Source organism: Pseudomonas sp. SMN11 (assembly GCF_052041945.1).
Taxonomy (GTDB): Bacteria; Pseudomonadota; Gammaproteobacteria; order Pseudomonadales; family Pseudomonadaceae; genus Aquipseudomonas.
In genome coordinates this window covers 1-45,312 of record NZ_JBKGGW010000046.1, presented here as the reverse complement: position 1 = coordinate 45,312, position 45,312 = coordinate 1, and the positions used below count along the sequence as shown (strand labels likewise).

The 45,312-nt window shown below is 65.4% G+C and carries 38 protein-coding genes; 19 read left to right on the top strand and 19 right to left on the bottom strand.

Going from position 1 to position 45,312, the window contains the following annotated elements:
- Positions 1-164: 164 nt before the first annotated feature.
- Complete coding sequence (hemB, locus tag ACLEJU_RS26160; RefSeq protein ID WP_435423993.1) at positions 165-1,139, top strand: porphobilinogen synthase; 975 nt, start codon at positions 165-167, stop codon at positions 1,137-1,139.
- Between the two features lie 61 nt (positions 1,140-1,200).
- Here hemB and ACLEJU_RS26155 read toward each other — a convergent pair whose 3' ends face one another.
- Together ACLEJU_RS26155 and ACLEJU_RS26150 are read right to left on the bottom strand one after the other, a co-directional pair.
- Positions 1,201-2,535 (bottom strand): MFS transporter, encoded by a 1,335-nt coding sequence (locus ACLEJU_RS26155; RefSeq protein WP_435423994.1) that lies wholly within the window; start codon positions 2,533-2,535, stop codon positions 1,201-1,203.
- Between the two features lie 64 nt (positions 2,536-2,599).
- Positions 2,600-3,919 carry an NAD(P)/FAD-dependent oxidoreductase gene (locus tag ACLEJU_RS26150; RefSeq protein ID WP_435423995.1) on the bottom strand — a complete coding sequence of 440 codons (1,320 nt, stop codon included), beginning with the start codon at positions 3,917-3,919 and terminating at the stop codon, positions 2,600-2,602.
- Between the two features lie 224 nt (positions 3,920-4,143).
- Between ACLEJU_RS26150 and proP the strand changes: the two genes are divergently transcribed.
- Positions 4,144-5,646 (top strand): glycine betaine/L-proline transporter ProP, encoded by a 1,503-nt coding sequence (gene proP / locus ACLEJU_RS26145; protein WP_435423996.1) that lies wholly within the window; start codon positions 4,144-4,146, stop codon positions 5,644-5,646.
- Between the two features lie 3 nt (positions 5,647-5,649).
- Here proP and ACLEJU_RS26140 read toward each other — a convergent pair whose 3' ends face one another.
- The 5 genes from ACLEJU_RS26140 to ACLEJU_RS26120 form a co-directional block, all read right to left on the bottom strand.
- Complete coding sequence (locus tag ACLEJU_RS26140) at positions 5,650-6,351, bottom strand: YoaK family protein (protein ID WP_435423997.1); 702 nt, start codon at positions 6,349-6,351, stop codon at positions 5,650-5,652.
- A gap of 9 nt (positions 6,352-6,360) precedes the next feature.
- A complete protein-coding gene (locus tag ACLEJU_RS26135) occupies positions 6,361-6,987 on the bottom strand; it encodes a riboflavin synthase subunit alpha (protein WP_435423998.1) in 627 nt (208 codons plus the stop codon).
- A gap of 173 nt (positions 6,988-7,160) precedes the next feature.
- Positions 7,161-10,145, bottom strand: a complete 2,985-nt coding sequence (locus ACLEJU_RS26130; protein WP_435423999.1) for an autotransporter outer membrane beta-barrel domain-containing protein — start codon at positions 10,143-10,145, stop codon at positions 7,161-7,163.
- Between the two features lie 89 nt (positions 10,146-10,234).
- Positions 10,235-12,301, bottom strand: coding sequence for a maltose alpha-D-glucosyltransferase (gene treS, locus ACLEJU_RS26125; protein WP_435424000.1), 2,067 nt, complete (start codon positions 12,299-12,301; stop codon positions 10,235-10,237).
- Between the two features lie 182 nt (positions 12,302-12,483).
- Positions 12,484-13,410: a LysR substrate-binding domain-containing protein gene (locus tag ACLEJU_RS26120; protein WP_435424001.1), complete on the bottom strand. Its 927-nt coding sequence runs from the start codon at positions 13,408-13,410 to the stop codon at positions 12,484-12,486.
- A 141-nt stretch (positions 13,411-13,551) separates the two neighbouring features.
- On the opposite strand from ACLEJU_RS26120, the gene gtdA reads away from it, so the two are divergent.
- The 5 genes from gtdA (at position 13,552) to ACLEJU_RS26095 (ending at position 18,643) form a co-directional block, all read left to right on the top strand.
- Positions 13,552-14,607, top strand: a complete 1,056-nt coding sequence (gtdA, locus tag ACLEJU_RS26115) for a gentisate 1,2-dioxygenase (RefSeq protein WP_435424002.1) — start codon at positions 13,552-13,554, stop codon at positions 14,605-14,607.
- A 17-nt stretch (positions 14,608-14,624) separates the two neighbouring features.
- Complete coding sequence (locus ACLEJU_RS26110) at positions 14,625-15,323, top strand: fumarylacetoacetate hydrolase family protein (RefSeq protein ID WP_435424003.1); 699 nt, start codon at positions 14,625-14,627, stop codon at positions 15,321-15,323.
- Positions 15,324-15,405: 82 nt separating this feature from the next.
- A complete protein-coding gene (locus tag ACLEJU_RS26105; protein WP_435424004.1) occupies positions 15,406-16,752 on the top strand; it encodes an MFS transporter in 1,347 nt (448 codons plus the stop codon).
- A gap of 18 nt (positions 16,753-16,770) precedes the next feature.
- On the top strand, positions 16,771-17,412 hold the full coding sequence (gene maiA / locus ACLEJU_RS26100) for a maleylacetoacetate isomerase (RefSeq protein ID WP_435424005.1): 642 nt from the start codon (positions 16,771-16,773) through the stop codon (positions 17,410-17,412).
- Positions 17,413-17,449: 37 nt separating this feature from the next.
- Positions 17,450-18,643 (top strand): 3-hydroxybenzoate 6-monooxygenase, encoded by a 1,194-nt coding sequence (locus ACLEJU_RS26095; protein ID WP_435424006.1) that lies wholly within the window; start codon positions 17,450-17,452, stop codon positions 18,641-18,643.
- Positions 18,644-18,739: 96 nt separating this feature from the next.
- Here ACLEJU_RS26095 and ACLEJU_RS26090 read toward each other — a convergent pair whose 3' ends face one another.
- Positions 18,740-19,543: a DNA-binding transcriptional regulator gene (locus ACLEJU_RS26090; RefSeq protein WP_435424007.1), complete on the bottom strand. Its 804-nt coding sequence runs from the start codon at positions 19,541-19,543 to the stop codon at positions 18,740-18,742.
- A gap of 316 nt (positions 19,544-19,859) precedes the next feature.
- Here ACLEJU_RS26090 and ACLEJU_RS26085 point away from each other — a divergent pair, with 316 nt between their 5' ends.
- From ACLEJU_RS26085 to ACLEJU_RS26050, 8 genes are all read left to right on the top strand, one after another.
- Positions 19,860-21,527 (top strand): bifunctional 3-(3-hydroxy-phenyl)propionate/3-hydroxycinnamic acid hydroxylase, encoded by a 1,668-nt coding sequence (locus ACLEJU_RS26085; protein ID WP_435424008.1) that lies wholly within the window; start codon positions 19,860-19,862, stop codon positions 21,525-21,527.
- 1 nt (position 21,528) lies between these two features.
- Entirely contained in the window at positions 21,529-22,473 is a 945-nt protein-coding gene (gene mhpB / locus ACLEJU_RS26080) for a 3-carboxyethylcatechol 2,3-dioxygenase (RefSeq protein WP_435424009.1), read from the top strand.
- A 19-nt stretch (positions 22,474-22,492) separates the two neighbouring features.
- On the top strand, positions 22,493-23,356 hold the full coding sequence (locus ACLEJU_RS26075) for an alpha/beta fold hydrolase (protein WP_435424010.1): 864 nt from the start codon (positions 22,493-22,495) through the stop codon (positions 23,354-23,356).
- 15 nt (positions 23,357-23,371) lie between these two features.
- Entirely contained in the window at positions 23,372-24,166 is a 795-nt protein-coding gene (gene mhpD, locus ACLEJU_RS26070; protein WP_435424011.1) for a 2-keto-4-pentenoate hydratase, read from the top strand.
- A gap of 11 nt (positions 24,167-24,177) precedes the next feature.
- Positions 24,178-25,110, top strand: a complete 933-nt coding sequence (locus ACLEJU_RS26065; RefSeq protein WP_435424012.1) for an acetaldehyde dehydrogenase (acetylating) — start codon at positions 24,178-24,180, stop codon at positions 25,108-25,110.
- Positions 25,107-26,117, top strand: a complete 1,011-nt coding sequence (mhpE, locus tag ACLEJU_RS26060; RefSeq protein WP_435424013.1) for a 4-hydroxy-2-oxovalerate aldolase — start codon at positions 25,107-25,109, stop codon at positions 26,115-26,117. The genes ACLEJU_RS26065 and mhpE overlap by 4 nt, the downstream gene beginning before the upstream one ends.
- A 103-nt stretch (positions 26,118-26,220) precedes the next feature.
- Positions 26,221-27,399, top strand: a complete 1,179-nt coding sequence (gene mhpT, locus ACLEJU_RS26055) for a 3-(3-hydroxy-phenyl)propionate transporter MhpT (RefSeq protein ID WP_435424014.1) — start codon at positions 26,221-26,223, stop codon at positions 27,397-27,399.
- 79 nt (positions 27,400-27,478) lie between these two features.
- Positions 27,479-28,744, top strand: coding sequence for an OprD family porin (locus ACLEJU_RS26050; RefSeq protein ID WP_435424015.1), 1,266 nt, complete (start codon positions 27,479-27,481; stop codon positions 28,742-28,744).
- 1 nt (position 28,745) lies between these two features.
- On the opposite strand, the gene yddG is transcribed toward ACLEJU_RS26050, so the two are convergent.
- Positions 28,746-29,642 (bottom strand): aromatic amino acid DMT transporter YddG, encoded by an 897-nt coding sequence (gene yddG / locus ACLEJU_RS26045; RefSeq protein WP_435424016.1) that lies wholly within the window; start codon positions 29,640-29,642, stop codon positions 28,746-28,748.
- A gap of 135 nt (positions 29,643-29,777) precedes the next feature.
- Complete coding sequence (locus ACLEJU_RS26040; RefSeq protein ID WP_262110376.1) at positions 29,778-30,695, bottom strand: LysR family transcriptional regulator; 918 nt, start codon at positions 30,693-30,695, stop codon at positions 29,778-29,780.
- Positions 30,696-30,811: 116 nt separating this feature from the next.
- On the opposite strand from ACLEJU_RS26040, the gene ACLEJU_RS26035 reads away from it, so the two are divergent.
- The 3 genes from ACLEJU_RS26035 to ACLEJU_RS26025 all read left to right on the top strand — a co-directional run bounded on the left by ACLEJU_RS26035 (position 30,812) and on the right by ACLEJU_RS26025 (position 33,496).
- On the top strand, positions 30,812-31,570 hold the full coding sequence (locus tag ACLEJU_RS26035) for a 5-oxoprolinase subunit PxpA (protein ID WP_435424017.1): 759 nt from the start codon (positions 30,812-30,814) through the stop codon (positions 31,568-31,570).
- 82 nt (positions 31,571-31,652) lie between these two features.
- A complete protein-coding gene (locus ACLEJU_RS26030) occupies positions 31,653-32,528 on the top strand; it encodes a 5-oxoprolinase subunit B family protein (RefSeq protein WP_435424018.1) in 876 nt (291 codons plus the stop codon).
- The gene (locus ACLEJU_RS26025) at positions 32,525-33,496 is read left to right on the top strand and encodes a biotin-dependent carboxyltransferase family protein (protein ID WP_435424019.1); all 972 of its coding nucleotides are present in this window, start codon (positions 32,525-32,527) and stop codon (positions 33,494-33,496) included. Before ACLEJU_RS26030 ends, ACLEJU_RS26025 begins: the two co-directional genes overlap by 4 nt.
- Positions 33,497-33,571: 75 nt before the next feature.
- Here the strand turns inward: ACLEJU_RS26025 and ACLEJU_RS26020 are convergent, their stop codons facing one another.
- The 9 genes from ACLEJU_RS26020 to ACLEJU_RS25980 form a co-directional block, all read right to left on the bottom strand.
- Positions 33,572-35,728 carry a TonB-dependent siderophore receptor gene (locus tag ACLEJU_RS26020; protein WP_435424020.1) on the bottom strand — a complete coding sequence of 719 codons (2,157 nt, stop codon included), beginning with the start codon at positions 35,726-35,728 and terminating at the stop codon, positions 33,572-33,574.
- Between the two features lie 123 nt (positions 35,729-35,851).
- Positions 35,852-36,691, bottom strand: a complete 840-nt coding sequence (locus ACLEJU_RS26015; RefSeq protein ID WP_435424021.1) for a TIGR03915 family putative DNA repair protein — start codon at positions 36,689-36,691, stop codon at positions 35,852-35,854.
- Complete coding sequence (locus tag ACLEJU_RS26010) at positions 36,682-37,902, bottom strand: putative DNA modification/repair radical SAM protein (protein ID WP_435424022.1); 1,221 nt, start codon at positions 37,900-37,902, stop codon at positions 36,682-36,684. The genes ACLEJU_RS26015 and ACLEJU_RS26010 overlap by 10 nt, the downstream gene beginning before the upstream one ends.
- 91 nt (positions 37,903-37,993) lie before the next feature.
- Complete coding sequence (locus tag ACLEJU_RS26005; RefSeq protein ID WP_435424028.1) at positions 37,994-38,863, bottom strand: SdiA-regulated domain-containing protein; 870 nt, start codon at positions 38,861-38,863, stop codon at positions 37,994-37,996.
- 89 nt (positions 38,864-38,952) lie between these two features.
- Positions 38,953-40,509: a glycosyltransferase family 39 protein gene (locus ACLEJU_RS26000; RefSeq protein WP_435424023.1), complete on the bottom strand. Its 1,557-nt coding sequence runs from the start codon at positions 40,507-40,509 to the stop codon at positions 38,953-38,955.
- 3 nt (positions 40,510-40,512) lie between these two features.
- Positions 40,513-40,785: a lipid-A-disaccharide synthase N-terminal domain-containing protein gene (locus ACLEJU_RS25995; protein WP_079227811.1), complete on the bottom strand. Its 273-nt coding sequence runs from the start codon at positions 40,783-40,785 to the stop codon at positions 40,513-40,515.
- A complete protein-coding gene (locus tag ACLEJU_RS25990; RefSeq protein ID WP_435424024.1) occupies positions 40,782-41,525 on the bottom strand; it encodes a glycosyltransferase family 2 protein in 744 nt (247 codons plus the stop codon). Before ACLEJU_RS25990 ends, ACLEJU_RS25995 begins: the two co-directional genes overlap by 4 nt.
- 34 nt (positions 41,526-41,559) lie before the next feature.
- The gene (locus ACLEJU_RS25985; protein WP_435424025.1) at positions 41,560-42,534 is read right to left on the bottom strand and encodes an NAD-dependent epimerase; all 975 of its coding nucleotides are present in this window, start codon (positions 42,532-42,534) and stop codon (positions 41,560-41,562) included.
- Positions 42,522-43,859 (bottom strand): UDP-glucose dehydrogenase family protein, encoded by a 1,338-nt coding sequence (locus tag ACLEJU_RS25980; RefSeq protein WP_435424026.1) that lies wholly within the window; start codon positions 43,857-43,859, stop codon positions 42,522-42,524. Before ACLEJU_RS25980 ends, ACLEJU_RS25985 begins: the two co-directional genes overlap by 13 nt.
- A 422-nt stretch (positions 43,860-44,281) precedes the next feature.
- On the opposite strand from ACLEJU_RS25980, the gene ACLEJU_RS25975 reads away from it, so the two are divergent.
- Positions 44,282-45,312, top strand: a 1,031-nt coding sequence (locus ACLEJU_RS25975) for a class I SAM-dependent methyltransferase (protein WP_440776756.1), incomplete at its 3' end; no start/stop codon positions are given.

Genomic DNA, 45,312 nt, shown 5'->3' with positions numbered 1-45,312 from the left:
TTTTTTCTTCCCCCCCCCCCCCCCCCCCCCCCCCCCCCCCCCCCCCCCGCCACAGGAAAAAAGCTTATTGCCTTTGACGTAAGACATAATCTCTTCATCTGGCCTTTTCACTGGCGCGCGACAGGCATAAGGTATACGCCGTTAAAAAATGCCCTGGAGCTGTCATGTCCAACCGTTTCCCTTCCGTTCGTCCCCGCCGCCTGCGCCAGAACGAGTCCCTGCGCACGATCTTCCAGGAAACCGAATTCCGCCTGGAAGACCTGATCCTGCCGATCTTCGTCGAGGAAGGCATCGATGACTTCGTGCCGATCACCAGCATGCCGGGCGTCAACCGCATTCCGGAAAAACTGCTGGCTCAGGAAATCGAGCGCTATGCCCGCGCCGGCATCAAGTCGGTGATGACCTTCGGCGTGTCGCACAACCTGGACGCCACCGGCAGCGACACCTGGAACGAGAACGGCCTGGTCGCGCGCATGTCGCGGATCTGCAAGGACACCGTACCGGAAATGGTCGTGATGTCCGACACCTGCTTCTGCGAATACACCAGCCACGGCCACTGCGGCGTGGTGCACGACCACGGCGTGGACAACGACGCCACCCTTGCCAACCTAGGCAAGCAGGCGGTCATCGCCGCCGCTGCCGGTGCCGACTTCATCGCCCCGTCGGCAGCGATGGACGGCCAGGTGCAGGCCATCCGCAGCGCGCTGGATGGTGCCGGCTTCCACGACACCGCGATCATGGCCTATTCCACCAAGTTCGCCTCGTCGCTGTATGGTCCGTTCCGTGAAGCGGGCGGTACCGCGCTCAAGGGCGACCGCAAGAGCTACCAGATGAACCCGATGAACCGCCGCGAGGCGGTGCGTGAGTCGCTGCTCGACGAGCAGGAAGGGGCCGATGTGCTGATGGTCAAGCCGGCCGGTGCCTACCTCGACGTGATCGCCGACATCCGCGCCGCCTCGCGCCTGCCGTTGGCGGCGTACCAGGTGAGCGGCGAGTACGCGATGATCAAGTTCGGCGGCCTGGCCGGTGCCATCGACGAAGGCCGGGTGGTGCGTGAAAGTATCGGCGCGATCAAGCGTGCCGGTGCCGACCTGATCCTGACCTACTTCGCCATGGACCTGGCCCGCGAAGGGATCTGATCCAAGGCATGAAAAAGCCGCTGCAATTGCAGCGGCTTTTTTCTGCGCGAAAGGTGGCAGCCTACAGCGCTGCCGCTTCCTGCAAGCTCATCGACCTGGTCTCCGGTGCCAGCACCAGCGAGACCGCTAGGCCGAGCATGGTGATCGCCGTGGCCGCGAACATCGTGTTGGCGATACCTAACTGCTCCAGCGAGATGGGTACCAGCCAGGTGCCGATGGCCGAGCTGAAGGCGGCCAGCGAGGCGCCCATGCCGACCGCAAAGGCTCGGATTTCGGTGGGGAACAGCTCGTTCGGGTAGACGAACTCCAGCACCTGGGCGCCGCCGATGAACAGCGCATAAGCGCCGAACAGCGACAGCACCACCCAGCCCTGGGCATCCGGGAACAGTCCCAGGCCCAGCAGCGCCAGGCCCGACCACAGGAAGCTGTGGATGATGATGGTGCGCCGGCCCAGGTAGTTGATCAACCAGGTGGCGACGCAGCAGCCGATCACCAGAACCAGGGTGATGCCGATCGAGCCGTAGGCGGCCAGGTTGCCGGTCAGCTTCAGCGCCTGGAACAGCTTGGGCACGAAGGCGTACACGGCGAACAGCGGGATCACCGCGCAGGCCCAGAACATCACCACGAAGAAGATGCGCTTGCCGTAGCCGGCGCGCAGCGCGTCGAGAAACGACATCGCCTTGCCCGAGGCGGTGTCATCGCTGATGTTGCGCAGTGAGAATTCGTCGCCGTAGACCTGGCGGATGATCTGCTCGGCCTCCTGGCGGCGGCCTTTGCTCAGCAACCAGCGCGGCGACTCCGGGGTGCCCAGGCGGGCCAGCAACAGCAAGCCGGCAATGATCGCCGGGCTGGCCATCACGGAGCGCCATTGTTCCGGGCCAGCGTCGGCCAGCATGAAGTTGCCGGCGATGTAGGCCAGCGCGGCGCCGACGAACCACAGCACGGTCAGCAGCGACAGGCGCGAGCCGCGGGATTTCTGCGGGATGAACTCGGTCAGCAGCGAGCCGGCCGCGGTGTATTCGATGCCGACGGCCAGGCCGCAGCACAGGCGCAGCAACGACAGGGCCAGCGGGTCCTGAACCCAGAGCATGGCGATGGACGACAGCAGGACGATGGCCGGGGCGACGAAGAACAGCTTCTGCCGGCCCATGCGGTCGGTCAGCCAGCCGCCGAAGAAACCGCCGGCGAACACGCCGAGCAGGGCCATGGCGGCGACCATGCCTTGCCAGAAGCCGCCCAGTTGCAAGGCTGCGGACATGGGAAGGGTGGCGACGCCGATGATGCTGAGGATGTAGCCGACCATCACCCAGCCCAGCCCGGTACGCAGGGTGAGCAGTTGATGGAAGTGGTTGATTTCAACGTCGTCGATCATGATGGGTGAGGCAGTGGAACGCATGAGTCTCTCTTGAACGGTAGGTGATGCAAAAACAGGTGGATGCGGGCCTGGCGGCCCGCTTGGGTCAGACTTCCAGGCCGGCGCGGAACTGGCCCCACTTGAGCACCGAGTTCACCCCGATCGAAAGGAAGGGTTGCGACGGGGTCTTGTTCGGGCCGGGCGAGGCCAGCAGGAAGTCGATGTGCTCGTTGCGCTCGCCCACCAGCCAGTCGGCCAGCAGCTTGCCCGTGGCGGTGCCACGGGTGATCCCCAGGCCGTTGCAGCACAGTGCGCCGTAAACGTTCGGTGCCAGTTGGCCGAAGAAACCTTCGTGGTTTTCCGACAGGCAGATGGCGCCGCTCCAGGAATATTCGAACTCGACGTTGCCGAGCATCGGGAAGCGCCGTTCGAACGACTTGCGGTGGGCCGGCAGGTGACGCTTCAGCGCATTGGCGCGCGGGCGGCCGTCCGGGTAGAAATTGAAGCTGTTGCGGATCAGGATGCGGTTGTCGGCGGTGCGCCGAACGGTGCTGCCGAACGGGTGCGCCGGGATCACCCCCCACACCGGCTGGCCGCCCAGGCGGGCCTGTTCTTCCTCGGTCAGCTGGCGGCTGAGGCTGGCGTAGAGGAAGGTCGGCAGCAGGCGGCCCTTGAGGAAGCCGAAAGCCGAGGCGAAGCCGTTGTTGGCCAGGATCAGCTTGTCGGTGACGATGCTGCCGTGCGCATGCGCCAGGGTGATGCGTTCACCCTGGTCGATTGAGGTGATCGCGGTGTTTTCGTACAGGGTGACGTTGGCCGGCAGGTGGTCGGCCAGGCCCTTGACCAGTGCCGAGGGCTGCAGCAGCAGAGTGCCGGGGATGTGCAGGGCCTTCTTGTAGTACGAGGTGCCGATGTGCGCGGGCAGGTCCTGCTCGTCGATCAGGGTGGAGCTGCAGCCGATCTTCTCCAGGCCGCTGCGGTAGGCCTCGAGGATGGCGATGCCCTTGGCGCCGACGGCTGCCTGGTACTTACCGGAGTCGGACATCTGGCAGTCGATGCCGTTGCGCTCGACGATGTCGCGCAGGTAGTCCTGGCCAAGGGTGTTCAGGCGCAGGACCTTGGTCGCGGTGGTGACATCGCCGATGTAGTCCTTGGCCCCGATGTCGTGGGGCACATCGATTGCGAAACCGGCGTTGCGGCCTGCGGAGCCGAAGCCGACTTCCTGGGCCTCGACCAGCACGATCTCTTCATTGGGGAAGTTCAACGCCATCTGGCGCGCCGCTGCCAAACCGGTCAGGCCGGCGCCGACGATGGTCCAGCGCGCTTCCTTGCGGCCCGAATGGCCCGGACGTGGCTGACGCTTGGGGCTCGTGTGATACCAGCCCGGACGGGCGTCATCACCAGGCAACGAAGTGACTTTTTGCAATTTTTATACTCCGGTTAACGATCAGGCTCGCAGGCATGCCACGGTTGGCACATCGGCCTTCGAGTGCGACATTTTGTCATTGTCTATCTCAATAATACAATTTGTCTACTATTCGTCTTTCCGGTTGTGGATTGTTCATGTCGAGAAAAAATCAGTGAGTGCTGAATTATTTAGTGTCCCGTTGTATCTGATCCCTTAGAGCCTTCAGCGACAGGGATACAGGCATGAAATCTCGCAAGAAAAGCGTCCAGCCAATCGGCCTCAAGGACATCACCATCGTCGACGACGCCAAGATGCGTAAAGCGATCACCGCCGCCGCACTGGGTAACGCCATGGAGTGGTTCGACTTCGGCGTGTACGGCTTCGTCGCCTTCGCCTTGGGCAAGGTGTTCTTCCCCAACGCCGACCCCAGCGTGCAGATGATCGCGGCACTGGCCACGTTCTCGGTACCGTTCCTGATCCGCCCGCTGGGTGGGCTGTTCTTCGGCGCCCTGGGCGACCGCTTCGGGCGGCAGAAGATCCTCGCCGCGACCATCGTGATCATGTCGCTGAGCACCTTTGCCATCGGCCTGATACCGTCCTATGCCTCGATCGGCATCTGGGCACCGATCCTGCTGTTGCTGGCGAAAATGGCCCAAGGCTTCTCGGTGGGCGGCGAGTACACCGGGGCGTCGATCTTCGTCGCCGAGTATGCCCCGGACCGCAAGCGCGGCTTCCTCGGCAGCTGGCTGGACTTCGGCTCGATTGCCGGCTTCGTGCTCGGGGCGGGGGTGGTGGTGCTGATCAACACCGTCGTCGGCGAAGAGAAGTTCCTCGAATGGGGCTGGCGCCTGCCGTTTTTCCTGGCCTTGCCGCTGGGCATCATCGGTCTTTACCTGCGCCACGCGCTGGAGGAGACCCCGGCGTTCCAGCAGCACGTGGACAAGCTCGAACAGGGTGACCGCGAGGGCCTGGCTTCGGGGCCGAAGGTGTCGTTCAAGGAGGTCGCCACGCAGCACTGGCGCAGCCTGGTGACCTGCATCGGCGTGGTGATCGCCACCAACGTCACCTACTACATGCTGCTCACCTACATGCCCAGCTACCTGTCACACAACCTGCACTACAGCGAAGACCACGGCGTGCTGATCATCATCGCGATCATGGTCGGCATGCTGTTCGTGCAACCGATCATCGGCCTGATGAGCGACAAGTTCGGCCGCCGCCCGTTCATCGTGGTAGGCAGTGTCGGGCTGTTCGCCCTGGCCATTCCGGCGTTCATGCTGATCAACAGCGGGGCGCTCGGGCTGATCTTCTCCGGCCTGTTGATCATCGCCGTGCTGCTCAACTTCTTCATCGGCGTGATGGCCTCGACCTTGCCGGCGATGTTCCCCACGCACATCCGCTACAGCGCCCTGGCCAGCGCTTTCAACATCTCGGTGCTGATCGCCGGCCTGACCCCGACCCTCGCCGCCTGGCTGGTGGAAAGCAGCGGCAACCTGTATATGCCGGCGTACTATCTGATGGTGATTGCCCTGATCGGCCTGGTCACCGGCCTGACCATGAAGGAAACCGCCAACAAGCCGCTGCGTGGCGCAGCGCCCGCCGCTTCGGACATCGAAGAAGCGCGCGAACTGCTGCAGGAGCACCACGACAACATCGAGCAGAAGATCGAAGACATCGACGCGCAGATCGCCGAGCTCGAGGCCAAGCGCAAGCTGCTGGTGCAGCAGCACCCGCGCATCGAGTGAGGCTCAGCGCGGCATGTAGCCGCGCTGCCACGAACGGGGGATGAACCGCGACACCAGCGCCAGCAGGCAGGCCAGCGCAGCACTGCCTGCCATCGCCTGCAAACCCAGGTGCTGTTGCAGCCAGGCGCCGAGGGCGGCGCCCAGCAGCATGCCGGACCAGGGCACCAGTTGCACCCGCCAGCCGTTACGCCGCTCACCCAGCAACCAACGCCCCAGGCCGCGGCCGAAGCGCGACAGGGCACCGGTGACGTAGGTCAGGCCGATAGGCAGGCCGTTGACCTGTTCCACCACCGCATTGATCATGCCCATGGCCAGCGTGGCGGCCAGCAGTGCCGGGAAGGTTGCCGCAAAGGGCCACGACGCGGCGCAGGCCATCAGTGCCGCAACCACCAGCAATACCGGCCAGGCCCGGCGCCGGAAGCCGCGCGCCAGCAGCACGCCCAGCGCATTGCCGGCCACGAAGCCCAGCACGGCGCCGCTCAGGCGCAGCACCATGGCCAGGTCCGCTTCACTGATGGCCACGGCCAGGCGTGTGGTATTGCCGCTCATGAACGAGACGAAATCACCCAGCGCCAGCAAGCCAATGGCATCGGTCATGCCGGCCAGCACCGACAACCCCGCCACCAGGCCAAGGCCGACGCGACCCCGCAGAGTCTGCAGGCGCAGGCGCCTGGCCGTGCGCGCGGGGGAGGCGTTGGGTAGCACGGGCCGGCTTCAGCGCGGCATTTCGCGGGCGAGGGTGCTCTTGATCGTGCGCTCCACCACGTCCACCAGCACCATGGTCTGGTGGTCCACCTCGATGTTCAGCAACTCGCCGGCCTGATAGCGGGCGAAGGTAGTCTGGCGCAGGGTTTCCGGGATCAGGTTGATGGTCACCACGTTGTCCTCGACATCGGCGACGGTCAGGCTGCAGCCGTTGACCCCGATGAAGCCCCGTGGGAACACGTACTTGCCCCATTGCGGAGGCATGCGGAAGGTGATGAAGGCGCCGGTTTCCTTGATCGACAGTTCGACGACCTCGGCGGTGGTGGCGATGTGGCCGGCCATCAGGTGGCCGCCTATTTCGGCGTTCATTTTCGCCGAGCGCTCGATGTTCACCCCCTGGCCAGCCTTGAAGCTGTGCAGGTTGGTGCGTTCGAGGGTGGCGGTCATGGCGTCGAACTTCACCTGGGTGCCGTCGATTTCGGTAACCGACAGGCAGGTGCCCTCGACACTGACGCTGGCACCAATTTTCAGCTCGTCGAGCAGTTCCGGGGTGAGGTCGATGGTGAACTGGTTGTGGCCCGGGTAGGTGGTCACATCAAGCAGAGGGCGAACGGCCTGGACGATGCCGGTGTACATGGAGTTGCTCCTGGGCACAGAGAGGGAAAACATCAGGAAACTATGCCCGTGGCGCCGCAAATGCAAGCTGCCTGTACCGACCTCTTCTACAGCTACAGCACAGGGTTTGAAACCTGCGCCGTCTCTGTATGAGCGGGTTTACCCGCGAAGAGGCCGGATCAGGCAGTGAAGCTCTAGAACTTCAACTGCCACTGCCCGACAACCGCATGGTTACGGCTGTTGCTGCCCAGCTCCCCGCTATACCCCACACCAATGCTCTGCCGCGCACTCAACCCCAGGTCCAGCCCGGCCTCGACCAGCAAGCTGTCGCGGTCAATCGCACTGCCCTCGACACTGAACGCATCCCCCCCGGCAATGAACGCCTGGCGCGTGCGGGTATCGATGCTGCCGTAGGTGTGGCGCCAGCCCAGGGTCGCCCGTGGCGTCAGGCTCATGCCGTTGTCCAGCTGTCCCAGGTGCGCCAGGCGCACGCCGAAGGTGCTGCTGAAGTTGTCCTGGGTATCGGCATCCACTGCCAGCGCCGCGTCACCGCCTTGTTCGCGGTAGCTGTCACGGTGGTAGCGCTGGTAGCCGAGGCTGGCGAACGGCTCGGTGCTCAGGCGGCCGCTGCCCATGGCATAGCCCAGCTCGACGAAGGCCTGCTGGCTGTCGGCATCGTAGTCACCCTTGAGGCGTTCGTTGAAGCCGCTGAAGGCCACGTCACGCTTGCTGTCGCCGTCATGGCTGCTGTATGCCGCGCCGAGGCGTACGGCCAGCGGGCCGTTCTGGTGCTGGGCGTACACGCCGGCGTGCCAGCTGCGCACGGTGCCGTCCAGGCCGGTACTGTCAAGGCGCGTGCGCGAATAGCCACCCAGCACGCCCAGGCGCCAGTCGCCGCCGAGCGCCCAGTCCACCCCCAGCACGCCGCCGCCGGTGCGTTGTTCCAGCGCGCTGGCACCGTGGCTGCCATCGACCTTGCCGTAGCTGCCCAGCGCCTGCGCCCAGACCCGCCCTTGAGCGTTCGGGTCGTTGAGGTTGCGCGCTTCGCGTGGCACGCCGGTGGCGGCCAGGGCAGGGCCGTCTTCGTCGTTCATGCCCACCAGCAGGCCGCCTGAGCTGCCCATGGCCTGCATGGCGCCGAGCATGGTGCTCCCGACCTGGCTGGCGCCGGCCATCGTCGCTGCCGCCAGGTTGGCGGTGTTGCTCCCAGACAGCTGCTCGATGGCGCTACCGGCTCCGGCCGTGGTGGTGCCAAGCACGGCGTTGTATAGGTTGCTGTTCTGCCCGAGGCTGGCCAGGCTGCGTGCGGCACCTGCGCCATTGTCGGACTGCGCGTAGTGCTCGAAGGCCACGTCGTTGCGGGTGTAGTCCAGGCCTACCGAGGTGCTGCTGTAGCTCAGGGTCGGGGTGAGGAAGGCATAGTCGCTGGTGACCTGGCCGAAGCGGCCATCGACCGATCCTGCGGTCAGTACGGTGTAGTGGCTCTGCCACGGGTATTCGCCGGCGCTGGGCTGTATGCGCAGGGTAGCGCCGTCGAGGCTGGCCGTACCACTGACGCTGAGCGGGGCGCTGCTGCCATCGGCGTTGACGCCGTAGACCAGGGTCGAGCCTTGACCAAAGCTCAGGTCACCCGCGATGGTCGCCACGCCCAGGCCGGTATTGGTCAGCAGGGTGCCGTTCACTTGCAGGCCACCGACCGAACCGCCACCGGCATAGGTAGCCCCCTGTTCGATGAGCATTTCACCGTGGATGCTGCCTTGGTTGACCAAGGTGGCGCCAGCGGTCACCACGCCGCCCTGGCTGAAGTCGTCGAGGCTGGTCAGCGTCCAGCTGCCGCCGCTGACCTTGAGCGTTTCGAAATTGGCGCTGTTGCCGAAGCTGCCGGTGCCGTTCAGGGTCACACTGTCGACGCCGTCGCCACCATCAACCCGGCCGTTGAATACGCCGCCGGTCTCCACCACCAGGCTGTCGTTACCTGCGCCCATGCTCAGCGCCAGGCCATTGCCGCCGCTGATGGTGCCGCTGTTGATCACGGTGTCGGCGAAGTCGCCGATCAGCTTGATGCCGAAGCCGTTTTCGCCCTCGATACGGCCGGCGTTGGTAATGTGGGTCGCGGCCACGCCGGAGCCTTCGGCGCCGTCGTCGACCAGGATGCCGTTATCGACGCTGCGGATCACCCCGGTACTGGTGTTGATCACGGTGCCGCCACCCATGGCGATGCCTTCGCTGCCGTTGGGCCGGCCACCGCTGTCCACGCCTTTGGCGCCCAGCCCCTGGATGGTGCCGGCGTTGTACACATGGCCGATGTTGTCGATGTCGACCCCGTCGCCGTCACCATTGATCTTGCCGTCGGCGATGGCGCCGGTGATGGTGCCCCAGTTGTACACCGTGCCGCTGCCGTCGGAGCCAAAACCCGAGCCGTTGCGCCCGGTGACACTGGCACCAGCGTAGTTGTAGAGGGTGGCGTCGCTTTTCAGATCGATGCCATGGCGGTCGGCGCTGATGGTGCCGTAGTTGTACACGGTGACGCCGGTGGAGGTACCGATCTTGATGCCATCCCACTTCTGGTCCAGGCCGTTTTTGTCCTGCGGCGCGGTGTCGGTGTAGATCAGCCCGTAGTTGGTGATGGTGGCGTTGGAGCCGGTCTTGATCGCATCGTTGCCGACCGCGTGGATCACGCCGCTGGCCTGGTTCACCAGGGTGGTGGTGAAGGCCGGGTTGTTCAGGGTTTCGAGGTCGATGGCCTGGCCTTCGACGGTGGACTCGATGGTGCCGGCATTGACGATGCTCAGGCTGCCGCCCGCTGCAGGGTTGGTCTGGAAGCGCAGGCCATCGTTGGTGCCCTGGATCAGCGCACCGGCCTGGTTGCTGATCACATAGTGGCTGAGGTCTTCACCCTCGTCCTTGGTGTCGATGCCGCGGCCATCGGTGGAGCGGATGATGCCGGCGTTATCGACGGTGAGGGTGGCGCCGCTGGTGTGCTTGGGCAGGATCACGCCGTCGTCGTCGCTGGCCACGATGCTGCCATTGGCGGTTACCTTGAGGGTGTCGGCCTTCTTCAGCTCCAGGGCATCGGTGCTGGCGCTGTCGATCAGGTAGTCCTTGGCCAAGGCGGCAGGGGCGAAGGCGGCACAGGCCAGTGTGACGCACAGGGCCAGACGATTGGGCGTGAAATGCATTGGGCGACCATGAGTTCTTGTTCAGGGGCGCCCAATATGGCCATTCGATATTACACTTTTATTGAATACCGTGCCGTTTTTATCGCCAATCACACATGCCCGCTGCTGTTGACGATACGCAGGCACAACGCCTCGTAAGGGTCGAGATTGACGGTCAGCCGGCCATCCTCGGTCAGGTCGCCTTCGACCGTCTCGTTGATCATGTCCACCACTGGCCCCGGGGTGAAGCCGGTCAGGTGCAGCTCCTCGGCAATCACCTCATGACTGAAGTTCAAGGCACTGATCTGGATGCCACGCCCGGCCGGCAGCTCATGCACCATCACCAGCAGGCCCGGGCTGCTGACCTCGGGCACCAGCACCTGGCGGCTGGTGGCGATGCCATAGGCCTGGCGCACGGCCAGCAGCTTCTTCACCTGGCTGGCGAACGACTCGGGGTTGTCCAGCTGGCTGTCGAGGCTGCCGTACAGCGAGCGGGCGCGGGGCATGCCGCGCACCGAAGCTTGTGCCTGCGGGTCGAGCCCGGCCAGGTCGTAGCCGCCCCGGTGGATCCAGCGGGTATCGCCATCGAGCATGCGCTCGGCCACCGCCTCGGCCGGTAGCGGCAAGGCGCCGACCAGGTCCCAGCCGGACAGCGCGACCACGCCCGGTTGCATGGCGTTGTACATCACCAGCAGCAGGTGCACCTTCTGGATCAGCGCGATGTCCGCCTGGCTGAGCTGATCGAGGTCGCGAATGCCCAGTGCCGCAGTGATCAGGCTGACGGTGGTGCAGGCAATGCCGTTGGTGACGAAGCGCAGGTTATACGGCGCATGCTCACCCGACAGGCGTTCGTAAATCTCTTCGCGGATGTGCTCGCGCAGAATACCGCCGGGCAGGGTCTGGCCCTTGTACAGGTACATGTCGTGGGCGTGCAGGGTCCAGAAATGCACCAGCTCGACGGTCAGTTCATCGTGGTTCTGCAGGGCATGGATCAACGACGCCGGGTCGATGCCGAAGGCGTGCATCTCCTTGAGCATCAGGCGCAGGAATTCGGTGTCGCCGGTCAGCAGGGCATGCTGGCAGGCCGGGCGGGTGATGAAGTCGTAGGACAGGTCGGCACCGCCCTTGGACATCTGTGCAATGTCGTCGAGGGTCAGGTTCAGCTCCTGGAAACTGAAGCCACCGGCCTTGCGGATCATGCCGCCAATCAGCTGGTTGCCGACGATCGACAGCGGGTGGCTCTCGGACCAGGCGCTGCCGCTGGCGCGGGTCTCCACGCCGAGAAAGCCGTTGGCATCCAGGCGCAGGCCGCGGGTGCCCAGGCAGTCCAGCGCGTGCAGGGCGTCGCCGATGATCATCTGCTGGGCGGCGAAGCTGGGGTCGAGCCAGTTCAGTGACGGCTGGCCGTCCTTGAAGTAGTGCAGGTACACCCAGCGCCGGGTCTTGCCATCGACCCCGGTGATCGGTGCGGTGGCGCTCCAGTCGGTTTCCTTGACCCCGGGCTCGAAGAAGATCACCCGCTGCAGCTGGCCGACGATGTAGTGGCGCAGCTTGAGTTCGTCGCACAAAGCGGGTGCCAGGTTTACAGCATCACGGCCCTCGGGCACGTCGGGCAGCAGCGGCCAGTCCTCCTCGCGGATCTCGACCATGTGGTAGAGGCCGGGGTAGGCGCCGTGCGCCAGTTCGGCCAGGCGGAAGTCGGCGCCCTTGCCGGTGTGCGAGGGGATCAGGTCGTCGATGGTCACGGCGTTGTGCGCGGCGGCCATGCGGCTCATCTGTACCAGCTCTTGCTCGTTGCCGTAGAGCGGGTCGATGTCGAAACTGATGCGGTCGAAGTTGCCGTCGATGCTGGGGGTGAAGTCACGCCCGCGCACACCGCCAGATTGCTTGATCGGGCCGGTATGGATGCCTTGCACGCCGATCTCCGACAGGCGTTTCCACAGGGCTTCGTGCCCGAGGGCAGACAGTACCGAGCAGCCTTCAGGGGCGATGATCGCGTCGGGGTAGACCGTCAGCCACACCGAGGCGATCTCGGTGGCGCGGCGTGGCTGGGCTTCGGCGTAGGGGTTCTGCCACAGGCGTGACTGGCCGGAGTACAGCCTGGCACGTTCCTGTGAGGCCTTGAGCATCGAACGGTCTTCAAGCCATTTGAGGTATGACGGGTCGGGCTGGGTCATTTCGCGTCCTCTTTGCGTGGCGGCACCGGCCAAGGTTATGACGGCATGGCGGGCGGATCGTTCGGCTTGAGAATAGCGGTGGCTTTTTCGCGGGCAAGCCCGCTCCCACAGATACCCTACAAGACTCAAGGCTGGTGAGATCCCTGTGGGAGCGGGCTTGCCCGCGAAGAACCCACCACCGATCAAGGCTTGCGAATGGGCGAGCGGGCCGCCTCGCGCAAACTCTCCAGCAAATCCAGCACCGCCCCCTCGATATGCGGCTCATCGCGCCAGCACATGCCGATCGAGCCTTCCGCCTCCAGCTCGAAGTCCAGCCGGCGCAGCAACCCACGCCCATGAAAATGCTCGGCCACCCGCCCGGAGGCGACCGACAGCATGTCGCTGTTCTGCATCAACCACAGGTTGGCCATCAGCGAAGACGATTCGATCCGGCACGGCAGCGGCTTGCGCCCGGCGTTGCTCAAGGCGGTATCGAGGCGGTTGCGGATCGGCGTGGCCGGCGGCCACAGTAGCCAGTCGTACTGGTACAGGTCGTCCCAGCCCAGGCCTTTGCGCTCGGCCAGCGGGTGGTCGGGGCGGGCGACCACCTGCATCGGCTCGCGAAACAGCATTTCGCTGTGCAGCGCCTGACTCGGCTGGTAGTTGTCGACGCGCCCGACCACCACGTCCAGCTGGCCCAGCTGCAGGCGTTCGAGCAGCACGTTCATCGTGCTTTCCTGCAGTGATACATGCGCTTTCGGGTGTTTTTCCAGGAAGTACAGGATGGCGTCCGGCACCAGGCTCGGCGCCGAGGCCGGTGAAGTGCCGATGGCCACGTTCGGCGTGTTGCCTTCGCGCAGGGCATCCAGGTTGCTCTGCGCCCGTTCCATTTCGCTGAGGATGCGCCGCGCGTGGTTGACCAGCAGGGTGCCTTCGGCGGTCGGTCGCAAGCCACGAGCATGGCGCTCGAAGAGCAGGGCGCCGGCGTCTTCTTCGAGTTCCTTGAGGAACTTCGACAGCCCCGGCTGGGTGGTGTAGGCCTGCCGCGCGGTATCGCTGAGGTTGCCGGTTTCGGCCAGCGTCACCAGCAGTTGCAGGTGGCGTGGGCGCAGGCGGCGGGTCCAGTGCATGGTGAATCTCCCATCATCTTTATCGTATGGCTGCATACGAAAATATCATTTTTTATGTATGCCGCGTGGGCGTTTAATCGACGCCACACGGGGGCGCTGCCGCTGCCATGAACCCCTTCACAGCCCACTACAGGGGAAGCGATGAATAACAACGACAACACCGGCACGACCCGCGCCGAGTTCTATCAACGCATCGACACCCAGGCGCTGTTCCCGCTGTGGGAACAGCTGCACAACTTGGTGCCAAGCCAGCCCACTACCGCCTGCGTCCCGGCACTGTGGCGCTTCAGCGAGGTGCGTCCGTACCTGATGGAAGCCGGCCAGCTGATCAGCGCCGAAGAGGCCGTACGCCGGGTGCTGGTGTTGGAGAACCCGGGCATCCGTGGCCAGGCTTCGATCACCCCGAGCCTGTACGCCGGCCTGCAGCTGATCCTGCCGGGCGAAATCGCCCCCAGCCACCGCCACAGCCAGTCGGCGCTGCGCTTCGTGGTCGAAGGCAAGGGCGCCTACACCGCAGTGGACGGCGAGCGCACCACCATGCACCCGGGCGACTTCATCATCACCCCGTCCTGGACCTGGCACGACCACGGCAACCCGAGCGAAGCCGAAGGCGGTGAGCCGGTGATCTGGCTCGACGGCCTGGACATCCCCACCGTGCGTTTCTACGGCGCCGGTTTCGCCGAGAACTACCCCGAAGCCGTGCAGCCGCTCAGCCGCCCGGAGGGCAACAGCCTGGCTCGCTACGGCGCCAACATGCTGCCTGTGCGCCACGAAGTGCACGACGGCACGTCGCCGATCTTCAGCTACCCCTACGCCCGCACCCGCGAAGCGCTGGCCACCCTTGAGCGCCAGGGCGAGGTGGATGCGTGGGACGGCGTCAAGCTGCGCTACGTCAACCCGGCCACCGGCGGCTGGGCCATGCCGACCATCGGCACCTGCATGCAACTGTTGCCACGGGGCTTCATCGGCAAGACCGCACGTTGCACCGACGCCACCGTGTACTCGGTGGTCGAAGGCTGTGGCCGCGCCATCATCGGCGGGCAGACCTTCCACTTCGAGCCCAAGGACACCTTCGTGGTGCCGAGCTGGGCGCCGCTGAGCCTGCAGGCCGACGACGAGTGCGTGCTGTTCAGCTATTCCGACCGGCCGGTGCAGGAGGCCCTCGGGCTGCTGCGCGAAGCCCGCGAACACCATTGATCCGAGGAGCCTCTGCCATGACTTACCTGTTCGAACCTGCCGCCCCCACCAGCCTGCCGATTGCCGGCAGCGACCAGCACTTCCCGGTGCGCCGGGTGTACTGTGTGGGCCGCAATTACGCCGCCCACGCTCGCGAAATGGGCTTCGACCCGGAGCGCGAGCCGCCGTTCTTCTTCTGCAAGCCAGCCGATGCCGTAGTCCCGGTGGCCGACGGCCAGACCTTGGAGCTGCCGTACCCGGCTGAAACCAGCAACTATCACTATGAGATCGAGCTGGTCGCCGCCATCGGCAAAGGCGGCCGCGACATCCCGTTGGCCCAGGCCAACGAGCACGTGTTCGGCTACGCCGTAGGCCTGGACATGACCCGCCGCGACCTGCAGATGAAGATGCGCGAAATGGGTCGCCCGTGGGAAATCGGCAAGGCCTTCGACGCCTCTGCGCCAATTGCCGCGCTGTACCCGGCCAGCCAGGTTGGCCACCCGACACAGGCCGGCCTGTGGCTGCAGGTCGAAGGCCAGGACCGCCAGCGCAGCGACATCGACAAGCTGATCTGGTCGGTGCCGGAAACCATCGCCTACCTGTCGCGCTTCTTCGAGCTGCAGCCCGGTGACCTGATCATGACCGGCACCCCCGAGGGCGTCGGCCCGGTGGTGGCCGGCGAGCTGATGGTCGGTGGCGTCGATGGCCTGGGCGAGCTGCACGTGCGGGTCATCTGATTGCCTTGGGCCGGCGCGGCTGGCCCTTCCTCCCGGTTTTACACGTGGCCCGCGCCTGTGCGCCGGCCCGGAGGTTTCGCTCATGTCTTCCACCGACAAAAACAACACCGTGGATGTACAAGCCTTCATCGACAGTCAGCCGGTTGCCCGCGTTCAGTGGCGCATCCTGCTGCTGTGCTTCCTGGTTACGGCCATCGATGGCCTGGACACGGCCGCCATCGGTTTCATCGCACCCGCCCTGCGTGAACATTGGCAGATCGGCGCCGCTGAACTCGGCCCGGTGCTCGGTGCCGCGCTGATCGGCCTGATGCTGGGTGCGTTCATGGCCGGGCCACTGGCCGACCGCTTCGGCCGCAAACGCGTGCTGCTGTGGTCGGTGGCCTGTTTCGGCGTCTTTAGCCTGGCCGCCGCCTTCGCCCAGGACCTGCACAGCCTGGCGCTGCTGCGCCTGCTAACCGGCCTGGGCCTGGGCGGGGCGATGCCCAACGCCATTACCCTGACCTCCGAATACTGCCCGCAACGGCGCCGTTCGCTGATGGTTACCGGCATGTTCTGCGGTTTCACCCTTGGCTCGGCCCTGGGCGGGCTGGTCGCTGCACAGCTGTTGCCGCTGTTCGGCTGGCGCAGCGTGCTGGCCCTGGGCGGCGTGCTGCCGCTGGCATGGCTGCCGGTGATGATGCTGGCGTTGCCCGAATCGGTGCGTTTCCTTGCGCGCCACAGGCCGGGCGATGCGTTGGCCATCCTGCAGCGCATTGGCGCATTGCCGGCTGGCTGCCAGGGCCTGCGCATCGATGAGGCGACCGAGGGCCATTCGCCGGTACGGCAGATTCTCGCGGCCCCTTTGCGCCGCGGCACCCTGGCGCTGTGGCTGGCGTTCTTCATGAGCCTGCTGATCATCTACGGCATGACCAACTGGCTGCCGCTGCTGGTCAGGGACACCGGCCTGAGCCTGAGCCAGGCGGCATTGGTCAGCGCGCTGTTCCAGATCGGCGGCACCCTCGGTGCGCTGTGCCTGGGAGCAGCCATGGACCGCTTCGATTCACACCAGGTGCTGGTGCTGGCCTTGCTCGGCGGTGCCGGCTGCCTGTTCGCCATCGGCCAGTGCCATGGCAACTACCTGCTGCTGGGCCTGAGCGTGGCCGGCATGGGCTTTTGCATCAGCGGCTCGCAGGTCGGCGCCAACGCCCTGGCCGCCGCCTTCTACCCCACCAGCAGCCGTGCCACGGGCGTCAGCTGGGCGCATGGGGTAGGGCGCATCGGCTCGGTGTGCGGCACCTTCGGCGGCGCATGGCTGATGGATGCCGGGCTGTCCTTCGAAGCGTTGTTCGGCGTGTTGATGCTGCCAGCCGTGCTGGCTGCGGCGGCGATTTTCTTCAAAGGCATGCGGCCGGCCGCCGCGCTGCCCGCCAATACCCACATCACGCTCTGACCGAGCAGGACCATTGCCATGCAGCTTTACAGCTTCTTCAACAGCTCCACCTCGTACAGGGTGCGCATCGCCCTGGCACTCAAGGGCCTGGAGGTGGACTACCACGGCGTCAACCTGCGTGCCGGCGAACAGCGCCTGGCGCAGCACCGCGAACTCAGCCCGATCGGCGGCGTGCCGGTGCTGGTACGCGACGATGGTGCCAGCCTGACCCAGTCGCTGGCGATCATCGACTACCTCGACGCGCTCTACCCCCAGGCGCCACTGCTGCCCAGCGAACCACTGCTGCGGGCGCGGGTGCTGGAGGTCGCGCAACTGATCGCCTGCGACATCCACCCGCTGAACAACGTGCGCGTGCTCGGCTACCTGCAACGTGAGCTGAAGGTCAGCGCCGAGGCCAAGGACAGCTGGTATGCGTACTGGGTCGCCGAAGGCATGGCCGGGCTCGAAGCCTTGCTGCAACGCTACGGCTCTGGCCCGTACTGCTTCGGTGCGCAGGCGACCCTGGCCGACTGCTGCCTGGTGCCGCAGGTGGCCAATGCCGAGCGCATGGGCTGCGACCTGCAGGCCTACCCCAGGGTCATGGCGGTGTACGAGCACTGCCAGGCCCAGCCGGCCTTCCAGCGTGCCGCCCCCGGCCGCCAACCCGACTTCATTCAATAAAAAACGCAGGCCCCGCACCTGCACGGAGACCCGAACCATGACTGCCAGACAACAAAAAATCATCATCGTCGGTGGTGGCATCGGCGGCCTTGCCGCTGCCCAGGCCCTGACCGCGCAAGGTATCCAGGTGTTGCTGCTGGAGCAGGCCGATCATATCGGCGAGATCGGTGCCGGCATTCAGCTAGGCCCCAACGCCTACGCGGCGCTGGATGCCTTAGGCGTTGGCAACGCCGCGCGCAACCGCTCGGTGTTCACCGACCACCTGATCATGATGGACGCCATCGATGCCCAAGAAGTCGGGCGCATCGAAGTGGGCGAGCGTTTTCGCCAGCGTTTCGGCAACCCCTATGGCGTGATCCACCGCGCCGACATCCACCTGTCGATCCTCGAAGCGGTGCGCGAGAACCCGCTGATCCGCTTCCAGACCTCCACGCACATCTCCGGCATGGAGATGGACGACCACGGCGTGACCCTGACCGACAGCCAGGGCAACCGCTACCAGGCCGATGCCGTGATCGGCTGTGATGGGGTCAAGTCGGTGATCCGCGAGCGCATGGTCGGCGACCCGGCACGCGTCACCGGCCACGTGGTGTACCGCGCCGTGGTGGACGTCGGGAACATGCCAGAGAACCTGCGCGTCAATGCCCCGATGCTGTGGGCTGGTCCGCGTTGCCACTTGGTGCATTACCCGCTGCGCGGCGGCCAGCAGTACAACCTGGTGGTGACCTTCCACAGCCGCAACGAAGAGCAGTGGGGCGTCACCGATGGCAGCAAGGACGAAGTGCTGTCGTACTTCGAAGACATCCATGAGCGCCCACGGCAGATGCTCGACCGCCCGACCTCGTGGCGCCGCTGGGCCACCGCCGACCGCGACCCGGTGGAGCAGTGGGGCGAGGGCCGTGCGACCTTGCTGGGCGACGCCGCCCACCCGATGACCCAGTACCTGGCCCAGGGTGCCTGCATGGCGCTGGAGGATGCGGTGGTGCTGGGGCAGGCGGTCAAGGCCTGCGAGCATGACCTGCAGGCGGCGTTCCACCTGTACGAGTCGATCCGCATTCCGCGCACGGCGCGGGTGCTGTGGTCGGCGCGAGAGATGGGCCGGCTGTACCATGCCAAGGGTGTCGAGCGGCTGGTGCGCAACCAGCTGTGGCAAGGGCGCTCGCAGGAGCAGTTCTATGACTCGGTGCAGTGGTTGTATGGCTGGAATGTCGATACCTGCCTGAAACACTGATCCCAGGCCCGGCCTCTTCGCGGGTAATACACTGGCCACGAATCCAGTGCTTTCCCTGTGGGAGCGGGGTTACCCGCGAAGAGGCCGGGCCTGCAATCAACCATCTACCGGGTTCTCACTCAACAGCTGGTCAATCCTCCCGGCAAACCGCTGCAGCGCCGGCAGGTACTTCACCACCGCCTGCTCGATACTCATCGCCTTGGCCACATACACCAGGTTCAGGCACCCCAGCAGCCGCCCGCCAGCCCGCAAGGGCACGGCGATCGAGGCGATCTTCTCTTCCTGGTTCCAGGCCATGAAATTCTCCGCATAGCCCCGATGGCGCACTTTGCGCAGCAGGTTGTCGAGCGCCACGGGGTCACGCGCCAAGCGGTATTCGGGCCCTTCACGGCTGGCCAGTAGCGCGATGATCTGCTCGCGCTCGGCTTCCTCGCAGAACGCCAGGTAGGCTTGCCCGGTAGCCGTCTCCAGCAGCGGCAGGCGGCGCCCGACCATGGAGCGGTGAAATGACAGCCGGCTGAAGCGGTGGGTGGTTTCGCGGACCACCATGGCATCGACATCCAGGGTGCTGATGTCGGTCGGCCACACCACTTCCTGCAGCAGCTCGGCCAGCAAGGGCGCCGCCGTGGCGCTGATCCACTGCTCATCGCGAAACCCTTCGCTCAACTCGCGCACTTTCAGGGCCAGGCGGAAGCTGTCGTCGGACTCGCTGCGGCGCACGTAGCCTTCCTCCTGCAGGGTCTCCAGCAGGCGACGCACTGTGGTGCGGTGCAGGCCGGTGAGTTCGGCCAGGCGGGTCGGGCTGGCGCCACCGTCCAGGCGGTTGAGGGCATTGAGCAAGGCCAGGCCACGGCTCAGCCCGCGCACGCTCTTGTACTCGGAGTCTCGGTCTTTGTTCACGAAAAATCCCTATAAAACAACGATGTGCACTAAGTGCACGGCAAGGCGGTTTTTCATTGTAGGGCAATCCGCGGCATTCCTATACTCGCCACAACAACTACAAATGCCCTGACAGGGGAATACACCATGCGCCATGCCTACCTGCCGTCCTTACCCGTTGCCCGCGCCTTGCCCTACCGAAGCGTAGCGCTGCGCCGCTAATACCCGTACCAGCCAAAACGCCCATTCAACTGCCTTGCGCCTGCCTGCGCGAGGACGGTATCGGCTTGCCTGGAATGACCGGGAACGCCGGCGGGCCGTGTCGAGGATCACAACAATGAACACGTCACATCCAGATCACCTTGAGGCCGACTACACCGCTGATGTGGTGGTCATCGGTGCCGGCCCGGTCGGGCTGGCGATCGCCAACTACCTGGGCCAGGCCGGCGTGCAGGTGCTGCAGATCGAGAAGCTCGACCAGCTGATCGACTACCCCCGCGCCATCGGCATCGACGACGAGTCGCTGCGCACCGTGCAGGCCATCGGCCTGGTCGAGCAGGTGCTGCCGCACACCACGCCGTGGCACGCCATGCGCTTCCTGACGCCCAAGGGTCGCTGTTTCGCCGACATCCAGCCGATGACCGACGAGTTCGGCTGGTCGCGGCGCAATGCCTTCATCCAGCCACAGGTCGATGCTGTGCTGTACCAGGGCCTGGCGCGCTTTGCCAACGTCCGCACGCTGTTCTCCCGCGATGTGGTCGAGTTCCAGCAGGACGAGCAGGGTGTCAGCCTGAGCATGAACGGCCCCGAAGGCCGGCAGGAGACGGTGCGTGCCCGCTACCTGGTGGCCTGTGACGGCGGCAACAGCTTGATCCGCCGCTCCCTGGATATTGCCTTCGAAGGCAAGACCGCGCCCAACCAGTGGATCGTCATCGACATCGCCAACGACCCGTTGGGCACGCCGAACGTGTACCTGTGCTGCGACCCGGTGCGCCCGTACGTGTCGGCCGCGTTGCCACACGGTGTGCGGCGTTTCGAGTTCATGGTGATGCCGGGCGAGACCGAGGCGCAGCTGAGCCAGCCGGAAAACCTGCGAAAGTTGCTGGCCAAGGTGCTGCCCGACCCGGACCGGGTCGAGCTGATCCGCAAGCGCGTCTATACCCACAACGCCCGCCTGGCGGGCCAGTTTCGGGTCAAGCGGGTGCTGCTGGCCGGCGATGCCGCGCACATCATGCCGGTGTGGCAGGGCCAGGGTTACAACAGCGGCATGCGCGATGCCAGCAACCTCGGCTGGAAGCTGGCGCTGGTGGCGAAGGGCCTGGCCGACGAGGCGCTGCTCGACACCTACGAGCAGGAACGGCGCGACCATGCCAAGGCGATGATCGACCTGTCGGTGCTCGCCGGCCACGTGCTGGCGCCGCCCAAGCGCTGGCAGGGCACCCTGCGTGATGGCGTGTCGTGGGCGTTGAACTACCTGCCGGCGGTCAAGCGCTACTTCCTGGAAATGCGCTTCAAGCCCATGCCGCAGTATGCCAAGGGTGCGCTGGTGGCCGAAGCGAACAGCAAGGGCTCGCCGGTCGGGCGCATGTTCATCCAGCCCAAGGTGGTCACCGAAGCGGGCGAGACGCGCCTGCTGGACGATGTGATCGGCAGCAACTTCGCCTTTATCGCCTGGGGCAGCGACCCACTGTGGGGCCTGAGCGCCGAGCAGGTGCAGGTCTGGCGTGCGCTGGGCGCCTGCTTCATCCAGGTGCTGCCGCAAGTGCAGCTCAGGGCCGGGCGCGAGGTGCCGGACGGAGTGATTCGCGTGGGCGACTGCAGTGGCCGCCTCAAGGAGTGGTTCGGTCGCCACCCGGTGTCCATCGCGCTACTGCGCCCGGACCGCTTCGTGGGCGCGGTGGCCATTCCGCAAACCGTCGGCCAGGCCAGCGACGCGCTGTTGCAGGCGCTGGCTGCCACGCCTCAGGTCGCCTGTCAGGCGCCGTTGGCGTCGAAGGTGGCCTGAGATGAGCGCCTATCTGCATTGCCTGTCACATACCCCGCTGGTGGGCTACGTCGACCCGGCGCAAGCCGTGCTGGCAGAAGTGGACGAGGTGATCGCCGCCGCCCGTGCGAGTATCGCCGCGTTCGGCCCTGAGCTGGTGTTCCTGTTCGCCCCGGACCACTACAACGGCTTTTTCTACGATGTGATGCCGGCCTTCTGTATCGGCATGGGTGCCACGGCCATCGGCGATTTCAACAGTGCCGCCGGCCCGCTGGATGTGCCACGTGACATCGCAGAGGCCTGCGCCGATGCGGTACTGCAGGAGGGTGTGGACGCCGCCGTGTCCTACCGCATGCAGGTCGATCATGGTTTTGCCCAGCCGCTGGAGTATCTGCTCGGTGGCCTGGCGCAGAAGCCGGTGATCCCGGTCTTCATCAACAGCGTGGCGGTACCGCTGCCGAGCTTTGCCCGTGCCCGCCTGCTCGGCGAGGCCATCGGCCGTTTCGCCCGCAGCACCGGCAAGCGCGTGCTGTTCCTCGGTTCCGGTGGCTTGTCGCACCAGCCGCCGGTACCGGAGCTGGCCCATGTCGATGCGCGCATGGCCGACCGCCTGATGGGCAGTGGCCGCGACTTGCCGGCCAACGAGCGACAGGCCCGCCAGCAACGGGTGATCAGCGCGGCCGAAGGTTTCGTGCGCGACCAGCACAGCCTGCACCCGCTCAACCCGGCCTGGGACAACCACTTCCTCGACCTGCTGGAGCAACGCCGCTTTGCCGAACTCGATGGCATGGCCAATGCCGAGCTGTCGGCGCTGGCCGGCAAATCGACCCACGAGGTCAAGACCTGGGTAGCGGCCTTTGCCGCGCTGGCCGCGTTCGGTGACTACCAGGCCAGCGCGCGCTACTACCGGCCGATCCCCGAATGGATTGCCGGTTTCGGCTCGCTCAGCGCCCATTCCCTTACTTGATCAACGGAGGACTCCCTTCATGACCCGCATCGCCATCAACGAAGCCGACAGCAGCCGATTTGCCCATATCCGCGAAGGTGAACTCGACCTGCAGTTGCACTACAACGACCTCGGCGAAGGCGCCGAGACCGTGGTCATGCTGCACGGCTCCGGCCCGGGTGCCAGTGGTTGGGCCAACTTCAACCGCAACATCGAACCGCTGCTGGCCGCCGGCTACCGCGTGGTGCTGATGGATTGCCCGGGCTGGAGCAAGAGCGACCCGATCGTCTGCCGTGGCTCGCGCTCGGACCTCAACGCCACCGCGCTCAAGGGCCTGCTCGATGTGCTCGGCCTTGAGCGCGTGCACATCCTCGGCAACTCCATGGGCGGTCACAGCGCCGTGGCCTTCGCCCTCAGTTACCCGCAGCGGGTCGGCAAGCTGGTGCTGATGGGCGGTGGCACCGGTGGCGCCAGCCCGTTCGTGCCGATGCCCACCGAGGGCATCAAGCTGATCAACACGCTGTACCGCGAGCCGACCATCGACAACCTGAAGAAGATGATGAACGTCTTCGTCTACGACCCCAGCGACCTCACCGAGGCTCTGTTCCAGACCCGCCTGGACAACATGCTCAGCCGCCGCGACCACCTCGACAACTTCGTCGCCAGCCTGGCCGCCAACCCCAAGCAGTTCCCCGACTTCGGCGCGCGCCTGGGCGAGATCAAGGCCCGCACCCTGGTGATCTGGGGCCGCAACGACCGCTTCGTGCCGATGGACGTCGGCCTGCGCCTGATCGCCGGCATCGCCGACGCCGAACTGCACGTGTTCAACAACTGCGGCCACTGGGCCCAGTGGGAGCACGCCGACACCTTCAACCGCCTGGTACTGGACTTCCTCCAGCACTGATCCGAGGTACACCCCATGACCATCGATTCGCCAACCCTCGAACGCCTGGCCGCCGACCTGCGGCGCGCGCAACATCAGGGCGAAGCTATCGCCCCGTTGCGCGACGCCATCGGCGCGGAAAACGCCGAGGCCGCCTATGCCATCCAGCGCCTGAACGTGGCCCATGCCCTGGCCGCCGGCCGCCGCCTGGTCGGGCGCAAGATCGGCCTGACCAACCCCAAGGTGCAGGCCCAGCTGGGTGTCGACCAGCCGGACTTCGGCAGCCTGTTCGCCGACATGTGCTACGGCGACAACGAAACCGTGCCCTTTACGAGCGTGATGCAGCCGAAGATCGAGGCTGAGATTGCCCTGGTACTGGCCCATGACCTGCCCAGTGTCCAGACCACCTTCGCCGATGTGATCGGCGCCACGGCCTATGCCTTGCCGGCACTGGAAATCGTCGGCAGCCGCATCCAGGGCTGGAACATCCGCTTTGCCGACACCGTGGCCGACAACGCCTCCAGCGGCTGCTTCGTGCTCGGCGGCCCGGCGCGCCAGCTGCACGATCTCGACCTGCGCGGCGCGGCCATGCGCATGACCCGCAACGCTGAGCGGGTGTCCAGCGGCAGCGGCGCCGAATGCCTCGGCCACCCGCTCAACGCCGCCGTGTGGCTGGCCCGCACCATGGCCCGCCTGGGCGAACCGCTGCGGGCCGGCGACATCATCCTCACCGGTGCCCTCGGGCCGATGGTGGCGGTGGCGCCGGGCGACCATTTCGAAGCCGAGATCGACGGCCTGGGCCGCGTCGGCGTGACCTTCAGCGGCGAATGACGGAGACCTCCATGAGCCACAAACGCAAAGTCGCCATCATCGGTTCCGGCAACATCGGCACCGACCTGATGATCAAGATCCTGCGCAATGCCAGGCACCTGGAGATGGCCGCGATGGTCGGCATCGACCCGGCCTCCGACGGCCTGGCCCGCGCCGCCCGCCTGGGCGTGGCCACCACCCACGAAGGGGTACAGGGCCTGACCCGCCTGCCAGTGTTCAGCGACATCGATTTCGTCTTCGATGCCACCAGCGCCGGTGCCCACGTCAAGAACGACGCCTTCCTGCGCCAGCACAAGGCCGACCTGCGCATGATCGACCTGACCCCGGCCGCCATCGGCCCGTACTGCGTGCCGGTGGTCAACCTGGAGCAGCACCTGCAGGCAACCAACGTCAACATGGTCACCTGCGGTGGCCAGGCGACCATCCCCATGGTCGCGGCGGTGTCGCGGGTGGCCAAGGTGCATTACGCCGAGATCGTCGCCTCGATCGCCAGCAAATCCGCCGGCCCCGGCACCCGGGCCAACATCGACGAATTCACCGAGACCACCAGCAAGGCCATCGAAGTGATCGGCGGTGCGGCCAAGGGCAAGGCGATCATCATCATGAACCCGGCCGAACCGCCACTGATGATGCGCGATACCGTCTACGTGCTCAGCGAAGCCGCCGACCCGCAGCAGGTGGCGGCGAGCATCGAAGAGATGGCCGCCGCGGTGCAGGCCTACGTGCCGGGCTACCGGCTCAAGCAGCAGGTGCAGTTCGAACAGGTGCGCGACTTGAAGCTGCCAGGGCAGGGGACCTTCAGCGGCCTCATGACCTCGGTGTTCCTCGAAGTCGAAGGCGCCGCCCACTACCTGCCGGCCTATGCCGGCAACCTTGACATCATGACCTCCGCCGCGCTGGCCACCGCCGAGCGCATGGCCCTGGCGATGGGAGCCCCGGCATGAACGGCAAGAAGCTTTACATCAGTGACGTGACCCTGCGCGATGGCATGCACGCCATCCGCCATCAGTATTCGCTGGACGATGTACGCGCCATCGCCGGCGCCCTCGACCGGGCCAAGGTCGACTCGATCGAAGTGGCCCATGGCGACGGCTTGCAAGGCTCGTCGTTCAACTACGGTTTCGGTGCCCACACCGACCTCGAATGGATCGAAGCAGCGGCCGACGCGGTGAGCCACGCCAAAATCGCCACGCTGCTGCTGCCAGGGATCGGCACCCTCCATGACCTGAAGAACGCCTACGACGCCGGTGCCCGCATCGTCCGCGTGGCCACCCACTGCACCGAGGCGGATGTCTCGCGCCAGCACATCGAGTATGCCCGTGAACTGGGCATGGAAACCGTCGGTTTCCTGATGATGAGCCACATGCAGACGCCCGAAGGGCTGGCGCAGCAGGCCAAGCTGATGGAGGGCTACGGCGCCACCTGCATCTATGTGGTGGACTCGGGTGGGGCGATGAACATGGTCGACATCCGTGCGCGCTTCCGGGCGATCAAGGCGGTGCTCGACCCGGCGACCGAGACCGGCATCCACGCCCACCACAACCTCAGCCTCGGTGTGGCCAACTCCATCGCCGCAGTGAAGGAGGGCTGCGACCGCATCGACGCCAGCCTCGCTGGCATGGGCGCGGGGGCGGGCAACGCGCCGCTGGAAGTATTCGTCGCCGCCGCCGACAAGCTGGGCTGGAATCACGGCACCGAATTATACGCGCTGATGGACGCCGCCGACGACCTGGTGCGCCCGCTGCAGGACCGCCCGGTGCGGGTCGACCGGGAAACCCTGGCCCTGGGCTATGCCGGGGTCTACTCGAGCTTCCTGCGCCATGCCGAAGTGGCCGCTGCCCGCTATGGCATCAAGGCAGTGGACATCCTCGTCGAACTGGGCAAGCGGCGCATGGTGGGTGGCCAGGAAGACATGATCGTCGATGTGGCGCTGGACCTGCTCAAGCGCTGACCCGAGAAGCGGGGCTGCTGTGCAGCCCATTCGCGGGCGCGCCCGCTCCCACACGCACAGCGCCCCCTCTCGACCCCAATACAAAAACAAGACGGGTAACCCCATGAGTTCTCCTGCAATCACCTCGCCTCGCGTGGCGATCACCATCGGCCTGTGCTTTCTCATCGCGCTGTTGGAAGGCCTCGACCTGCAAGCCGCCGGCATCGCCGCCCCGGGCATGGCCAGCGCCTTCGCATTGGGCAAGCTGCAAATGGGTTGGGTGTTCAGCGCTGGTATCCTCGGTCTGCTGCCTGGCGCTTTGGTCGGCGGCTGGCTGGCCGACCGTTTTGGCCGCAAGGGGGTGCTGATCGGCTCGGTGGCGCTGTTCGGCGTGTTCTCCCTGGCCACTGCCCACGCCTGGAGCCTCCCCAGCCTGTTGATGGCTCGCTTGCTGACCGGTGTGGGCCTGGGCGCGGCACTGCCCAACCTTATCGCGCTCACCTCCGAGGCCGCCGGCGAGCGCCTGCGCGGCAGCGCCGTAAGCCTGATGTACTGCGGCGTGCCCCTGGGCGCGGCGCTGGCCGCGGGTATCGGCATTGCCGGCTACAGCGGCGACTGGCAGCGGGTGTTCCATGTCGGCGGTGCCGGGCCGCTGCTGATCCTGCCGTTGCTGCTGCGCTACCTGCCCGAGTCCAACCAGTTCCGCGCCACTGCCGAAGCTACGCCGAACCTGCGCCGCGAGCTGTTTGGCCAGGGTGCCACCTGGCTGCTGTGGCTGAGTTACTTTTTCACCTTGATGGTGGTGTACATCCTGATCAACTGGCTGCCGAGCTTGCTGGTCGGGCAGGGCTTCAGCAGCCATGACGCCAGCTGGGTGATGTTCGCCCTGCAGATCGGCGCCGCCATCGGCACCCTGGCCCTAGGCCTGCTGCTCGAACGCCTGCCAGCCTGGGCCACGGCGGCGCTGGTTTACCTCGGCATTCTGGCCGCGCTGGCCGGCCTGGGGTTGGCCAGCGAGCTGACCGGCATGCTGGTCGCCGGCTTCTGTGCGGGCTTCTTCGCCACCGGTGGGCAGGGTGTGCTTTATGCCCTGGCGCCGCATTTCTACCCCGTGCGCGTACGCGCCACCGGCGTCGGCGCGGCCGTCGCCGTCGGGCGTCTGGGGGCGATGAGCGGGCCGCTGGTGGCGGGCCAGATGCTCGCCCTTGGCGCCGGTTCCGCCGGCGTGCTGCTGGCCTCGGCGCCGGGTGTGGTGATTGCCGCGCTGGCGCTGTTCCGCCTGATCGGCCGCCGCCCCGCCTGACCTCGGATTGTTCGACCTTGCGTGCTCCCTGCTGCGCCTGCGGCAGGGCTTCCTACAACTACAAGAAAGTAACCTGACCATGCACAAGGCCCCGAAAACCTGCCTGGCCGTTGGCCTGCTCTGCAGCAGCACTGCCCATGCCGCTGGCTTCGTCGACGACAGCCACGCCGAGCTGGTGCTGCGCAACTACTACTTCGACCGCAACTACCTGGGCACCACGCCACAGGCCGGCGCCCGCGAGTGGGCCCAGGGTTTCATCCTCAATGTCAGCTCCGGGTTCAGCGAGGGGCCGGTCGGCTTCGGTCTGGACGCCAAGGGCATGCTCGGGGTGAAGCTGGATTCCTCGCCCGACCGCGCCGGCACCGGGCTGCTGCCGTTCGACCGGACCACCCGTGAACCCGCCGATGACTATTCCGAGCTGGGCCTGACCGCCAAGATGCGCATCTCGCACACCGAGCTGCAAGGCGGCACCATCAGCACTTTCCTGCCAATCGCCTTCGCCAGCCCGACCCGGCTGTTGCCGCAGACCTTCCGCGGTGCCTACCTGCGCTCCACCGATATCGACCGCTTCAGCCTGCACGCCGGCTGGCTCGACCGCATCAACCTGCGCGACTCCACCGACTACCAGAAGATGAGCATCGGCGCGCCCAATGGCCGTTTCAATGGCGCCGCCACCTCCGATCGTTTCACCTTCCTCGGCGGTGACTATGCCTGGTCGGACACGCTGACCTTGCGCTATTACCATGCCGAGCTGGACCAGCTGTACCGCAAGGACTACTTCGGCTTCGTCGACGACCGGGCGGTCGGCGCGGGGCGCCTGAAGAGCGATTTCCGCCTGTTCGTCGCCGGTGAGGACGGCGCTGCCAAGGCCGGCCAGGTCGACAACCGCAACACCGCGCTGATGCTGACCTACGCCTGGGCCAGCCACAGCCTCGGCGTGGGCTACATGCGCCTGGATGGCGACACCGCCATGCCCTACCTGTACGGCACCGAGCCGCTGGTGATCACCGAGGGCACGCTCAGCTCGGAGTTTCTCAACCCCAGGGAGCGCAGCTGGCAGGTGAAGTTCGACCAGGACTTCGCCCCGTTCGGCGTGCCGGGACTCAAGGGCATGCTGCGCTATGTGCGCGGCGACAACATCGAGCTGACGCAGTTTGGCGGCAGCGGGCTGAACGAAAGCGAGAAGGATGTCGAGCTGTCGTATGCCGTGCAACAGGGCACGTTCAAAGGGGTAACGCTGCGCCTGCGCCATGCCTGGTACCGCAATGACTTCGCGGCGGGGGCGACCCACCGCGATGACAACGAACTGCGGGTGAATCTGGACTATACCGTCAGGCTCTGGTGATTCAGCTGGCGGCGCGCTGGCGGGTCGCCTGCCAGCACAGCAGCGAGCCGACCGTCACCAGCAACGCGCCCTGCCAGAACTGCAACCCCAGATGCGCGCCCAGCCAGGCGGCGGCAAAGGCCGACGACAACACCGGCGCCGAATAGGACGCAGTCGCCAGCAAGGTCAGGTTGCCGCGCAGGATGCCGATGTTCCACAAGGCATAACCGCCAGCCATGCCCACCGCTGCAGCCACCAGCTCCAGGCTGTGGCGCAGCGAGAAGGGTGGCAGCGTTTCGCTGCTGATCCAGTACTTCACCCACAGCACTGCCGCCGTCAGCAGAAAGAACAGCACCACATGGCTCTGCCCGTTGGCATAGCGCCGGGTGATGTTGCAGTACAGCGCGAAGGTGATCGCGCAGGCGGCGGCCAGGCTGTAGCTCAACGGGTTAGAGGCGACGTTGCTGGCGATGCTGTCCAGCGACAGGCCATCGGTGCTCACCACCCAGAGAATCCCCAGCAGGGCCACCGCGGTGCCGGGCACGATGATCCAGCGTGTCGGCTGGCGGTTCATGAAGATCGCCAGCAGCACGGTCAGGCTTGGCCACAGGTAGTTGACCACGCCCAGCTGGATGGCCTGGGTACGGCTGACGGCAAAGCCCAGGGCCAGGCACAGGCAGATTTCATAGGCGACGAACAGCGTGGAGCCGGTGATCAGGTAGAAGCGCGAGGCATGGCGCAGGCGAGGGCGGCCGAGCAGCAGCACCAGCAGGGTGGCACCGAGGGTGTAGATCAGCGCAGCGCCGCCGATCGGCCCGAAGTATTCGCTGACACTGCGGATCAGGCCGCTGGCCGTGCTCCACAGCAAGATCGCCGCCAGACCACAGGCGGTGGCGGCAGGGCCGCTGGTGATGCGCATTGCAGGCTCTCAATCTGAAAAAAAGGCCGGCGAGTCTAACACCGAGCGATTGTAGGCGTGGCTGACTTGCTCCATTTCTGAAAGTTGGCGCGGCTCCCACATGTACAGTGCACGCCTGTAAGCTGGTGTTAAGGCTCAGCGCCGGGCCGAGAGTTGCTGCGGCGCGAGGAAGGCATCATGGAAGTAGGTGCGTAGCGCCTGCATCGCCGGGCTGAAGGCGCGCTCGCGGTGCCAGGCCAGGCCGACGCTCATCGGTGTCACCGGGTCAGTGATGGTTACCGTCTCGATGCGCTTGCCTTCCAGCGACCAGGGGCGGTGCACCAGGTCGGAGAGGATTGCCACGCCGCTGCCATTGGCGACCATGCTGCGCACGGCCTCCACCGAACTGGTGCGTACCCGCACGTTCGGCCGTTGCCCGGCCTGCTGCCAATAGCGCATGGCGCTCTGTTCGGCCTCGTCCACGGTGAGCAGGATGTATGGCTCCCGGGCCACGTCGGCCAGGCTCACCGCCGAGCGTTCGCACAACGGATGATGCCCGGGCAGCCATAGCCGGCGCTCGGAGTTGAACAGGGTTTCGGAGACGATATCGGGGTGGGTGAGGTTGGCGGTGAGCACCACTGCCATGTCGAAACGGCCTTCCAGCAGCCCCTGCTCGATGGCGCTGCGCTCCTGTTCATGCACTTCCAGGGTCACGTCCGGGTGCCAGTGCTCCAGGCGCTGCAAGTGGTGCGGCAGGAAGTAGCCGATCACCGTGTAGCTCGCTGCCAGGCGCAGCAAGCCGCTGGCGCGCACATCGGGCAGCGGGCTGTTCAGGGCATCGTCGACGCTGCGCAGGATCACATAGGCGCGATTGAGGAAGTGCCGGCCGGCTTCGGTCAGGCTCATGCCCTGGGCCGAGCGCTGGAACAGCAGCACCCCCAGCATCGCCTCCAGTTCCTTGATCGCGGTGGTCACCGCCGACTGGGAAATGTTGAGGTGAATCGCTGCCTGGGAAATCTGGCCGATCTCGGCGGTGGCGACAAAATAACGAACCTGGCGCAGGGTCAGTGACACAGTGGGCTCCTGGGTATCTGATTTTCAGAAGACACCCTATCTGTTTATAGATCTTCCCAAGGGGGGTTTGAGAATCTAACGTGGCTTGCATGCCGTCACAAGCCAGGAGAAAAGCGATGCGCGCAGTGGATTTCAACTCTGACATGGGCGAAGGCTTTGGCCCCTGGACCATCGGCGATGGCGTTGACCACGAACTGATGGCCTTCATCAGCTCGGCCAACATCGCCACCGGCTTCCATGCCGGCGACCCCGGCACCATGCGCCGCACCGTCGAGCGGGCCAAGGCGCTGGGCGTTGGCGTGGGGGCTCACCCCGGCTTCCGCGACCTGGTCGGCTTCGGCCGCCGCCACATCAATGCCCCGGCCCAGGAGCTGGTCGACGACATCCTCTACCAGCTCGGTGCGCTACGCGAGATTGCCCGGGCGCAGGGTGTTCGGCTGCAGCACATCAAGCCCCATGGTGCGCTGTACATGCACCTGGCCCGGGATGAAGAGGCCGCGCGCCTGCTGGTGGAAAACCTGCGGGTGATCGAGCCCGAACTGTTGCTGTACTGCATGCCCGGCTCGGTGATCTGCCGCATCGCCCAGGACCTCGGCCAGCCGGTGGTGCGCGAGTTCTACGCCGACCGCGAGTACGATCTGAGTGGTTCCATCGTGTTTACCCGCCATGTGCGGGGTTACGAGCCGCAACGGGTCGCCGAGCGGGTGCTGCGGGCCTGCCAGGAGGGTGTGGTGCGTACCGTGGAAGGCCAGGACCTGGCGATCGATTTCGATTCCATCTGCCTGCACAGCGACACCCCGGGCGCACTCGATCTGGTCGAAGCCACGCGTGCGGCATTGGACGCCGCCGGCATTGAGGTGCGTGCACCGCGTTGAGTTCCGACGGCTGCTGGCGCGAAGACGCCACGGCCTGCCGTTTTGCCTGCCGTTCGATAAAGATTCCAAAAAAGGAGCAGACATGGCCAATACCCCCATCCGCTACAGCTTCGGTGCCGACGAGCACCTGTTCGCCGAAGTCAGCGACAGCATGTCGCTGGAGGCCTTCTTCAAGGGCATGGCGGTGACCCGTGCGGTGGAGCGCCTGGCGCTGGAGGGGGTGCTCGACATCTGCCTGGCCAACGCCTCGTTCCAGATCCGCTTCGACCCGGACCGCATTGCCCCCGCGGCGCTGCTCGAAGCCGTGCGTGGCGCCGAGGCCGAGGCAGTGGCCGAGCGTTCGTTGAGCACGCGGATCATCGAGATCCCGGTGCTGTACAACGACCCCTGGACCCACGAAACCCTCATGCGATTCCGTGACCGTCACCAGGACCCCGACAGCACCGACCTGGAGTACGCGGCGCGCATCAACGGTCTGGCCGACGTCGAGGCGTTCATTGCCGCGCACAGTGGCGCGCCGTGGTTCGTGTCGATGGTTGGCTTCGTCGCCGGCTTGCCGTTCATGTTCCAGATGGTGGAGCGCGAGCGACAGTTGCAGGTGCCCAAATACCTGCGCCCACGCACCGACACGCCCAAGCTGACCCTCGGCCATGGTGGCTGCTTCGGCTGCATCTATTCGGTGCGCGGGGCAGGGGGCTACCAGATGTTCGGCGTGACCCCGGCACCGATCTACGACCCGCAGCAGTCGCTGGCCTACCTGAAGGAGCACATGGTGTTCTTCCGCCCGGGCGATATCGTGCAGTTCAAGCCCATCGACCGCCAGGCCTATGACCAGGCGGTGGCAGATGTCGAGGAGGGGCGCTTCGACCTGCGTATCCGCCCGGTGGAGTTTTCCCTGGATGCATTTCTCGCCGACCCGGTCGGTTACCCCAAATCGCTGCAGGAGGAGCTGGCATGATCAAGGTCATCAAACCCGGATTGGCTACCTCGGTGCAGGACATGGGCCGCGAAGGCTATTACCACCTGGGAATCCCGCCTTCCGGTGCGCTGGACCAGTATGCCTTGCAGGCCGCCAACCACCTGGTCGGCAACCCCGCAGGTGCGGCGGGCCTGGAATGCACGCTGGTGGGGCCGGAACTGGAGTTTCAGCATGACGCACTGGTGGCAGTGTGCGGTGCGCAGATACCGGTGTTGCTCGATGGCCGCGAACAGCGCCCGGACACCGCCTTCGCGGTGCGTGCCGGGCAGGTGCTGCGCTTCGGCTTCCCTACTGCGGGCGCGCGGGCGTACCTGGCCGTAGCAGGAGGTATCGATGTACCCGAGGTACTTGGCAGCCGCTCGACCTATGCGTTGGGCGCGCTCGGTGGCTTGCAGGGGCGCAAGCTGGTGGCCGGTGACCTGCTGCCGGTCGGCGTGCCGAGTGGCAAGAGCCGCGCCGGCGCCAGCCTGCCAATGGCCTTGCGCCAATCGTTGGGCGGCGAAGTGGTGTTGCGGGTGGTGCCGGGGCTGTATTTCCACCGCTTGACCGAGGCGGCGGCGAAAAGCTTTTTCACCGATGCCTGGACTGTTGGCTCCGAAGCCGACCGCATCGGTTACCGTTACAAGGGCGGCGGTGCGCTGAGCTTCCAGCCACGTGAGCAGCCGTTTGGCGCAGGGTCGGACCCCTCGAACATCGTCGACAGCTGCTACCCGATCGGCTCGATCCAGGTGCCGGCGGGGCTGGAGCCGATCATCCTGCACCGGGATGCGGTGTCGGGCGGTGGCTATGCGATGATCGGCACGGTGATCAGTGCCGACCTGGACCTGATCGGGCAGATGCAGCCGAACCAGCAGGCGCGGTTTTTGGCGGTGAGCCTGGAGGATGCGCTGGCGGCCCGGCGTTCGTACAAGAAGAAGCTCGGCTGCCTGGCCAGGTTGTTTGGCTGACTGAATCAATAGCGTCTGTGAGGCCGCGCGGGTGGCGCGCGGCCTCACAGGCGCTGAAGATGTAACGGCGAACAATCAGAAGCTGTACTTGGCCGTCAGCATCATGTTACGCGGCGCCCCCCAGGTATCGCCGGCATAGTCCACCGAACTGGCAATGGCCGAATAGTACTTGCGGTCGAACACGTTGTTGGCATTGAGCTGCAGGTCCAGATTCTGGTTGACTCGGTAGCCGGCCATCAGGTCGGTGACCGCGTAAGACCCTTGAATCAGCCGGTACTCACTGCCATCGGCCACGGTGAAGTCGTTGTAGATACGGCTCTGCCACGAGATGTTGCCACCCACGCGCAGCTTCTCCAGCGGCCCCTGGAAGTGGTACACCGTGTTCAGCTTGAACATGTGCTCCGGGGTGTCGGTGTCGAAACGCTGGTTGACATTGGCGGGGTTGGCGGCGTCCTTGATGGTGTGCGCGCGGGCATAGGTGTAGCCGCCACCGACCTGCCAGTTCGGTGTCAGTGCGCCCTGCAGCTCCATGTCGATACCCTGGCTGCGGACCTCGCCGGAGGCCTCGTAGCAGGAGGTTTGCGGGCAATTCGCGACGAACACCTGGGTGGCACGGTTTTCCTGGTCGATGCGGAACAGCGCGATGCTGGCATTGAGCGCGCCACCGAAGTATTCGCCCTTGATCCCCACCTCGTAGTTCTTGCCCACGATAGGTTTTACCGGAGTGCCGGAAATGTCCTTCGAGCTTTGCGGGGTGAAGATGTCGCTGTAGCTGACATACACCGAGTGATGGTCGTCGAGGTCGTAGATCAGGCCTGCATACTTGGTGACATTGCGGGTGACCTTGTAGTCGCCGTCGCCATCGCGGTTGTCGTAGTCGTACCAGTCCAGGCGCCCGCCGAGGATCAGCTTGAGCGGGTCGGCCAGGTTCAGGCGGGTGGTGAGGTACACGCCTTCCTGGGTGGTGACTTCGCGCTGGTTGCCGGTGTGCACGAAGTCCGGTTTGCTGCCGTTGAGCGGCCAGAACATGTCGTACGGGCTGTAGTTGCGTGTGTCCATGTCGTAGATGCGCTTGCTGGCGCCGACCACCAGCTCATGGCTGCGACCAAGCAGGTCGAACGGCCCGCTGACAAAGGCATCCAGGCCAGCCTGGTTCTCCTGATGCCTGGACTGGTAGACCGTGCGCGCAATCGGTGCCTGCAGCCCGGCCCAGCGCGACTGGTAGGAACCGGTGAAGGTGGCCTGTTGCTGCGCGTAGTTGGCATTGAGCTGCAGTTTCCAGTCGTTGGCCAGGCGCTGGCGCAACTCGGCAAATACGGTATCGATTTCCTGATCTTTGTTTTCCCAGTCGCTGCCCGGGTTGTAGGAGCGCGAGAAGCCCATGTGATGGCCGTCGAGGGCAGTCGGCATGGCGCCCCAGAAGTAATTGGTCTTGTCCTTCTGGTGGGAGAAACCGAGCATCAGGCTGGTGTCATCGGACAGGTCCGCCTCGGTCACTGCATAGAACAGGCCGTGGTCTTCCTCGACGTCATCGATGTAGCTATTGGTGTCGCGGTAGGACGCCACCACACGCCCACGCAGCGTGCCGCTGCCGTTGAGCGGGCTGGAGGCGTCGACCTCGCCACGGTAGTTGTCCCAGCTGCCGGCGGCACCGGTCAGGGTGACCTTCTGTTCGGCCAGAGGGCGCTTGCGCACCAGGTTGATGGCCGCCGAAGGGTTGCCGGCACCGGTGACCAGGCCGGTGGCGCCGCGCACCACTTCGACCCGGTCGAACATCGCCAGGTTGGGTTGGGCGCCGACCACGTAGCCGGTGTAGCCGCTGGGGATGCCGTCGTACATCAGGTTGTCGATGTCGAAGCCGCGTGCCGAATAGCTTTGCCGGCCCGGGCCGCTGGAGTAGTCGAGGAACAGGCCAGGCGTGGCCTTGACCACGTCGTTGATGCTGGTCATGGCCTGGTCGTCCATGCGCTGGCGGGTTATCACGGTCACCGCCTGGGGCGTTTCACGCATGCTCAGCGGCAGCTTGGTGGCAGTGGACATGGAGCCGGTGGTGTAGGAGCCCGAGCCCTCGGTGGTGCTGCCCAGCGCGTCGGAGCTGATTTCAGTGGCGCCCAGTTCCAGTGTGGTTGGGGCGTCTTCAGCCAGTGCCGGAGTGGCGATTGCCATGCAGACGGCCATGGCGAGCAGGTTACGGGCGGCGAGGGGGCGCGTGTGCGCGAGGGGCGACAACATGTAGGGTGGGCTCCTGACGTATGCTAATGCAAGTGAATATGAGAACGATTAGCAGTAAGTTTGTCAGGATGTGTCGCACCTTGGGAAGGTGGTATACCGAATCCATTACAAAATTTTCACAAATTACCCGGAGCGGGTGATCTTCTTGCCACGCTGGCTGGCTACTTCCAGCGCCTGGCCGTCGCGCTGCTTGCCTTGCCGCGCCAGGCCTTCGAGCTGCGGAATCAGCATGCCTTCCGGCAGGTGCCGCCAGAACCGTCCCGGCATGTGCAGGCGCAGGGCATCGGGGTTGAGCCGGGCCGGGTTGAAGGTGTGCCGGTAATAGGTACGCCACAGCTCGGCACCGGGGTCGTCGGCATTGTGTGCCCATTGCCGCCAATCATCCGGGCAATGGCGGTGATATTCGAAAGACTGGCCGTCGAAGCGAATGCCGTCCCGCGGCGTTGCGATCAGCCAGCGCTGGCGCCCCAGGCGATCGGCGAAGTGCGCGCTGGCGCTTTCCAGGATGTCGTGGGCAGGTTCGTGATAGGCGACCAGGTCGAGCTGCAACTGTTCGGCCAGCGCCTCTGGCAGCGGCACGAAGCGCACGAACGCATGCAGGTGGTGCGCCTCACGGCTGACCTGCTTGATGCGCCGCTGCAATTCACTGCCCAGCCGGTCACCGGCCAGCATGGCGGTGCGGTCGCCGTGGGCCACCCGCCAGAGCACTTCATACAGCAGGCTCCAGCGTTGCTCGCCGCGGTAGCGGGCCGCGTGCTCCACTTGCGTCAGCAACGCGGCAGGCACCTTGGCGCGAAACGGGCCGGGACCTTCGGGCAAAGGTGTGGGCAGGGCCAGCAGGTCCTGAATCGGGCCTTGCGCCCAAGTCACGTCGGCGGGGTCGATACCGTGACCGAGCAGGGTACGGGCCTGGTTGCGCCAGGTGCCGAACTGGTCATCGCAATCGAGCGCAATCACCCCCACAACCCCATCTGCTGCGGTGCCTGAGGTTCGCGCAGGCGCGCCCTGAGCAAGCCACTGCGCAGTTCGCCATCGGCGGGGCGGTAATCGCTGGTGACGATGAACGGCCGCGCCTTGTCCAGTACGCAGCGCAGCTGGATCAGGTCGTCGTAGCGCACCCGCCGCTCGCGGCGCAGGGCCACCAGCCGTTGCACGCTGCGCAGGCCAATGCCGGGAATGCGCGCCAGCAGCGCCGGTTCGGCACGGTTAACATCCAGCGGGAACACCTCGCGGTTGGACAGCGCCCAGGCCAGTTTCGGGTCGATGTCCAGCGCCAGGTTGCCGGCGTCGCCGAGCAGCTCGCCGGCCTTGTAGCCGTAGCCACGCAGCAGGAAGTCGGCCTGGTACAGGCGATGTTCGCGCAGCAGGGGCGGGGCGGCCAGCGGCACGCTGCCTGGGCTGTCGGGGATCGGGCTGAAGGCCGAGTAGTACACGCGCTTGAGCCCATAGCCCTGGTACAGCGACTCGGCGTTGCGCAGCAGGGTGCTGTCGTCGGTGGCATCGGCGCCGACGATCACCTGGGTGCTCTGCCCGGCCGGGGTGAAGCGCGGTGCTTTCGGCTCACCGGCCACGGCCTGCTGGCCCTGATGAATCACGCCCATGGCCTGACGGATGGTATGTGCCTGCTTCTCCGGGGCCAGGCGCTTGAGGCTGGCATCGGTGGGCAACTCGATGTTGACGCTGAGGCGGTCGGCCAGGCGCCCGGCTTCTTCGATCAGCAGCGGGTCGGCGTCGGGGATGGTCTTGAGGTGGATGTAGCCACGGAAGTTGTGTTCTTCGCGCAGCAGGCGCGCCACGCGGATCAGCTGTTCCATGGTGTAGTCGGCCGAGCGGATGATCCCGGAGCTGAGGAACAGGCCGCTGATGCAGTTGCGCCGGTAGAAATCCAGGGTCAGGCGCACCACTTCCTCAGGGCTGAAACGGGCCCGTGGCACGTTGCTGGAGCGGCGGTTGACGCAGTACTGGCAATCATACAGGCAGAAGTTGGTCAGCAGTACCTTGAGCAGCGACACGCAGCGGCCATCGGGGGTGTAGCTGTGGCAGATGCCCATGCCATCGGTCGCGCCCAAGCCATCGCTGCCACGGGAGCTGCGTTTCGGCGCGCCGCTGCTGGCGCATGAGGCATCGTACTTGGCGGCATCGGCAAGAATGCCGAGTTTGGCAATGAGCTGCATGAGGATGTCTCGAAATACTGAATATTCATACAGTATTTCGAGACTTGTGAATTTGCAAGGGCCCGCAGGCGAAAGGACCAGGCAGCGGGCTTCAGGGCTTGCTGAAGACGTAGAACAGGTTCGGCTCGCTGACGATGTAGAGGTTGCCGGCGCTGTCCATGGTCATGCCTTCGGGCTGCGGCGCATCACGGTGCAGCCCACCGAGCCGGGCACGCAGCGAACGGATACTGACGAAGCGGCCATCACCATCGAGCTCGGTGATGTTCTTCGACTGGTCGCTGAGTACCAGCAGGTGGCCGGTACCCGGGTCGTAGTAGCCGTCGGACAGATCGGTGGCAAACACGCTGCGCTTGACCCAGTCGCGTCGGTCGCTGACGGTCATTTGCAGGGGGCCGCCGCTAAGCGCCGTGAGCATGCCGGTCACGCTGAACAGCTGGCGTGGGTCGCGCTCCTTGATGGCAAACAGGCGGTCGTGCTGGCGGTCGTAGGTCACTCCCTCGAAGCCCTTGTTGCGGAAGGTCGGGTTGATGTCGAGGGTGATCCACTGGGCCTCGCTGGCGTGGATCAGCTGCGGGTGGTCGGGCAGGGTGATCACGTCCAGCCTTTGCTTCTGCTCGTCGCTGATGGCCAGGCGGCCATTGCCCAGGTACGCCAGGCCCTCGGTGTCTTCGAAACCCACCAGCGGATAGCGCGCCAGGATGTCGCCGGTCTTGCTCAGCTCCAGCAACTCCATGGGTACACCATTGGTGATCGCCAGCAGCCGGTCACGGTCGTAGTCGTAGGTGATGCCGGAGAGGTTGTCCAGGTCTGGCGCCACCACCTTGGCGTCGATCGTGACCTTGAAGTCCGGCAGCCAGATGTTCTTGCCGGGCGCAGTGTCGCCGGTCCAGCGGTTGCTCAGGTGCGCGTAGAGCTGCTGCGGCCAGAACGAGCGGGCGGCTTCGATACCCAACAGGGCCATGGCCACCAGCACGCCGACTGCGCTGATCTGGCCCCAGCGGTTCAAGCGTCGCCACAGGTGCCGGCGTGGCACTGGCAGGGTCTGGGTCGTCATTGTGCGGGCCCCTGTGCTGCGGTTTGCAGGTTCCTGGGGGTGTTGGCCCAGGCGAAGTGATAGACCTGTGCAGGCACGGCTGGCTGGCATTGACCGTTGTCGGCATCGGCACCGACTACGTACCACTCGGCGCGCGAGGTATCGCCCAGCCGGTGGGCCTTGTCGGTGTTGAAGCAGCGGCCCAGCTCCGTTTCCGGAATCAGGGCGAAGGCCGAGGGATTTTGGCGCAGCCAATACACGGCCGTTTCCGGCTTGGATTGGTTGGCGAAACCGAAATGGACGATGGGTTGTCGGGCGAACAGCCAGTGCCCTTCACGCCAGTTGACCAACACTAGCTCGCCACCACCGGTGGCGCGTGCGGCTTCGGCCATCAAGGTTTCGTGGGGGTTCTGGCCTTCCTTGAGTGGCTCGACGAAACCGCGGGCGAACCACAGGCAGAACCAGGCCACGGCAATGGCGGTGAACGCCTTGCGCCAGCCGGGGCGGCGCTGCAGCCAGCGCTTGAGCAGCCACGGCACCAGCGGCGCGATGGCCAGTACCAGGCCTGGCAGGGCCGGGAAGATATAGAGCTTGCGTTTGCCGCTGCTCAGGCTGAAGAACAGCAGCACCAGTGCCACCCAGCCGAGCAGCAGCAGGAAGCGCCCATCGCGTTTCTGCAGCTGCCGGTGCCAGGCCGGGACCAGCCACGGCAAGGCCAGGATCAGCGGCAGCCAGTATTGCGGGATGACCTTGACGAAGAAGTACCAGAAGGGCTCGCGATGGTCCCAGGCATTGGCATAGCGGTTGGCGGTCTGGCGCAGGAGAATCTCCTTCAGGTAGGCCAGTTCCGCCGCACCGCCGCCGTGGGCGATCGAGATCAGCAGCGGCAGCAGCCACACCGCGCAGCCTGCCAGCAGCCAGACGAAGCCCAGGCTCCAGCGCCCACCCTGGCCGGGATACGCCACCACGCCGCGCCAGCCTTTGCGCACCGCCCAGGCATAAGGCAGCAGCATCAGCGCCGGGACAAACCCCACGCCCTTGCTGATGATGCCCAGGCCCATGGCCGCGCAGGCCAGGTAGAACCAGCCCCAGGCTGGCCCGAGCAGTAGGTGGCGGACCATGCCGTAGAGGCCCAGCGCCACCCACAGGCACAGGTAGCTGTCGATCTGCCCGGTACGCAGGATGCTGTAGCTCTGGTAGGTCGCCAGGAACAAGAGCGCGGCAATCACGCCAACACGCCGGGTCCACAAACGACGCCCCAGGTCATGCAGCACCAGGGTAATGGTCGCCGCGGACATTAACCCCGGCAGGTACAGGGCGACCTTGGGCAAGCCGGTCAGGTAGCTGAACAGGGCCACGGTCCACATGAACAGCGGTGGCTTGTCGCCGTAGATTTCTGCAGCGCGGTGGGGGATGAACCAGTTGCCGCTCTGGAGCATCTCCAGGGCAACGCCGAGGAAGCGCTCCTCATCGACGTTCATCGGCTGGCGCCAGCCGATGCCGGCACCGACCAGCAGCACAGCGAGTACAACCAGGGCCAGGCGTTCGGCCCCGAGCGTCTTGAACCTGGGCAAGGGCTATTCCTTCTGCTCTTTGTGGCGGGCAATCAATTGCAGGTTGCGCAGGTAGACCACCAGGCCGAACGACTGGCCGATGATGAACACCGGGTCTTCGCGGTAGATGGCGTAGATCAGCAGCAGGGCGCTGCCGAGCATGCTCAGGTACCAGAAGCCCACCGGGATCACGCTGCGTTTCTTGAATTCGCTGTACAGCCACTGCAGGACGAAGCGGCCGGTGAACACGACCTGGCCGGCGAAGCCGACGATCAGCCAGAGGGTTTCGCGGGTCATCCTTCGAGCTCCTGGGGTTGGGTGTCGAGGCGAGTGCGGCGGATCAGCCACCAGACCCCGACCAGGTCGAGAACGCCGACCAGGGCGCGGTCCAGGTTGCCGTACTTGGACACCCCGGCATGGCGCGGGCGGTGGTTAACCGGGTGCACCAGCATGCGGCCCTTGTGGCGCAGGATCAGCGCCGGTATGAAGCGGTGCATGTGGTCGAAATAGGGCAAGCGCAGGAAGGCGTCGCGGTCGATCAGTTTCAGGCCGCAGCCGGTGTCTGGCGTGGCGTCCTTGAGCAGGCGGCTGCGCAGGCCGTTGGCAAAGCGCGAGGCCCAGCGCTTGCTGGCGGTATCGCGGCGGTTGACCCGGTGGCCGGCGACCAGCTGGATGCCGCCGGCGAAGTCTTCGTTGCCGCGTACCAGGGCGAGCATGCCAGAGATGTCGGCCGGGTCGTTTTGCCCGTCGCCGTCGAGGGTGGCCAGCCAGCGGCCACGGGCAGCCTGGGCGGCATGCCAGATGGAGGTGCTCTGGCCCAGCGAGCGGTCGTGGCGCAGGATGCGCAACTGGGTGAAGCCCTGCTGCTTGAGCTGCTTCAGCCTGTTGAGTGTCTGGTCGGTGCTGCCGTCGTCGACGACCAGCACTTCGTAGTTTTCATTGGCCAGTGCCGTGCGGATTTCCGCCAGCAACGCCGGCAGGTTGTCGACCTCATTCTTGGCGGGGATCAGTACCGAGAGGTCAAGTGGATCAGTCATTGAGGCTACCTGTGTTCTTGTAATGATTGCGTGGTCAAACCCGGTAGAAATCCCGGTACCAGCCAACGAAAGCGGCGACGCCGTGCTTCAGCGGGGTGCTCGGCGAAAAATTGATCCAGCGCGTCAGTGACTCCACATCCGCCCAGGTTTCCAGCACGTCACCCGCCTGCAAGGGCAGGTACTCGCGCCGGGCCTTGATACCCAGCGCGTCCTCCAGGCAGTCGACGAATTCCAGCAGGCGCACCGGCTGGCCGCGGCCGATGTTGAACAGCTGGCAGGGCGGTTGCCCGGTCTCGGGCCGTGGCGGCTTCTGGCGCAGGCGCAGGATGCTTTCGACGATGTCGTCGATGTAGGTGAAGTCCCGCGCCATCTGGCCGTGGTTGTAGATCTCGATCGGCTGGCCGTCGAGCATCGCCCGGGTGAACTTGAACAGCGCCATGTCGGGGCGGCCCCACGGGCCATAGACGGTGAAAAAGCGCAGGCCGGTGATCGGCAGCTGGTACAGGTGCGCGTAGCTGTGGGCCATCAGCTCGTTGGCGCGTTTGCTCGCGGCATACAGCGAAATCGGCTGCTCGACCGGGTCATCGATGCTGAACGGCTGCTTGGTATTGGCGCCGTACACCGAACTGCTGGAGGCATAGATCAGATGCCGCGGTGGGTGCTGGCGGCAGGCTTCGAGGAGGTTGAGAAAGCCGGTCAGGTTGGACTGCCCATAGACCGCAGGGTTGTCTAGCGAGTAGCGCACACCGGCCTGCGCCGCCAGGTGGATCACTTCGCTGAACGGCTGCCCGGCGAACAGCTGCTGCAGGTCGGCGGCGTTGGCGATGTCGACCGTCTGGAAGCGGAAACTGGGGTAGGCGAGCAACTGTTGCAGGCGCGCCAGTTTGAGCTCGACGCTGTAGTAGGCGTTGAGGTTGTCGATGCCCACCACTTCGATGCCCGCTTCGCACAGGCGGCGGGCCAGGTGGAAACCGATGAATCCGGCCGCGCCGGTGATCAGTACGGGCATGGTGGATTCACCTGGCCACGGCCAATGCCGTAGTACGTGAGGCCGGCAGCGGCCATGTGCTCGGGTTCGAACAGGTTGCGGCCGTCGAACACCACGCGGTCAGTCAGTTGCTGCGGGACCTTGTCCAGGTTCAGCACGCGGTAGTCCTGCCACTCGGTGACGATCACCAGGGCATCGGCACCTTCCAGAGTATCGTCCTTGCACGGCACCAGTTTCAGGTCGGGGCGAGTGCCATAGTGCCGCTGGATCTCCTGCATGGCTTGCGGGTCGTGGGCCTGGACGCTGGCGCCGGCGGCCCACAGTGCTTCGAGCAGCACCAGGCTGGAGGCTTCGCGGATGTCATCGGTGTTGGCTTTGAACGACAACCCCCACAAGGCGAAGACCTTGCCGTGCAGGCCGCCGGGGTAGTGGCGCTGGATCTTGCTGAACAGCCGGCTCTTCTGCCGCTGGTTGACCGCTTCCACCGCGCCCAGCAGCAGCGGGTCGAGGCCTTCGGCCTCGGCGGTCCTGCGCAGCGCCTGCAGGTCCTTGGGGAAGCACGAGCCGCCGAAGCCGCAGCCGGGGTAGATGAAGTCGTAACCGATGCGCGGGTCCGAGCCGATGCCGCGGCGGACCATTTCGATGTCGGCCCCCAGGTGCTCGGCCAGGTTGGCCATTTCGTTGATGAAGGAAATCTTGGTCGCCAGCATGCAGTTGGCGGCGTACTTGGTCAGCTCGGCGCTGCGCGCGTCCATGACCATGACTTTTTCGTGATTGCGGCTGAACGGCTGGTACAGCTCACGCAGCAGCTCGACCTCGGCCGGTTCGGCGCCGCCGATGATGATGCGGTCCGGGCGCATGCAGTCTTCCACTGCGGAGCCTTCCTTGAGGAATTCGGGGTTGCTGATCACCTGGTAGCGGTCTGCGTCGGCGACCGCCTGGCTGATTCGCGCCTTGATGCGGTCTACCGTGCCCACCGGCGAGGTGGACTTGTTGACGATGACCTTGGGGCCATCGGCATGTTCGAGGATGCCGTCGATTACACTGAACACATAGCGCATGTCGGCGCTGCCATCGGCCTGTGGCGGGGTGCCTACAGCGATGAACTGCAACCTGGCGTACTGCGCAGCTTCTGCTGCGTCGGTGGTGAAACGCAGGCGACCGCAGGCCAGGTTCTTCTCCAACAGGGGCGCAAGGCCGGGCTCGAAGATCGGGCAGTGCCCCTCGCTGAGCGCCACCACCCGCTCGGCGTTGATATCCATGCATAACACCGAGTGCCCCACCTGGGCCAGGCATACCGCCTGGGTAAGGCCGACATAGCCGGTACCGAAAACCGTAACCTTCATTCAAAGCTCCATGGTGTGAACCTGTACGGGCAGTACCCCTGCTTACGCAGGTGTCTGGCATTTGGCCGCAGAGATCCTTGGCGAAAAAGCAGAAAAAAAATGTCACATTTTTGTTTAAATCTTGTTACTTGAGCCCGGATCTGAGGGCGCCTTGTTCGTGCACACGTTTGCTTTGCAAATAAAAGGCAAACGCATCTTCCCGACGCACAAAAGGGCGCCTGGCGCAGGTCTGGAAGTTGAGGGGAAGTCGCACTAAGAGATGTCAGTTGTATGACAGTGGAGGCTGATTAGTTGGCTCAAGTGGTTATGGTGCCGAGGGACTAAACTCATAACGGATATACATCCATTCATCCCACTGACCACCGCTCCCTCGAACCGGACTTGATCGTCGACGGTGGCCTTCTTGCAGAGGAGGGCAGGTCATGGACGAGGCAAGGCTTCACGAATTCATGGGCAAGCTGGTAGGTGACATGGGCGCTGCGGCGACCCTGGCCAATGTGATCCTCGGCGATGAACTCGGGCTGTACCGGGCCATGGCCGATAGCCAGCCGACCAGCCCCGAGGCGCTGGCGGCAAAGACCGGTTGCCACCCAAGGCTGGTGCGCGAGTGGCTCAACGCCCAGGCGGCCTCCGGCTACATGGTGTTTGACAAGGGGACGTTCGTTCTGCCTGAAGAGCAGGCCATGGCCCTGGCCCTGGAAGATTCGCCGGCCTACATGGCTGGTGGCGCGGCGGTGATCGCGGCACTGTTCCATGACAAGGACAAGCTGGTGGCGGCCATGCGCGGCGACGGCGGGTTGGCCTGGGGTGACCACCACCCGTGCATGTTCAGTGGCACCGAGCGCTTCTTCAGGCCCGGTTATCGCACCTTTCTAGTGGCGGACTGGCTGCCCGCGCTTGAAGGCGTGGTCGCCAAGCTGCAGGCCGGGGCCAAGGTGGCGGATGTCGGTTGTGGCCATGGCGCTTCGACCCTGGTCCTGGCCCAGGCGTTTCCAGCGTCCAGCTTCACCGGCTATGACTATCACGCACCCTCCATTGCCACGGCCAGCGAGCGTGCGCGCGAGGCCGGGTTGGCGCAGCGTGTGAGCTTCCAGCAGGCATCGGCCAAGGACTACCCGGGGCATGACCACGATCTGGTGTGCTTCTTCGATTGCCTGCATGACATGGGCGACCCCGTGGGCGCGGCGAAGCATGCCTACCGGGCGTTGAAGGCGGATGGCACGGTGATGCTGGTGGAGCCCTACGCCGAAGACTCGCTGGAGGGCAACCTGACGCCGGTCGGGCGGCTGTTCTATGCGGCGTCGACGTTCATCTGCACGCCGAACTCGCTGTCGCAGGAGGTGGGGCTGGGGTTGGGGGCTCAGGCTGGGGAGGCGCGGCTGCGGGCGGTGTTCGAGGAGGCGGGGTTCACACGGTTCCGGCGGGCGACGCAGACGCCGTTCAACCTGATCCT

What these genes read in the sequence shown, in the direction of transcription:
- ACLEJU_RS26155 (WP_435423994.1), bottom strand. Translation starts at nt 2,535, where the DNA reads ATGCGTTCCACTGCCTCACCCATCATGATCGACGACGTTGAAATCAAC.
- ACLEJU_RS26105 (WP_435424004.1), top strand. Translation starts at nt 15,406, where the DNA reads ATGTCTTCCACCGACAAAAACAACACCGTGGATGTACAAGCCTTCATC.
- mhpB (WP_435424009.1), top strand. Translation starts at nt 21,529, where the DNA reads ATGAGCGCCTATCTGCATTGCCTGTCACATACCCCGCTGGTGGGCTAC.
- ACLEJU_RS26035 (WP_435424017.1), top strand. Translation starts at nt 30,812, where the DNA reads ATGCGCGCAGTGGATTTCAACTCTGACATGGGCGAAGGCTTTGGCCCC.
- ACLEJU_RS26025 (WP_435424019.1), top strand. Translation starts at nt 32,525, where the DNA reads ATGATCAAGGTCATCAAACCCGGATTGGCTACCTCGGTGCAGGACATG.
- maiA (WP_435424005.1), top strand. Translation starts at nt 16,771, where the DNA reads ATGCAGCTTTACAGCTTCTTCAACAGCTCCACCTCGTACAGGGTGCGC.
- ACLEJU_RS25980 (WP_435424026.1), bottom strand. Translation starts at nt 43,859, where the DNA reads ATGAAGGTTACGGTTTTCGGTACCGGCTATGTCGGCCTTACCCAGGCG.
- ACLEJU_RS26130 (WP_435423999.1), bottom strand. Translation starts at nt 10,145, where the DNA reads ATGCATTTCACGCCCAATCGTCTGGCCCTGTGCGTCACACTGGCCTGT.
- ACLEJU_RS25995 (WP_079227811.1), bottom strand. Translation starts at nt 40,785, where the DNA reads ATGACCCGCGAAACCCTCTGGCTGATCGTCGGCTTCGCCGGCCAGGTC.
- ACLEJU_RS26120 (WP_435424001.1), bottom strand. Translation starts at nt 13,410, where the DNA reads ATGCACTGGACCCGCCGCCTGCGCCCACGCCACCTGCAACTGCTGGTG.
- ACLEJU_RS25985 (WP_435424025.1), bottom strand. Translation starts at nt 42,534, where the DNA reads ATGCCCGTACTGATCACCGGCGCGGCCGGATTCATCGGTTTCCACCTG.
- hemB (WP_435423993.1), top strand. Translation starts at nt 165, where the DNA reads ATGTCCAACCGTTTCCCTTCCGTTCGTCCCCGCCGCCTGCGCCAGAAC.
- gtdA (WP_435424002.1), top strand. Translation starts at nt 13,552, where the DNA reads ATGAATAACAACGACAACACCGGCACGACCCGCGCCGAGTTCTATCAA.
- ACLEJU_RS26085 (WP_435424008.1), top strand. Translation starts at nt 19,860, where the DNA reads ATGAACACGTCACATCCAGATCACCTTGAGGCCGACTACACCGCTGAT.
- mhpE (WP_435424013.1), top strand. Translation starts at nt 25,107, where the DNA reads ATGAACGGCAAGAAGCTTTACATCAGTGACGTGACCCTGCGCGATGGC.
- ACLEJU_RS26095 (WP_435424006.1), top strand. Translation starts at nt 17,450, where the DNA reads ATGACTGCCAGACAACAAAAAATCATCATCGTCGGTGGTGGCATCGGC.
- ACLEJU_RS26005 (WP_435424028.1), bottom strand. Translation starts at nt 38,863, where the DNA reads ATGGCCCTGTTGGGTATCGAAGCCGCCCGCTCGTTCTGGCCGCAGCAG.
- ACLEJU_RS26065 (WP_435424012.1), top strand. Translation starts at nt 24,178, where the DNA reads ATGAGCCACAAACGCAAAGTCGCCATCATCGGTTCCGGCAACATCGGC.
- ACLEJU_RS26135 (WP_435423998.1), bottom strand. Translation starts at nt 6,987, where the DNA reads ATGTACACCGGCATCGTCCAGGCCGTTCGCCCTCTGCTTGATGTGACC.
- ACLEJU_RS25990 (WP_435424024.1), bottom strand. Translation starts at nt 41,525, where the DNA reads ATGACTGATCCACTTGACCTCTCGGTACTGATCCCCGCCAAGAATGAG.
- ACLEJU_RS26030 (WP_435424018.1), top strand. Translation starts at nt 31,653, where the DNA reads ATGGCCAATACCCCCATCCGCTACAGCTTCGGTGCCGACGAGCACCTG.
- treS (WP_435424000.1), bottom strand. Translation starts at nt 12,301, where the DNA reads ATGACCCAGCCCGACCCGTCATACCTCAAATGGCTTGAAGACCGTTCG.
- mhpD (WP_435424011.1), top strand. Translation starts at nt 23,372, where the DNA reads ATGACCATCGATTCGCCAACCCTCGAACGCCTGGCCGCCGACCTGCGG.
- mhpT (WP_435424014.1), top strand. Translation starts at nt 26,221, where the DNA reads ATGAGTTCTCCTGCAATCACCTCGCCTCGCGTGGCGATCACCATCGGC.
- yddG (WP_435424016.1), bottom strand. Translation starts at nt 29,642, where the DNA reads ATGCGCATCACCAGCGGCCCTGCCGCCACCGCCTGTGGTCTGGCGGCG.
- ACLEJU_RS26010 (WP_435424022.1), bottom strand. Translation starts at nt 37,902, where the DNA reads ATGCAGCTCATTGCCAAACTCGGCATTCTTGCCGATGCCGCCAAGTAC.
- ACLEJU_RS26050 (WP_435424015.1), top strand. Translation starts at nt 27,479, where the DNA reads ATGCACAAGGCCCCGAAAACCTGCCTGGCCGTTGGCCTGCTCTGCAGC.
- ACLEJU_RS26110 (WP_435424003.1), top strand. Translation starts at nt 14,625, where the DNA reads ATGACTTACCTGTTCGAACCTGCCGCCCCCACCAGCCTGCCGATTGCC.
- ACLEJU_RS26075 (WP_435424010.1), top strand. Translation starts at nt 22,493, where the DNA reads ATGACCCGCATCGCCATCAACGAAGCCGACAGCAGCCGATTTGCCCAT.
- proP (WP_435423996.1), top strand. Translation starts at nt 4,144, where the DNA reads ATGAAATCTCGCAAGAAAAGCGTCCAGCCAATCGGCCTCAAGGACATC.
- ACLEJU_RS26020 (WP_435424020.1), bottom strand. Translation starts at nt 35,728, where the DNA reads ATGTTGTCGCCCCTCGCGCACACGCGCCCCCTCGCCGCCCGTAACCTG.